Origin of the sequence: Klebsiella sp. KP20-425-1 (genome assembly GCF_025813515.1) — a bacterium.
Lineage (GTDB): Bacteria > Pseudomonadota > Gammaproteobacteria > Enterobacterales > Enterobacteriaceae > Klebsiella > Klebsiella pneumoniae.
Window position 1 is genome coordinate 3890786 of record NZ_CP109614.1, and the last position, 56401, is coordinate 3947186.

Genomic DNA, 56401 nt, shown 5'->3' on the forward strand with positions numbered 1-56401 from the left:
TCGACCTGGAAGGGCTTGCTCATCACCGCGGTTCTTCATTCGGTCGAACCCTGCAGGATCAGCATCCGCAGGCCACCTTTGAAAACCACCTGGCGGTCAGCCTGCTTAAAAAAGCCGAACAGCAGACCCGCTGGGTGCTGGAAGATGAAGGCCATATGATCGGCGCCAATCATCTACCGGAGAGCCTGCGCCTCCGCATGGCGCAGTCGCCGCTGGCGGTGGTGGAAGATCCGTTTGACGTTCGCCTCGAACGGCTGCGCGAAGAGTATTTCGATCGCATGTATCGCGACTTTATCGCCGCCTATGGCGAAGAGAAAGGCTGGCAGGCATACGGCGAGTATCTGCATCACGGCCTGTTTGCCATCCGCCGTCGCCTGGGGCTGCAGCGTTTTGCTAAGCTCACTGAACGGCTCGATGAGGCGCTGGTGCAGCAGCAGCGCACCGCCAGCACCGAGGCGCACTTTGCCTGGCTGGTACCGCTGCTGGAAGAGTACTACGACCCGATGTATCGCTATCAGTTGGGGAAAAAAGCCGGGAAAATTCTCTTTCGCGGCAGCTGGCAGGAGGTCGCAGCCTGGCTGGCGAAGTAATCGCATGCTCTATTGTCCCGGCTTGCGGCGTAAACGCCTTAGCCGGGCTACCGGTCGGCGCGATTTGTAGCCACGGTAAGCGCGCGCGACCGGGGAGTTGTGACCGCTTAGAAGTCGTAGCGCAGACGGACCAGGTTCATATCGCCAAGGTTGTCGGTGCTGGAGGTAAACACGTGTTCGTAGTCAACGCGGAAACCGTAATCCAGCTGGAAGCTAATCCCCAGACCGTTATCGATACGCTGATAGTTGCGGCCGTTCACATATTCCAGACGGTCGCCCATAAAGTACGGCTGAATAGATTTAACAGCGTATTGATTGATCGGGAATTTATAGCCCGCAAAATATTCAATCCCCCAGGCGTCACCGGCAAAGTAATTATGCACATCGGTTTTCTTGGTGGTGAGGAAGTTCTGATACCAGCCGCCGCCGAAGGAGAAGGTCCAGTTATCCGGGGTCCAGCTCAGCGCGGTACCGACGATATTCTGGTCATAGGTTTTGCTGTCGGCGCTTGACGGGTCGCGCATTTCCGCGCGGGTGTAGTTCCACGCGGTACCCCAGGTCAGATCCTTCATGATGTGGTAGTCCGCGCCAACAGAACCACCGCCTTTACGCTTGTAGCGCAGGCCGTTACCCGGCAGGTATTCGCTGTCTTCGAACAGATAAGATCCGTAAAGATCGACATCACCTACAGTTTTCTTATATTTCAGCATATTACGTGAACGATAGGAGCCATCGTAATCGCCATTAATACCGTTCCCCGGGGCCTGACCGATCATATCGTAGTCCCAGATATCGGTTTTCACCCCCACCACATCATAGTAAATGCTGTTCTGCTGCCCGTAGGTTAACGTACCCCAGGTATCGCTTTTCAGGCCGGTATACAGCATGCGGCGGGTGGTATTGTTCGCGCCTTCCGCGTAGTGGTTATCCCAGTCAAACAGCGCCGGAATGTTCACGCCCAGCTCATAGTAGCTGATCCAGCTAATATCATCGAACAGGTAGTAATCCGCCGCGAAGCGGAAGCGGGTGCCGCCGTCAAAACCGTTACGCTTATAGGAGCCTTTGTCGCCATCGCCGGTCATCATGTTGAACTGCGGCCGGATACTGCCGCCGACGGTAAAGTTAAGCCGGCTTAACGGATCGCCCGCCTGCGGATCTTGTTTCAGCAGCGTAATCTCCGCGTGGGAAGGCAATGACGTTAACGCTAATGCTGCGCCGATCGAGATCGCCAGCGCTTTTATTGTGTGTGCCATAGTTTTTCCTTGATTAATAAGCCACCTTATATTTTCCAGTTGAATATTAACCGCGAATCAGCATAGCGTGTTGTTGGGTTTTTAATGTTTTGTGCTCTTAAAAATCAATGATTTATCAATTTGTGCGTTTAAAATAAAAGCGCCGCCAAAAAAGGCGGCGCATCATCAAAATGCAATATTCTTACTGGCTAAACTGGCGGAATAGCGCTTTTCCTTTTAACAGACGCAGCCCCAGCCCGCCGCCGCACAGGGATAACAACACCGCTCCCGTCAGCGGCAGCAACACCCACAGGCGCCAGTCCGGCGCCCAGGGAAAATCAAAGACTTTCGTCTGCAGCATCGCCAGCGCCACTTCCGCGCCTATCGCCGCCACCAGGCCGGAAACCAGCCCCAGCAGGGCAAACTCCGCCCACAGCGTAGCGCGCAGCAGCGATTTTCCTGCCCCCAGCGTGCGCCAGACCACCAGCTCCTGATGGCGTTGACGCATACCGACCTGCACCTGCGCCAGCAACAGCAGCACGCCGCAGGCCGTCACCAGGCCCACCATCACCTCCAGCGCCCGGCTGACCTGGGAGAGCACCTGGCCGACCTGACGCAGGATGGCGCCGATATCCAGCAGACTGACGGTGGGAAACTCGCGGTTCAGCTGGGTCAACATCGCGGGACCGTTATCCCAGCGGAAGCTGGTGAGCCAGCTCTGCGGCTGCCCGTCCAGCGCCCCGGCGGGGAAAATAAAGAAGAAGTTTGGCCGCAGGCTCTCCCAGTCTACTTTGCGCACGCTGCTGACCTTCGCGCTGAACTCCTGGGTATCGCCGGTAAAGGTCACTGTATCGCCGATCTTTATCCCCAGCCGCTGCGCCAGCCCCTCCTCAATCGATACCTCGCCCGGCTTCGGCGGCCAGCTGCCGGCCACCAGCGGATTATGATCCGGACGCTGTTCGCTCCAGGTGAGATTAAGCTCGCGATTCAGCGCTTCGTCTTTGTTTCCGTCCGTGGATTGACCGTTGATCTGCGTCAGACGGGCCCGGACGATCGGATAGAATTCCGCCGCCCGCGTCTGGTGTTCGGCAAGGAAGGTCTTCACCGGCACTATCTGCTCAGGGGCGATATTGATCAGAAAGTAGTTCGGGCTCTGCGGGGGCAACTGCTGCTGCCAGCGGTCAAGCAGATCGCCGCGCAGCACCAACAGGAGCGCCAGCAGCATAAACGACAGGGAAAACGCCGCCAGCTGGCTGAGGGTCGACCACGGCTGGCGCAGCAGGCGGTTCACCGCCAGACGCAGCGGCAAGGCTTTGAGCGTCAGGCGTTTGAGCAGCCACAGCAATCCCCAGCCCACCAGGCCGCACAGCAGCGCCAGCACCACCGCCCCGGCCAGCACCGACCACAGCAGCGGGCTGCCGCCCAGCAGCCAGGCCAACAGGCCCACCACCACGACGCTAACCGCCGGGATCCAGATTTTCAACGGCCAGACGTTAGCCACCACATCCTGACGCAGCACTCGCAGCGGCAGAGTCGCCAGCAGCAGTCGATAGGGTCGCAGGCCCACCAGCAGGGAAATGACGCCTGTCGCCCCGATAGCCCACAGCCACGGCCAACCGCTGGCAGCGGGTAACGCGGCGGGCAGCACCGGTTTGAGCACCAGCAGCAGCAGACGCTCCAGCGCCAGGCCCGCCACCCCGCCGGTTATCACCGACAGCGTCAACAGCAGCAGCCATTGGCCGACGATAAGCTTGCGCAGCTGCGACCGTCCGGCGCCCAGCGTCTTGAGTATGGCGACCAGATCATAGCGGCTGCGGCAGTAGTGGCTCATCGCTACCGCCACTGCGGCGACGGCCAGCAGCAGCGTCAATAGCGCGGATAACAGCAGGAATTGCTGCGAGCGCTCAAGAGATTTGCCCAGCGCGCTGTCGTCCTGGTCAAGGCCAATCCAGCGATGCTCCGGGCCGAGCTTCGGCAGCAGCCACTGCTCATAATTGGCCAGCTGTTCAGCGTCGCCGGCGAACTTATAGCGCCATGCGACGCGACTGCCGGGCTGCACGGCCCCGGTTTTTGCCACGTCGGCCATATTCATCATCAGTCGCGGCGCCATCTGGAAGGGGTTAAACCCTGCATCCGGCTCCTGAATCACCTCCCCGGCAATGCGCAGCGTGGCATCGCCAACGTCAATCGTATCGCCGGTTTTCAGGTTCAGGAGCGCCATCAGCCTTGGCGCCAGCAGCACGCTCCCCGCCTGCGGCTTCAGCCCCGGCGGTTGCGTTTCGAGGGTGCCATACAGCGGATAGCGGTCGTCCACCGCCTTAACGTCCGCCAGCTGCGGCGTATCCCCGGCGAACGTCATGGTGGCAAAGCTCAGCTGCTCGCCGACGGTCAGCCCTGACTTCCGCGCCTGTGCGATCCACTCGGCGGGTACCTCGCGCGAACTGCGCAGCGTACGGTCGCCGGCCATAAACTCACGGCTTTGCTGGCTAAGGCCTTTCTCCATCCGATCGCTTATCGACCCCAGGGCCAGCACGCAGGCCACGGCGAGGCTTAACGCCAGCCAGACGATCAGCAGCGACGGCGAGCGCCATTCGCGCCAGAACCAGCGGGCGATCATGCTTCCTCCCGCAGCTGGCCATCCACCAGGCGCAGACGGCGATCGCAGCGCGCCGCCAGCAGCGGATCGTGAGTGACGAGGATCAGGGTGGTGCCGTGTTCGCGATTAAGCGAGAACAGCAGATCGGCAATTTTGTCCCCGGTCTGGCGATCGAGGTTGCCGGTGGGCTCATCGGCGAACAGAATGGCCGGGCGCCCGTTAAAGGCCCGGGCCAGCGCCACCCGCTGCTGTTCGCCGCCGGAGAGCTGCGCCGGCAGGTGGTGCAGGCGTTTGCCAAGTCCCAGCTGCTCAAGCAGCGCGCGGGCATCGCCCCGGCTCTGGCTATCGCTGGCGCCGCGCAGCAACGCCGGCAGCTCGACGTTCTCCAGGGCGTTGAGCGTCGGGATCAGCATAAACGACTGAAAAACAAAACCAACGTGCTGCGCCCGCAGCGCCGCCCGCGCCTCTTCATCCATCCGGTGCAGCGGTTTGCCCAGCATCGATACTTCCCCGCTGCTGCCATCGTCGAGGCCGGCGAGGATCGCCAGCAGGGTCGATTTACCGGAACCCGACTCGCCGATCAGGGCGATGGTCTGCCGCGGTTTGACAACCAGCTCAACTCCGGTAAGGATGGAGAGCTGATGCTCCCCCTGACCGACGGACTTCTTAAGATGATGAACTTCAAGTATGTTTTCCGCTGGCATGTGCCTTTCCTGTTGTTGTTCCTGTTTACCTGCCGCGCGATGGCGGCGGACACGCTGCTGATCCTCGGCGACAGCCTGAGCGCTGGCTATCGGATGGCGGCCAACGCCGCCTGGCCTGCGCTGCTCAATGAGCAGTGGCAGGCGAAAACGCCGGTGGTGAACGCCAGCATCAGCGGCGATACCTCGCAGCAGGGGTTGGCTCGCCTGCCAGCGCTGCTTAAGCAGCACCAGCCGCGCTGGGTGCTGGTTGAGCTCGGCGGCAATGACGGACTGCGCGGTTTTCCGCCGCAGCAGACCGAGCAGACGCTGCGCACCATTATTAAAGATATCAAAGCGGCCAACGCCGAGCCGCTGCTGATGCAAATTCACCTGCCGGCGAACTATGGCCGCCGCTATAATGAAGCCTTCGGCGCGATTTACCCGGCCCTGGCCAAAGAGTTCGCTATTCCTCTCCTGCCCTTTTTTATGGAGGAGGTCTATCTCAAGCCGCAATGGATGCAGGACGACGGCATTCACCCAAATCGCGACGCGCAGCCGTTTATCGCCGACTGGATGGCGAAGCGGCTGGCTCCCTTAGTTAATCATGACTCCTGAACGCCAGGGGTCGCTGACAGGTAAAGTTATGCAAAAAACGGTTTTAGTGACAGGCTGTTCCAGCGGAATTGGTCTGGAAAGCGCGCTGGATTTAACCCGCCAGGGCTTTCGCGTGCTGGCGGCCTGCCGCAAAGCAGAGGATGTCGCGCGGATGCAGGATCTGGGGCTAACCGGTATTTTGCTCGATCTGGATGACCCGCAGAGCGTGGAGCGCGCGGCAGCGGAGGTGATTGCGCTGACCGATAATCGTCTCTACGGCCTGTTCAATAACGCCGGGTATGGCGTCTATGGCCCGCTGAACACCATCAGCCGCCAGCAGATGGAACAGCAATTTTCCGCTAACTTTTTCGGCGCGCATCAGCTCACCATGCTGCTGCTGCCGGCGATGACGCCGCACGGCGAAGGGCGCATCGTGATGACCTCCTCGGTGATGGGGCTTATCGCCAGTCCCGGCCGCGGAGCCTATGCCGCCAGTAAATATGCCCTCGAGGCGTGGTCCGACGCGCTGCGCATGGAGCTGCGCCACAGCGGTATTCAGGTCAGCCTGATTGAACCGGGCCCGATCCGCACCCGCTTTACCGATAACGTCAACCAGACGCAAAGCGATAAGCCCGTAGAAAATCCGGGCATCGCCGCCCGCTTTACCCTCGGGCCGGAGGCGGTGGTGGAAAAAGTGCGCCATGCTTTTACCAGCGATAAACCAAAGCTGCGCTATCCGGTCACCCTGGTCACCCACGCGGTGGCGCTGCTTAAGCGCCTGCTGCCTGCCCGCGCGATGGACAAAATTATCCACGGCTGAGTTGAAGCGCGGAATGCCGCCCCCATGTAAAACAGAAATCGACTAACGAGAAATGCCCATGTCCGAACAGAATATTGTCAACATTAGCGAAGCGAACCTGCAGCAGACGCTACAGCAGTCCATGAACGTTCCGGTGCTGTTTTATTTCTGGTCTGCCCGCAGCCAGCACTGCGAACAGCTGACCCCGGTGCTCGAGCGCCTGGCAGCCCAATACAACGGCCAGTTCACGCTGGCGAAGGTCGATTGCGACGCCGAGCAGATGCTCGCTTCACAGTTTGGTCTGCGCGCCATCCCTACGGTTTATCTGTTCCAGAACGGCCAGCCGGTGGATGGTTTTGAAGGCCCGCAGCCGGAAGAAGCGATCCGCGCCCTGCTGGATAAAGTCCTGCCCCGTGAAGAGGAGCTGAAAGCTCAGCAGGCGCTGGCCCTGATGCAGGAAGAAAAATACGCCGATGCCCTGCCGCTGCTGAAGGAAGCCTGGCAGCTGTCGAATCAGGAAAGCCAGATTGGCCTGCTGCTGGCGGAAACGCTGATTGCTCTGCACCGTTCCGATGAAGCGGAAAGCGTGCTGAAAACCATTCCTCTGCAGGATCAGGATACCCACTATCAGGGTCTGGTGGCGCAGATTGAGCTGCTCAAACAGGCCGCCGACACCCCGGAAATCCAGCAGCTGCAGCAGCAGGTGGAACAGAATCCGGAGGATGCGCAGTTGGCCTCCCAGCTGGCGCTGCAGCTGCATCAGGTCGGGCGTAATGAAGAAGCGCTGGCCCTGCTGTTCAGCCATCTGCAGAAAGATTTAGGCGCCGGCGATGGCCAGGCGCGCAAGATGCTGCAGGAGATCCTCGCCGCCCTCGGTACCGGCGATGCGCTGGCCGCCAAATATCGTCGTCAGCTCTATTCGCTGCTGTACTAATCCGTTGCCTTCCCCGGATAGCGCTGCGCTTATCCGGGCTACGCGAACTATGCGGAACGTATCCTAAGTAGCCCGGGTAAGGCGTGAACGCCGCAACCCGGGATCGTTCACGGGCGCTTTTTCAGCTGCGTCACCACCAGCTGATGGCGGGCGTTGAAGAACTTCCGGTAGGTCAGATAGCCGGCGATAATCGTCGACAGGCTGGCGGTCGACAGCAGCATAAAGGTCACCATGATCTGGTACTTAATCGCCTTCACCGGGTCAATACCGGCAAAAATCAGCCCCGACATCATCCCAGGCAAGCTCACCAGACCGACCGTTTTCGCCGAATCGACGGTGGGAATCAATGACGCGCGAATGCTCTCGCGAATCAGCCGCGCTGAGGCCATCTTCGGCGTCGCGCCGAGGCTCAGTTTCTCCTGAATCTGCTGCTGCTCGCTGCTGAAGCGCTGGCCCATATTGTTGTAGCACAGCCCTACCGCCACCATGGCGTTCCCGGCCACCATCCCGGCAATCGGGATCACCTGCATCGGCACGAAGGCGATCGAGCCAGAAAACACCAGTACCGCCAGCGTTAGTCCAGCGCCAGTAGTGATGGCGATAAACGACGAGATAAAAGCTTTGTCGATATATTTACTGCGCTTCTTCGCATTCCACGCCGCGTTAAAGCAGATAAACAGCACCATCAACAGCGTCAGAACCGCATGATTGACGTTAAAGATATATTTCAGCACATAGCCGACGATTATCAGCTGCACGATCGCCCGGCAAATACTCCAGATAATATCTTTTTCCAGCGCCAGCTTTTCCCGATAGCTGACCAGAATAGCGATCAGCACCAGCACCATCGACAGCGCCAGCGATTCGTTCGTAATGTTATGCCCGTTCATGCTGTACCTCCTGCATATTTCCGCCGGCAGGTTGCAGCGTAATCACTTCATCGGCATGCGAAATTTCATTGCGATCGTGGGTGACCCACAGAACAGCGACCTGTTTTTCCGTTGCGTAGCCATGAATAATTTCATTCACATTCTGTTTATTACTTTCATCCAGCGCGCTGGTAATTTCGTCCAGCAGCAGCACGCGCGGCAGAAATTGTAGATTGCGGATCAGCGATACGCGCTGCTTTTCCCCTCCGGACAGTTCGTTAATGGATTTTTCCAGCATATTTTCGTCAAGGCCAAAGCGCTGCAGGTCGGCCAGCAGCGCCTGCGGATCCGGTTGTTTATTGCGGATCTGCCACGGAAAAATCAGATTATCGTAAACCGAATCACCGAACAGGGCCGGCGTCTGCGCGCAGTAAGAGACCTGTTGGCGATACCTTTCCGGCGACAGCGTCGCGACATCCGCATCGTCGAAGAACAGGCGCCCGGAGGTTGGGCTGAGCAGCGAGGCGATAATCTTCAGCAAGGTACTTTTCCCGCAGCCGGAAGGGCCGGTAATCAACTTGAATTCTCCGGCGCGAAGCTGAAAACTAATATTGTGCAAAATAACGGCGTCGTCGGTCTTAAACCCCACACCGTCGAGACGCAAAAGCGCGTTATTTTCCTTCATGAGTCTTCCTGATTATTTTCTGAAACACCGCTAGTTTACCGCACTTTCCTTTCTCCAGGATGAGGAGAAAGATATACTCAGTTTAAACATGCGCTATTTCCTTGTAGCGCCCCGCCAGGCAACAAGACAGGAGGTTTTTGATGCTGATTTTTATTCCTATCCTTATTTTCGTCGCGCTGGTTATTGTGGCCGCGGCGGTGAAAATTGTCCCGCAGGGCTACCAGTGGACGGTGGAGCGCTTCGGGCGTTTTACCCAGACGCTGCAGCCGGGATTAAGCTTAGTCGTGCCGTTTATGGACCGTATCGGCCGCAAAGTGAACATGATGGAGCAGGTGCTCGATATCCCCTCGCAGGAGGTTATCTCCCGGGATAACGCCAACGTCACCATCGACGCGGTCTGTTTTATTCAGGTGATCGACGCGCCAAAGGCCGCCTACGAGGTCAGCAATCTTGAGCAGGCGATCGTCAACCTGACGATGACCAACATCCGTACCGTGCTCGGCTCAATGGAGCTGGACGAAATGCTCTCCCAGCGCGACAGCATTAATACCCGCCTGCTGCATATCGTTGACGACGCCACCAACCCGTGGGGGGTGAAAATCACCCGCGTCGAAATTCGCGACGTTCGCCCGCCGGCGGAGCTTATCGCCTCGATGAACGCCCAGATGAAAGCCGAACGTACCAAACGCGCGTACATCCTTGAGGCCGAAGGGGTGCGACAGGCGGAAATTCTGAAAGCGGAAGGGGAAAAGCAGTCGCAGATCCTCAAGGCCGAGGGCGAACGGCAGTCCGCGTTCCTGCAGGCGGAGGCTCGCGAACGGTCCGCCGAAGCGGAAGCCCGCGCCACCCAAATGGTCTCCTCGGCGATCGCCTCGGGCGATATTCAGGCGATCAACTACTTCGTGGCGCAGAAATACACCGATGCGCTGCAGCAGATTGGCGCCGCTAACAACAGCAAAGTGGTATTGATGCCGCTGGATGCCAGCAGCCTGATGGGATCGATCGCCGGGATCAGCGAGCTGATCAAAGAAGGCGCTGGCGATCGGAAAAAATCATGATCGGCATGATCCTCGCACACCCCCATCTGTTCTGGCTAAGCCTCGGCGGGCTGCTGCTGGCGGCCGAGATGCTGGGCGGCAGCGGATACCTGCTGTGGAGCGGCGTCGCCGGCGTGGTGACCGGCGCCCTGACCTGGCTCCTGCCGCTGAGCTGGGAATGGCAAGGCACGCTGTTTGCCGTTCTCACCCTGCTGGCGGCGTGGCTGTGGTCGAAATGGCTGCGCAAGCGCGTCAAAACGCAGCGCCCGGCCGATGCTCAGCTCAACCAGCGCGGGCAGCAACTGGTGGGCCGCCGCCTGACGCTGGATGCCCCGTTGGTGAACGGCCGCGGCCACGTCCGCGTGGGCGACAGCTCCTGGCCGGTGATTGCCGATGAAGACTTCGCGGCGGGCAGCAAGGTTGAAGTGATTGCCGTAGAAGGGATTACGCTACGAATCAGACCCGCCGTCCGTTAAGCCTGCGCCTTGCGATGGCAGCAGCCGGAAAGATTATCGATAATCGGGCACTCCGCGCTGTCGTCGCCGGGGCAGGATTCGGCCAGCGCCAGCAGGTGCGCGCGCATATTTTGCAGCTCGCGGATATGGTTCTCGATATCCGCCACTTTCTCCAGCGTGCGTTTTTTCACATCGGCGCTGTGCCGCGACGGGTCGTTGAACAGGGCCACCAGCTCGCGGCACTCTTCCAGGTTAAACCCCACCTGCCGCGCCTGGCGCAGCAGCGTCAGCTCATCGAGATGCTGCTGACTATAGGTGCGGTAGCCGTTTTCGCTCCGCAACGGCGGCGTTACCAGCCCCTTCTCTTCATAAAAACGAATCGCTTTGCTGGTTAAGCCGGTTTTTTTCGCCACATCGCTGATATTCATTTTTTCTCCTTGACCTTCCCCTTGCTGGAAGGTTTAACCTTCTTAATACTCGATGAAAGAGTGGGTCTGGTCAATCGTTGACCGGAAAATTATTCAGGAGTTATTTATGTCTAACACTATCGACCTGACGCTGGATGGCCTCTCCTGCGGCCACTGCGTCAAACGCGTGAAAGAGAGTCTGGAGCAGCGTCCTGACGTTGAGCAAGCGGAAGTCACCCTCACTGAAGCCCATGTGACGGGCAGCGCCAGCGCGCAAGCGCTGATTGATACCGTTAAACAAGCCGGATACGGCGCGGAGCTCAGCCACCCAAAGGCTAAACCGCTGGCAGAATCATCAATCCCGTCGGAAGCACTGACAGCGGCCACTCCTGAGCTTCCGGCAGCCCATGACGAAGATGACAGTCAACAGCTGCTGATCAACGGCATGAGCTGCGCCAGCTGCGTCTCCCGGGTACAAAACGCGCTTGCCGCGGTGCCGGGCGTCTCACAGGCGCGGGTTAACCTGGCGGAACGCACGGCGCTGGTGATGGGCAGTGCGTCCGCCGCAGAATTAGTGCAGGCGGTGGAGAAAGCCGGCTATGGCGCGGAGGCGATCGAAGACGATCTGCAACGCCGCGAACGTCAGCAGGAAACCGCCCTCGCGACGATGAAACGTTTTCGCTGGCAGGCGATTGTCGCCCTGCTGGTCGGCGTGCCGGTGATGGTCTGGGGCATGATCGGCGATAACATGATGGTCAGCGACGACAACCGTTCGCTGTGGCTGGTTATCGGCCTTGTCACCCTCGCCGTCATGGTCTTCGCCGGCGGCCACTTCTACCGCAGCGCGTGGAAAAGCCTGAAAAACGGCACCGCCACCATGGATACGCTGGTGGCGCTCGGCACCGGCGTCGCCTGGCTGTACTCGATGAGCGTCAACCTGTGGCCGCAGTGGTTCCCGATGGAAGCCCGCCATCTCTATTACGAAGCCAGCGCGATGATTATCGGCCTGATTAACCTCGGCCATATGCTGGAGGCCCGCGCGCGTCAGCGCTCCTCGAAAGCGCTGGAAAAACTGCTCGACCTGACGCCGCCTTCGGCGCGGGTCGTCACGCCCGAGGGCGAGAAAGATCTGCCGCTCGCGGAAGTTCAGGCCGGCATGACGCTGCGCCTGACTACCGGCGACCGCGTCCCGGTCGACGGCATGATAAGCCAGGGCGAAGCCTGGTTTGATGAAGCGATGCTCACCGGCGAACCAGTGCCGCAGCAAAAAGGCGATGGCGACGCCATTCACGCCGGTACCGTGGTGCAGGATGGCAGCGTGCTGTTTACCGCCAGCGCCGTCGGCAGCCAGACCACGCTGGCAAGAATTATCCGCATGGTGCGCCAGGCGCAGAGCAGCAAACCGGAGATCGGCCAGCTGGCGGATAAAATCTCCGCCGTATTTGTTCCGGCGGTGGTCGTCATTGCGCTGATTAGCGCTGCGATCTGGTACTTCTTCGGCCCGGCGCCGCAGATCGTCTATACCCTGGTCATTGCCACCACGGTACTGATTATCGCCTGTCCGTGCGCCTTAGGCCTGGCGACGCCAATGTCGATTATCTCCGGCGTTGGCCGGGCGGCGGAGTATGGCGTGCTGGTGCGCGATGCCGATGCGCTGCAGGGCGCCAGTGAACTCGACACCCTGGTGTTCGATAAAACCGGCACCCTGACCGAAGGCAAGCCGCAGGTGGTGGCGGTGAAAACTTTCGCTGGCGTTGATGAGCATACCGTGCTGCGTCTTGCCGCCGCGCTGGAGCAGGGCTCAAGCCATCCGCTGGCGCGAGCGATCCTTGATAAAGCTGCCGACGGCCCATTGCCGGAAGTCAGCGGCTTCCGCACCCTGCGCGGCCTTGGCGTCAGCGGCGAGGCGGAAGGTCATCGTCTGCTGCTCGGTAACCAGGCGCTGCTCAACGAGCAGCATATCAATACCGCCGAGGTGGAAAGCGAGATGACAGCCCAGGCCTCACGCGGCGCCACGCCGGTGCTGCTGGCGGTGGATGGTCAGGCCGCCGCGCTGTTCGCCATCCGCGACCCGCTGCGCGAAGACAGCGTCGACGCCCTGGCGCGTTTGCATCGGCAGGGCTACCGGCTGGTGATGCTTACCGGGGATAACCCCACCACCGCGAAGGCTATCGCCAAAGAAGCCGGCATTGATGAAGTGATCGCCGGCGTGCTACCGGACGGTAAAGCCGATGCCATTAAGCGTCTGCAGAGCCAGGGGCACAAAGTGGCGATGGTTGGCGATGGGATTAACGACGCCCCGGCGCTGGCCCAAGCGGATGTCGGGATCGCCATGGGCGGCGGCAGCGATGTCGCTATTGAAACCGCGGCGATCACCCTGATGCGCCATAGTCTTCACGGCGTGGCCGATGCGCTGGCGATTTCGAAAGCAACGTTACGCAATATGAAGCAGAACCTGCTGGGCGCGTTTGTCTACAACTCGCTGGGTATCCCGATTGCCGCCGGGATCCTCTGGCCGCTGACCGGCACCCTGCTCAACCCGGTGGTCGCCGGCGCGGCGATGGCGCTGTCGTCGATCACCGTGGTGAGTAACGCCAACCGCTTGCTGCGCTTTAAACCAAAAGAGTAAACGCCGTCAGATGAAACGGGCGCCGACGTTGTTCGGCGCCCGTTTTTTTGCCGGGACAAGAAAAGCCCGCCGGAAGGGTGACGTGTATCACCATATGCGCTAGCATGAAGTCCTCACACTTCGGAGCGCGTATGGGCCTGTTAAACCGGATAAAAATGCTGTGGCGAGCCGCCGTCGGCTCGTCTTATTCCTGGCCTGCGATGGATATCGTCCTGCCCGGCGAACGCTATTTGCACCTCGTCGGCAGTATCCATATGGGCACCCGCGACATGGCGCCGCCGCCGGCGAAGCTTCTGAAAAAAATACGCCAGGCCGATGCGTTAATCGTCGAGGCCGATATCAGCGGCAATGAAACCCCGTTTAGCGATCTCCCCACTTACCCACCGCTGGCGGAACGCCTGAGCGATGCGCAGCTGAGCGAGCTAGAGGCGCGAGCCGGCGAGCTGGGCCTGTCGGTCGGGCTGTTCGACAGCCAGCCGCTGTGGCAGGTGGCGATGGTCCTGCAGGCCACCCAGGCGCAGAAGCTGGGGCTGCGACCGGATTACGGCATCGATTATCAGTTGCTGATGGCCGCCCGCGAGAGCAACATAGCGGTGATGGAGCTGGAAGGCGCCGACAGCCAAATCGCGCTGCTGCGCGATCTGCCCGACGGGGGGATGGCGCTGCTGGAGGATACGCTGACCCACTGGCGCACCAACGCCCGTTTACTGCAGGTCATGATCGGCTGGTGGCTGGAGCAACCGCCGTCGCACGGCGCGGTATCGCTGCCGACGACCTTTAGCCAGTCTTTATATGATGTGCTGATGCACCAGCGCAACCTCGCCTGGCGCGAGACGCTGCTGGCCTTGCCGCCGGGGCGCTACGTGGTTGCCGTCGGCGCGCTGCACCTGTATGGCGAAGGGAATCTGCCGGATATGCTGACATAAAAAAATGGCCAATATTGCTATTGGCCCGTCAAAGAGGAATTTCATCATTATTATTATCCCGGGATTTGCATCCCGGATCGTCTGATTGTCGCTCAAAGTGACCATCACTGCCAACACTATTGCGCAAGATGGTACTATTTTTTAGACAACCTGCGGGCGTATTCTAACGTCACGCAAAACCGGTTGGTAAGAAGGATAGCTATGACTCCCGCCGTTAAATTACTCGAAAAAAACAAAATTTCCTTTCAGATCCACAGTTACGATCACGATCCCAATGAGACCAACTTCGGAGATGAAGTGGTGCGCAAGCTCGGCCTCAATGCCGACCAGGTTTACAAGACCTTGCTGGTCGCCGTGAACGGCGATATGAAGCATCTGGCGGTGGCCGTCACTCCGGTCGCCGGGCAGCTGGATTTGAAGAAAGTGGCGAAAGCGCTGGGCGCTAAGAAAGTCGACATGGCCGACCCGATGGTGGCGCAGCGTATCACCGGCTATCTGGTGGGCGGCATCAGTCCGCTGGGGCAGAAGAAGCGCCTGCCGACGGTGATTGACGCCCCGGCGCAGGAATTTGCCACCATCTATATTTCCGGCGGCAAACGCGGGCTGGATATTGAGCTGGCGGCCAGCGATCTGGCGCAGCTTCTCGATGCGAAGTTCGCCGATATCGCCCGCCGCGATTGATAAAACGATCCCGGATAGCGGCGCACGCGCCTTATCCGGGATACCCAACTTGTAGCCCCGGTAAGCGTAGCGCCACCGGGGAAATAGCCAACCTGAAGCCCAGGCTTACTGCCAGCTCACCTCGCCTTTCGGCTCATAGGCGGCGGCATCCAGCGGCGAGTTCTTCTCGATATACTCTTTCAGCACTTCGGCATCGATAAAGCCGGTATTCACATACCCGGGTTTATCGGCGATGTTCGGATAGCCATCGCCGCCGGTAGCGTTAAAGCTCAGCGTCGCCATCCGATAGGTCTGCGCCGGATCCACCGGTTCGCCTTTGATTTTCAGATCGTTCAGCTTACCGTCTTTGGCCACGAAACTGACGTTGGCAAACTGCGGATAAGCGCCGGAATCCGGCTTCATCTGCGCGACGGCGGTCAGGTAATCCACTACCTCCTTGCCGTTCATATCGACATAGGTCAGCACATTGCCGAACGGCTGGACCTTCATCACATCTTTGTAGGTGATATCCCCCGCCTCAATGGAGTCGCGGATCCCGCCGCCGCTCATCACCGCGAAATCCGCGTTGCTGCGCGCTATTTGCGCCGCCAGCAGCAGGTGGCCCATATTGGTCTGCACAAAGCGCACTTTACTGCGGTCGCCCTCCAGATGACCATTCACGCTGCCGATTTTGACCTGCAGCTGCGCCTTGCCTTTGTTCTGGAACGGCGTCAGCAGCGACATCATCTGCGGGTTCTCGGCGATCTGCGGCGTATACAGCACCCGCTCGCTTTGGCCGTTATCGTAAGTCACTTTTTTCTTCAGGTTGACCGGGATCAGCTGATAGTGCACCAGCTTCATCTCGCCGTTGCGGAACTCAAAATCGGCGCGGCCGACGTATTTGCCCCACTCATGCGCCTGGACGATCCAGATGCCGTTCTGACGATCCGGAGCGCACGGGGTGCCTGGCACATAATCGACCTGCTTTTTATTTTCCGCCGCCATGCATACCGGATCCTGCGAGTGACCGCCGACGATCATCGCCAGCGATCCCGCAGGTAAACTCCGCGCCATTTCAACATCGCCCGGCGCATTAGAGCCGTGGTTGCCATTGTCGTAATGGCCCATATGGGTGGTGGCCAGGATCACGTCCGGCTTTTCATTCTGCTGCAGCTCCTGGATAACCAGCTTCGCCTCTTCCGCCGGTTTGCGGAATTCAATATCGGTGAAATATTCCGGATTGCCAATCTTGGCCGTATCGTCGGTGGTTAAGCCAATCACCGCGATTTTCAGCCCACCGCGCTTAAACAACGCCCAGGGTTTGAACAGCCGTTCGCCGGTGCTTTTCTGATAAATATTGGCCGACAGGAACGGGAACTTAGCCCACTTTTCCTGCTGGCGCAGTACGCTCAGCGGATTATCGAATTCATGGTTTCCCACCGCCATCGCGTCGTAGCCGATGAGGTTCATGCCGCGAAAATCGGGCTCTGCATCCTGTAAATCAGACTCCGGTACGCCGGTATTAATATCGCCGCCGGATAACAGCAGGACGCTTCCCCCTTCCGCCGCCACCTCTTTCCGGATGCCATCGACCAGCGTTTTCTGCGCCGCCAGGCCATATTCGCCGTAGTCATTGCGCCAGAAATGGCCGTGGTGATCGTTGGTGTGCAGGATGGTAATTTTATAGGTTTTATCCTGCTCATAGGCCTGTGCCGACAGGCTGCCCAGCGATAAGGCGGCGAATAACGCCAGCGCTACGCTGTGTTTGAAATAATGCATGCTTCACTCCCTGACTTAATCCCAAGTGCCGAAAGTATAGCGAGTTAGTCGCGTTGACAAATATGTTTTCAGAATTGCGACTTCCTTCAAACCTTATCAGCAGGTATGTTAGTTGGATAATAATTCTACCTGCATCCTCTATACGCCTTCGCGTTGTATGGCATTGCGTCAGCCCGTTCGTCATATTTCCCATGCAGTAGCCGGGAAAATCAGGGCAGTCGCCATGGCGGACAAAAGACGAAAGCTATATAAAAAAGTGACGTGAACCTATGGCAATCAATCAGACCGCTCAACCCTTGTCCGGCCCCGCTGCGCCGCCGCAAAAAGCACGCACCTCGTTTGGCATCTTAGGCGCGATCAGCCTGTCCCATTTGCTTAACGATATGATCCAGTCGCTTATTCTCGCTATCTACCCGCTGCTGCAGGCGGAGTTCTCCCTTACCTTCGTGCAGATCGGCATGATCACCCTGACCTTCCAGCTCACCTCATCGCTATTCCAGCCGGTGATTGGCTATATCACCGATAAACGCTCGATGCCGTGGTCGCTGCCGGTGGGCATGTGCTTCACCCTCTGCGGTTTGATTCTCCTCGCGCTGGCCGGTAGCTTCGGCATGGTGCTGCTGGCCGCCGCGCTGGTGGGTACCGGATCCTCGGTTTTCCATCCGGAATCGTCCCGCGTAGCGCGAATGGCCTCCGGCGGCCGTCACGGCCTGGCCCAGTCGCTGTTCCAGGTGGGCGGCAACTTCGGCAGCTCGCTTGGCCCATTGCTGGCGGCGGTGATCATCGCCCCGTACGGCAAAGGCAACGTCGCCTGGTTTGTGCTGGCCGCTCTGCTGGCTATTGTCGTGCTGTCGCAAATCAGCCGCTGGTATGCCGCGCAGCATCGAATGAATAAGGGCAAACCGAAACCGGCCATCGTTAATCCGCTGCCGCGCAAGAAGGTCATTCTGGCGGTAGGCATTCTGCTGATGCTGATTTTCTCGAAATATTTCTATATGGCGAGCATTAGCAGCTATTACACCTTTTATCTGATGCATAAATTCGGCTTAACGGTGCAAAACGCCCAGCTTCATCTGTTTGCCTTCCTGTTCGCAGTGGCTGCCGGGACGGTAATTGGCGGGCCTGTTGGCGATAAAATTGGGCGTAAATATGTGATTTGGGGTTCTATCCTCGGCGTAGCGCCTTTCACCCTTGTTTTACCCTACGCCAGCCTTGAATGGACGGGGATTTTAACGGTGATCATTGGTTTTATCCTCGCCTCGGCCTTTTCCGCTATTCTGGTCTATGCGCAGGAACTGCTGCCGGGACGCATCGGCATGGTTTCTGGCCTGTTTTTCGGCTTCGCCTTTGGCATGGGCGGCCTTGGCGCCGCGGTGTTAGGCCTGCTGGCGGACCATACCAGCATCGATCTGGTTTATAAAATCTGCGCCTTCCTGCCGCTGCTGGGATTCCTGACGATATTCCTTCCTGATAACCGGCAAAAAGCCTGATTATTCGGCGGCCAAAGTGCAACCTTGGCCGCCGTTAACCCTTGTGTCATCAGCCTGTTCCACGATTTCCCCCCGCCATTTTCCCTTCTGTGCCTTTTCATCGGCTAATTGCATTTTTTTGCACAACTCAAGAATTATTCATAAACAAAGTGAACGTTTTTGTCATAAACTATTACCCGGACAGGGTAGCAAAATGGACCGATACACCACTGGAAAGGAGACGGAATGCACCACGCAACACCGCTTATCACCACCATTGTCGGCGGCCTCGTGCTCGCTTTTATTCTCGGCATGATTGCCAATAAGCTACGTATTTCTCCTCTGGTGGGATATCTCTTAGCGGGCGTGCTGGCCGGACCTTTCACCCCTGGCTTTGTTGCTGACACCAAACTGGCTCCGGAACTGGCGGAACTTGGCGTCATTCTGCTGATGTTCGGCGTCGGGCTGCATTTCTCACTTAAAGACCTGATGGCGGTAAAATCGATCGCCATCCCCGGGGCTATCGCCCAGATAGCCGTGGCGACGCTGCTGGGTATGGCGCTCTCCGCCGCCCTCGGCTGGTCGCTGATGACCGGCATCGTCTTTGGCCTGTGCCTCTCCACCGCCAGTACCGTAGTGCTGCTGCGCGCGCTGGAGGAACGACAACTGATTGACAGCCAGCGCGGGCAAATTGCCATCGGCTGGCTGATTGTGGAAGACCTGGTGATGGTCCTGACGCTGGTCCTGCTGCCGGCGATTGCCGGTATGGCGGAGAAAGGCAACGTCGGCTTCGCGTCCCTGGCCCTCGACCTCGGGATCACCATTGGCAAAGTGGTGGCCTTTATCGCCATTATGATGCTGGTCGGCCGCCGGCTGGTGCCGTGGATCATGTCGCGCAGCGCCGCCACCGGCTCACGCGAGCTGTTCACTCTGTCGGTGCTGGCCCTGGCGCTGGGCATCGCCTTCGGCGCCGTGGAGCTGTTTGATGTCTCTTTTGCCCTCGGCGCCTTCTTTGCCGGCATGGTGCTTAACGAATCCGAGCTCAGCCACCGCGCCGCCCATGACACCCTGCCGCTGCGCGACGCCTTCGCGGTGCTGTTCTTCGTCTCCGTCGGCATGCTGTTTGACCCGATGGTGCTGGTCCAACAGCCGCTGGCGGTGCTGGCGACGCTGGCGATTATTATCTTTGGTAAATCCGCAGCCGCCTTTTTCCTTGTGCGGATGTTTGGTCACTCGCCGCGCACCGCGCTGACCATCGCCGCCAGCCTGGCGCAGATTGGCGAGTTTGCCTTTATTCTCGCCGGCCTGGGAATGGCGCTTAACCTGCTGCCGCAGGCCGGACAAAATCTGGTGCTGGCCGGGGCGATCATCTCAATTATGCTCAACCCGGTGCTGTTTACCCTGCTGGAAAAATATCTCGATAAAACCGAAACCCTCGACGAGCAGACGCTGGAAGAGGTCCTGGAAGACGAGAAGCAGGTGCCGGTCGATATCTGCAACCACGCGCTGTTGGTCGGCTTCGGCCGCGTCGGCAGCCTGCTGGGCGAGAAGCTGATGGCCCAGGGGATCCCGCTGGTGGTGGTTGAAACCTCGCGCACCCGCGTGGATGAGCTACGCGAGCGCGGGATCAGCGCGGTGCTCGGCAATGCCGCCAATGAAGAGATCATGGAGCTGGCGCATCTCGATTGCGCCCGCTGGCTGCTGCTGACAATCCCTAACGGCTACGAGGCCGGAGAGATTGTCGCTTCCGCACGGGAAAAATGTCCGAATATCGAGATTATCGCCCGCGCCCATTATGATGACGAAGTGGACTACATTATTGATCGCGGAGCCAATCAGGTGGTGATGGGCGAACGGGAAATTGCCCGCGCCATGCTACGGCTTCTGGAAACGCCACCGGCCGGCGAAGTGGTCACCGGCTGATGTACTGCCCTCTCCCCGCCGGGAGAGGGACGCGCTTACCGATCCCAGTACGCCTCTTCCAGGCTGTCCTCACGCTCCGGCAGGCCGCGGGTTAAACGCGGCGAGTGCTGGTTCAGCACCTGATAGCTCACGCGGTTGGCATATTTACACACCTGCGCCAGCGAGGAGTAGGTCAGCCATTTGCATTTGTGCTTGCTGGAGTTGGGGACGTTATTGCGGTGGTAGTTATTGGCGGTGATGTCATGCAGCAGCGCCGCCAGCGCGCCGTCGCCTGCGCCGTTGGTGTTCATGATCTTCTCGGGGCCGCCCATATAGGGAGCGATATGGGAATATATGCGCAGCGGATTAACGCAATCCTGGTGACGCATCGCGCGGCTGAATTCAAACTGGTTAAACTCCGGGATCGCCCCCGGCAGCAGCGGATGCTGGGTTTTCCGCTTCGCCTCTTCTTCGGTGAAGCCCGCCATATACAGGCCCGCCGGGCCGGCGGTGCACAGCACCAGGTCGACCCAGTCCAGCGCCTTATTCGCCGCTGAAAGCGGATCGGCAAAGCCGGTCAGCGCTTCCCCTTCCTCTTCGTTCATTGCCAGAATAGAGACATGCTCCTGCAGGAACTCCTGCCACCACGCCGGGTTATCGGCAATCACGTATTTGGTTCCGAGGGTTAACACCACCGGCACATCGTGCTTTTTGGCATACTCAATAGCCTTCATCGTGGCGTCCGGCATCGGCTCGCCCGGCTTGCAGCGGACCAGGTAAGAGGTCAGCACCAGCGCCGAGGCGCCGGCGATCACCGCTTCCGGAATGCTTTCCGGACGCAGCTTGTTCATGTGGCCCGGGCTGATGGCGAAGGTGCGCTCGCCGCTGTCACCGATCAGGGTAAAGCAGCGGCCAATGGCGCCGTCGACGCCCTGCAGATAGTTCAGATCGGTGCGGCTGGAGGTATTGCACAGGTAACGATAGGCGTAGCCGCCGATTTCGATATTGCTGCACATCACGCCAAGCAGCACCGAGCGATCGTCCGCCAGCACCGAGTAGTTGTGCATGGTATTGCCGATGGTGCCGCCGGCAAACTGATGGGTAATGAGATTGTTGCGCACCAGCTCCTGGTACAGCGCCTCGGCGACGTCATCTTCAATCACCAGCGAATGGCCCGCGCTCAGGCCGTAGCGCACGATAAACGCCTCATCCACTTTCGCTTCGATATCCACCAGCGTCTGGTCGATACCGACCACCCAGGAGACGCTGGATTCATTCTCCGGCTGAATTTGCTGCAGCAGCGGATCGCGGGCGTTAACGGGAAAATAGTGTTTAGATTTGCGTTTACCGGGAAATTTCATAGTGGCGCTTAAATAACAGGGAACAAGCGGGAAATAGTAGCATATTCCCCGCCCTGCGCGCGATCAGCGATAAGGCGCCGTCAGATTGACCATCATCTCAATATGCGCTGCGTCCGCATTAAGCGCCGGAATATATTCATATTGCTTGCCGCCTGCTTCGAGGAATATTTCCCGGTTCTGGACGGCGATTTCTTCCAGCGTTTCGAGACAGTCGGCGGCAAACCCCGGGCACAGCACCTGAATATGCTTCGTCCCTTTCTCGCCGAGCATCTTTAGCGTTTCATCGGTGTACGGCGTCAGCCAGGGTTCCCGGCCAAAGCGCGACTGGAAGGTCATCATCACCCGCTCCGGCGGCAGCCCCAGCGCGGAAACCAGTTCCCGCGTCGTATCGCGACAGCGCTGAGGATAATCATCGCCCTGGTTGGCATAGCGCTGCGGGATCCCATGATAGGAGAGCAGCAGCAGATCCGGTTCCCCATGCACCGCGAAGGAAGCGCGCACGCTGGCCGCCAGCGCATGGATATAGTCCGGATGTTCGGCATAGTCGCGAATAAACGAGATACCCGGAATGGCGCGCTTTTTCGCCAGAATCCGCGCCAGTTCGTCCCAGACGGCGGCCACCGTCGAGCAGGAATATTGCGGATACAGCGGCAGCACCACGATGTGCTCCACCCCCTGCGCCAGTAAGTCATCCACCGCGCTGGCCAGCGACGGTGAACCATAGCTCATGCCCAGCGCCACCGGGGTATCCGGCAGCCTGGCAGCCAGCGCCTGCTGCTGGCGACGACTATACACCATCAGCGGCGATCCCTCTTCCATCCACACGGACTGATAGAGCTTCGCCACGCGCGGGGAGCGAATCGGCAGTATGACGCCGCGCAGCAGCGGCCACCATAGCAGACGAGACGTATCCACCACCCGTTTGTCGCTGAGAAATTGTCGCAGATAGCGCTTCACCGCCCCGGGGGTGAGCGCATCGGGAGTGCCTAAATTGGCCAGCAAGATACCTGTTTTCGTCTGATGCATTACCGCCTCTTAACCATTTGAATCGCAGCCAATTGTAGCTGAAATGGCGCTAAACGGAACCAATCATAGCAAAAGGTAGAAGTGAGAGGAGTTCTCATCCTGCCGCAGCAGGATGAGAAAAGGCTTTATCAGCCGAGGATTTTTTCCAGTTCGGCGCGCACGTCAGCTACCGCTTTGGTGCCGTCGACTTTGGCGTATTTGGTGTTGCCCGCCTGCGCTTCTTTGGTGTAGTAGCCGATCAGCGGCGCTGTCATCTGATGGTATTCTACCAGACGCTTACGCACGGTCTCTTCCTGATCGTCTTTACGGGTGGTCAGCTCTTCGCCGGTCACGTCGTCTTTGCCTTCCACCTTCGGCGGATTGAATTTGATGTGGTATACGCGACCGGATGCCGCGTGGACGCGACGGCCAACGATGCGGTCGACGATCAGTTCGTCCGGCACGTCGAATTCCAGCACGTAATCAACGGTAATGCCCGCCTCTTTCATGGCGTCAGCCTGCGGAATGGTCCGCGGGAAGCCGTCCAGCAGGAAGCCGTTACGGCAATCTTCCTGGGCGATACGCTCTTTCACCAGCGCGATGACCAGCTCATCGGTCACCAGCTTGCCTGCGTCCATAATGTCTTTCGCTTGCTTACCGAGCTCAGAGCCGGATTTTACCGCCGCGCGCAGCATATCGCCGGTGGAGATTTGCGGAATACCGTATTTCTCCATGATGAACTGAGCCTGAGTTCCTTTACCCGCGCCCGGAGCGCCAAGCAGAATAATACGCATTACGAAAATCCCCTCAAAAGTCGATTCAATTTTTCAAAAACGCTAAACCATACCACCAGAACGGCGATGGCTCAAGGAAGGCGGTGCGGCTGAAACGGTTAATGGTGAGATATTTTATGCAATCCAATGTGAAATGCCCCGCCTGAGCAAATTGCTCAGACGGGGCATTTATTCCGTTTCCGGCGTCGCGTCGCTCGGCCGGGCTACTCGTTCAGCTTCGTGTCAGGAAGCCAGCAGCTGGTTCATACGGCGGATAAACTGGTTCGGATCTTCCAGCGTGCCGCGCTCGGCCAGCAGCGCCTGATCCAGCAGCAGTTCCACCCATTCGCCGAACTGCGCGTCGTCCTGGGTATCGGCCGCGCGTTTCACCAGCTGATGCGCCGGGTTCAGTTCGAAGATGTATTTCACTTCCGGCGCCGCCTGGCCCGCTGCCGCGAACAGCTTCGCCATCTGAGTGCTCATCTCGTCGGCGTCGGTGGTGACAATCGCCGGGGTGTCGGTCAGACGATGGGTCAGACGCACCTCTTTCACCCGGTCGCCAAGCAGGTTTTTCACCCGCTCAACGAACGGCTCCAGCGCTTTTTCGGCTTCTTTGGTGGACTCGTCTACTTCATCCGCCAGCTTGTCCAGCGACTCGTCGGCTTTAGCGACAGACTGGAACGCTTTGCCGTCGAACTCGGTCAGGTAGCTCATCATCCACTCGTCGATGCGATCGGAGAGCAGCAGCACTTCGATCCCTTTCTTACGCAGCAGCTCGAGGTGCGGGCTGCTCTTCGCCGCCGCATAGCTGTCGGCTGTGATGTAGTAGATCTTCTCCTGACCTTCTTTCATGCGTGAGACATACTCTTCCAGCGATACGGTCTGCGCGGAGGAGTCGGTATGGGTGGTCGCGAAACGCAGCAGTTTGGCGATCGCTTCCTGGTTGCTCGGATCTTCCGCCGGGCCCTCTTTCAGCACCAGGCCGAACTGTTTCCAGAAGGTTTGGTATTTTTCAGCGTCGTCTTTCGCCAGCTTATCCAGCATCTGCAGCGCGCGTTTGGTCAGCGCGGTGCGCAGGTTGCGGGTCACGCTGCTGTCCTGCAGGATTTCACGGGAGACGTTCAGCGGCAGATCGTTGGAATCGATCAGGCCGCGCACGAAGCGCAGGTAGTTCGGCATAAACTGCTCGGCGTCGTCCATGATGAACACACGCTGGACGTACAGCTTCAGGCCGTGTTTATGATCGCGGTTCCACATATCCCACGGCGCCTGCGACGGGATATACAGCAGGCTGGTGTACTCCTGCTTACCTTCCACGCGGTTATGGCTCCAGGTCAGCGGGTCGCTGTAGTCGTGAGCGATATGCTTATAAAACTCTTTGTATTCGTCGTCGTTAACTTCGGATTTGCTGCGGGTCCACAGGGCCTGCGCCTTGTTGATTTTTTCCCACGAAATCACGGTTTCGCCGTCTTTCTCTTCCCGTTTTTCAATCTCAACCGGCAGCGCGATATGGTCGGAATACTTGCTGATGATAGAGCGCACGCGCCAGTCGTTGAGGAAATCATCTTCGCCTTCGCGCAGATGCAGGGTGATTTCGGTGCCGCGATCGGCTTTGGTGATGTCGGCAACGGTATATTCGCCTTCGCCGGCGGATTCCCAGAACACGCCGTTTTCCGGCTTGTCGCCCGCCGCACGGGTACGCACGGTCACTTTGTCCGCCACGATGAAGGCCGAATAGAAGCCGACGCCGAACTGACCGATCAGCTGGCTATCCTTCGCCTGGTCAGAACCCATCGATTCGAGGAACGCTTTGGTGCCGGATTTGGCGATGGTGCCGAGATGGTCGATAACCTCTTCCCGGTTCATACCGATACCGTTATCGGCGATGGTCAGGGTGCGGTTGTCTTTATCAAACGAAACCCGCACGCGCAGCTCGCCGTCTCCCTCATACAAATCCGGCTGCGACAGCGCGCGGAAACGCAGCTTATCGGCCGCATCAGAGGCGTTGGAAATCAGCTCACGCAGAAAGATTTCTTTGTTGGAATAGAGGGAATGGATCATCAGGTGCAGAAGCTGTTTTACTTCTGACTGAAAACCACGAGTTTCTTGTCCTTTCATCTGATTCAACCTCAACAATGCCATTTTAAATGGGTAAAAAACCGTTGAGTGGGAGATGGGGACAGCGGGGAAATTTTTCAAGCGGAGGCGGCGAAGGCCGCCTCCATTTGTTCAGAAAGTAATCTTGTGGCGACCGGCCAGGGAGTGGGACAGCGTGGTGCCGTCGACCATCTCCAGCTCGCCACCCACCGGCACGCCGTGGGCGATTCGGCTGGCGTCGACGCCATACTGCGCGCACAGCTCCGCGATGTAGTTGGCCGTCGCCTCGCCCTCAACGGTCGGGTTGGTGGCGAGGATCACCTCGGTGATCGACTCCGCCTCCAGCCGTTGCTCCAGGCGATCGAGCCCGATGTCATCAGGCCCGATGCCGTCGAGCGGCGACAGGTGCCCCATCAGCACGAAGTAGCGGCCGGAATACTGCCCGGTCTGCTCAATGGCATAGATGTCCGCCGGACTCTCTACCACGCAGATCTGGCCGTTTTCCTGGCGACGCGGGTTGCTGCAGATATTGCACACCTCCTGCTCGGTGAAGGTGCGGCAATCGGCGCAGTGGCCGATCTCCGACATCGCACGCGTCAGCGCCTGCGCCAGGCGCATCCCGCCGCTGCGATCGCGCTGCAGCAGGGTAAACGCCATGCGCTGCGCTGACTTCGGGCCGACGCCCGGCAGACAGCGCAGCGCTTCCATAAGCTGAGTTAACAGCGGGCTGGTTTGCATCAGAACGGCATCTTGAAGCCTGGCGGCAGTTGCATACCGGCAGAAACGGAAGCCATCTTCTCTTTCTGGGTCTCTTCGATACGGCGCGCGGCGTCGTTGAACGCGGCAGCCACCAGATCTTCGAGCATCTCTTTGTCGTCTTCCAGCAGGCTTGGGTCGATCTCCACACGGCGGCAGTTGTGCGCGCCGTTAATGGTCACTTTCACCAGACCCGCGCCGGATTCGCCGGTTACTTCCAGCTGAGCGATCTCTTCCTGCATCTTCTGCATTTTTTCTTGCATCTGCTGGGCCTGCTTCATCAGGTTACCCAGGCCGCCTTTTCCACCAAACATAGGCTTCTCTCTCAGTCATCGTTAAAGGTACTGAATGCCAGTCAGACTGGCATTCAAATGGGGCGAATACTCTCTTCATCCAGATCGGCGTCGAAGAAACGACGCAGGGTCTGAATGTTATTATCCGCGATAATGGCTTCGCGCGCCTGCGCGAGCTTCTCTTCATAAATAGCCTGCCGCCACTCCAGCGGCGTACGCATCGCGGGATTATCGTCTTCCACGATGGTCAATTCAACCGGCGTACCGTACAACACCCCCAGCGCTTCAGCCAGCTTTTGCTGCGCGCTGGCGGAATTGAGGTGGCGCTGGCTGGGACGCAGATGCAGACAGACGCGGCTGCCCTCCTGCTCTTTCCACGCGTTGAGCGCCACCTGCTCGACCAGCTTCGGTACCGCCAGCTGGCTCACTTCCGCCGCCCAGCTGTCGCGCTCGACCGCTTCTTCGGCGAGCTTGGCCGCCAGCTCCGGCGTCTTCTCATGCTCCAGCGCCTTTTTCAGCGCTTTGGGCGTGGCGACTTCGACTTTGGTCTCTTCCACCACCGTCGTCGCCTTCCAGCGATAGGCCTCTTTCTTCGCCGGGGCCTGCTCCAGCGCGGCCGCGGCCGGACGAGCCTGGACGCGCTCGGTAATCGAACTCAGTCGCTCCAGCGCAGCGTTATTCACCGGCCGCGCGCGGGAAGCGGCTGCCGGTTCACTCTTTTTTGGGGTGGTTGCTCCCTGGCTGCGCTGCAGGTGGCTGCGGGCCGCCAGCACCTGGCTGGTGGTCGGCGGCAAACTCTGCGGCGACTGTGGCGGCGGCGCGGCGGGGGCAACCGGCTGACGCGGCGCGGGCGCGGCGGCCTGTGCCGGCTGCACCTCCGGCTCCGGCAGCGGCTTACGCGGATGAAACGCCAGGGCACGCAGCAGCGTCATTTCGACGCCCATCCGCCGGTCCGGGGCGTAAGGCAGCTCTTTGCGGCCAATCAGCAGCGTTTGGTAGTAGAGCTGAACGTCGCCGGGCGGTACGGTTCGCGCCAGTTCGCGCATCCGCACTTCGACCGCGGCCATGTCGGCGCCCAGCGCCGAAGGCGACAGCTGAACCATGGCGATGCGGTGCAGCAGGCTCTGCATCTCGACCAGCAGCGCCTCCCACTCGACGCCGCGTGCGGCGGCGTCATTGACGCCCGCCATGACCCGCTCGCCGTCGGCAGCAACCAGCGCTTCAATCAGCGACAGCGCCTGATCGTCATCAAGGGTGCCGAGCATGGTGCTCACCGATGCGGCCGTCAGCTGCCCTTCCCCACTGGCAATCGCCTGATCGGTCAGGCTTAAGGCATCGCGCAGGCTGCCATCGGCCGCCCGCGACAACAGCTGCAGCGCGCGGGGCTCAAAGGCAATCTGCTCTTCGCCAAGAATATGCTCCAGCTGATGGCGGATCTGTTCAACGTCCAGCGCCTTCAGGTGGAACTGCAGGCAGCGGGATAAGATCGTTACCGGCAGCTTCTGCGGATCCGTTGTCGCCAGCAGGAATTTGACGTGCGCCGGCGGCTCCTCCAGCGTTTTTAACAACGCGTTGAAGCTGTGACGCGACAGCATATGGACTTCGTCGATGAGATAGACCTTAAAGCGGCCGCGGGCCGGCGCGTACTGGACGTTGTCCAGCAGATCGCGGGTATCTTCGACTTTGGTTCGCGAGGCGGCGTCAATCTCAATCAGATCGACAAAGCGCCCCTGTTCAATTTCCCGGCAGTTATCGCACACGCCGCAGGGGGTGGCGGTGATGCCGGTTTCACAGTTTAACCCTTTCGCCAGCAGACGGGCGATGGAGGTCTTCCCGACCCCGCGGGTACCGGAAAAAAGATAAGCGTGATGAATGCGCCCTAACGACAAGCCGTTCGCCAGTGCGGTCAGCACATGTTCCTGGCCGACGACGTCAGCAAAGGTTTGTGGGCGCCATTTACGGGCTAAGACCTGATAACTCATGGGCTGGCTCTGAAACGCTGGAAGGTGAAATCACGAAGGGGTCATGCTATCACAGCCCCGCCCGATCGGCGAGGCTATGTGGAGGGATTTGCTTAGTGGCCCGGGAACGGCACCAGACAGTAGCAGTGGATCCCCAGCTTCTCCAGGCGCTGTTCGCCGCCCAGATCGAAGAGATTGATAATGAAAGCGGCATCGTGCACTTCGCCACCGAGGCGGCGGATCAGTTTGACCGTGGCGTCGATAGTGCCGCCGGTCGCCAGCAGATCGTCAACCACCAGCACTTTATCGCCCGGTTTAATGGCGTCAACGTGGATCTCCAGCTGATCGGTGCCATACTCCAGCTCATAGGTCTCGGCGATGGTTTCACGCGGCAACTTACGCGGCTTGCGTACCGGAACAAAGCCCACGCCCAGCGCCAGCGCGACCGGGGCGCCGAACAGGAAGCCACGCGCCTCAGTCCCTACCACTTTGGTAATACCCGCGTCTTTGTAGCGCTCGGTCAGCAGTTCAATGCTAAGCGCGTAGGCCTTCGGGTCTTCCAGTAAGCTGGTGACATCGCGGAAAAGAATGCCAGGTTTTGGATAATCCTCGATACTCTGGATGCTGTTCTTCAGATATTCAAGCTGCTGTGCAGTTGCGGTCATAAGTGTATGCCTGATTGAAACGGTATTACCCACGGGCGTGCAAAAGGGGCCAAAGAAACATTTGTTTAACCTTTGACCAGGCTTGCCCGCGCTCGAAAACGCCAGAATTTACTGGCTGTCGGCAACAATTGCAACAGGCATTATTGCGCATCAGTGCTTTTGTTGCTTTGCGTCAACCACCGGAATGCGCCACATAAAGATCAGCAGACAGGCCAGAATGACCAACAGCATGATGCGCACCCACGTAAGCTTAACCAGCCATAGCGAAATAGCAAAAGTCACCACGATCATCGCAATGGCGCGCGGTTTAGCGCCGCGAGGCATGGCGCGGTACTGTTGCCAGTGGCGAAGATAGCCGCCAAACCAGGAGCGATACAGCAGCCACTGGTGAAAGCGCGGCGATGAGCGGGCAAAGCACCAGGCGGCGAGCAGAATAAACGGCGTCGTCGGCAGCAACGGTAAGAAGACGCCCAGCGTACCCAGCGCTACCGCCAGCCAGCCGATAATGGTTAAAATAACAGGTGGCATAATGCGAATCGTTATCAAACAGATGAGGCTACTGTAGCACAGTTGGCTGACGGAAAATGGAGGGGGTTGGTGAAAACTGCTCAACTTTTACAAACGCTGAACGACCAGCTGAGTGAGCTGGCCGCGCTGGTGGCGCCGCTGGCGGAGCACGCGACCCTCAGCCCGCGCTTTGACCGCCAGCTCTTCCACACCCGCAGCACGCTGATGCAGGCCTATCTGGCGGAAGCCCAACACAACTTTAACCAGCTCCGCCAGGCCGTCGAGCGCCAGCAGCTGCCGCAAGTGGTCTGGATTGCCGAGCGTCTGGCGGCACAAATCGCCGCGCTGCGCCGTGAAACCGCCACCTGGTCCTTGCGCAGTTGGGACCACGCGTCGCCAACGTTGAGCCGCTGGCAGCGCCGTCGCCTGCAGCATCAGGAGTATGAGCGCCGCCTGCTGGCGATGCGCGACCAACGCCAGCGTCAGCTGGCGCAGGCGACCAGCCTTGACGAGCAGCAGCGGCTGGGGAAAGAAGTTGAAGCCTACAGCGGCCGGTTGGCGCGCTGCCGACAGGCGCTGGACAAGATTGAAAACGTACTGGCGCGGCTGACGCGCTAACAGGAGAGCCCGATGTCGCTGGAAAATGCATCCGATGAGGTCAAACTGGCCGTCGATTTAATCATGTTGCTGGAATCGCATCAGATCCCGGCGCAAACCGTGCTGAGCGCGCTGGAAATTGTCCGGCGGGATTATGCAAACAAGTTAAAAAACGCGGAAAGCGGGTCGCAAAACCCAGAGAAGTAGGATGTTGTCTCCGGCAGTGTGCTGGCAGTCTGGTCCTCTGCGCATGACGCCACTGGAGACAATATTGATGGAAAAAGTCAGTCAAACCCCACACGACGCGGTGTTTCGCCAGATGCTCATGCATCAGGCGGTCGCGAAGGATTTTTTGCAGTTGTACCTCCCCGCGCCGTTTCTGGCGATCTGCGAACTGGATTCGCTGCAGCTGGTCTCCGGTAGCTTTGTTGAAGAGGACCTGCGCGCCAGCTATTCCGATATCCTTTACTCACTGCGCACGCGTCATGGACCGGGCTATGTGTACGCGCTGATTGAGCACCAGAGTACCCCGGACAAGCTGATGGCGTTTCGCCTGCTGCGCTATGCGCTGGCCGCCATGCAGCGTCATCTGGACGCCGGCCACGACACGCTGCCGCTGGTGGTGCCGATTCTGTTTTATCACGGCAAAGTGAGCCCCTGGCCCTGGGCCCGCAACTGGCAACAGCTATTCGCCGATCCGGCGCTGGCGAAGGCGCTCTATAGCAATGATTTTCCGCTGGTGGACCTCACCGTAATGCCAGATAATCAGATCGCCCGTCATCGGCGGATGGCCATGCTGGAGCTGCTGCAAAAGCATATCCGCCATCGCGATCTGGCCGAGCTGCAGGTGCCGCTGATTGCGCTGATGACGCAAGGCTATCTGACAGAAGCGCAGCTGAATACGCTGCTGCGCTATATGTTGCAGGCGGGAACTACGGAACATCCGGGGGCGCTGATCCGCACGCTGGCGGCGCAGTCGCCCAGGCATAAGGAGCTGATGATGACCATTGCCGAATGGCTGGAAGAGAAAGGCCGTAAACAGGGACAGCAAGAGGGTGAGCAGGAAGCTACCCGCAGCATCGCCGCCAGAATGCTGGCGCGCGGCCTCGAACGTCAAACCGTGCAGGAGCTCACCGGGCTGAGCGATGAAGAACTCGCCGCGCTGGCGCCCTGATACAGCAGGGGCGGCTTTGCGCCGCCCCTCTTCGATCAGGACGCGGTGGTGGGCGCCAGATCGTCGCCTTTCCCGTCCCGTTTCACTTCGGTGACTTCATCGCCTTTTTCATTGCGCAGATGAACTTCCAGCTGGTTAAAGGCAATGTTGATGTCATTCTCCCGGCACAGGCGGTCGATGGCGCGGTTGAGCTCATCCACCGTGTAGCTGCGATCGCGCAGTTCTCGAACATACAGACGCAGTTCATGATCCAGGGTACTGGCCCCGAAGGTGGTGAAGAAAACCGCTGGCGCCGGCTCCTGCATCACTTTCGGATGATCGTGCGCGGCCTTCAGCAGCACCTCTTTCACCTTATCCAGATCTGAGCCATAGGCGACGCCGAGGCGGATCACCACCCGGGTCACGGTGTCGGAGAGCGACCAGTTGATCAAGCGCTCGGTAACGAACGCCTTGTTCGGGATAATCACCTCTTTGCGATCGAAATCGGTGATGGTGGTGGCGCGAATACGGATTTTGCTTACCGTCCCCGAGAAGGTTCCGATAGTGACCGTATCCCCAATGCGCACCGGACGTTCGAACAGAATGATTAGGCCGGAGACAAAGTTACCGAAGATCTCCTGCAGACCAAAACCTAAACCAACCGACAGCGCGGCCGCCAGCCATTGCAGTTTATCCCAGGAGACTCCCAGCGCCCCGAATACCGTCATCGCCCCGATAGCGATAATCGCATAGTTGAGAATGGTGGTGATGGCGTAGGAGGTCCCCTGACGCATGTTGAGCCGCGACAGCACCAGCACCTCCAGCAACCCCGGCAGGTTGCGGATCAGCGCCCAGGCGACCATTGACGCCACAATGGCGAACAACAAACTGCCCATCGTCACGCTGCGCACCACGCTGGCCCCCGCCTCGGTGCCGTTGTAGTGCCAGAGGGTAATGCTGTCGAGGTAGGCGAAAACGGTGATCAAATCAGACCAAATCGCCCAGAACATCACTGCGAACAGCGCGACCATCACCAACATGGTGATGCGCAGCGTCTGCTGGTTGACCTGCTCGAGAGCGATAGTTGGCTCTTCCTGCGGCTCGGCGCCTTCCGCCCCTTCCTTCACCAGATGTTGACGGCGCGCCAGCGCGCGGCGCCAGGCGATACGCCGCGCCGCCACGCTCAGGCCACGCAGCACGGTCTGGTACAGCAGGTTCCAGATCATCACCAGATACACGGTCTCGATCCAGCGTCCCGCCAGACGCAGCGTCGTGTAGAAGTAGCCGGTTGCCGTCAGCACCATCAGGGCCACCGGAACGATAGACAACACCGTGATCGTCAGCAGGCGCAGGCTGTGCGACTCTTTATCGCGCCAGCTTTCCCGGCACATCGGCCAAACCAGCACCGCGATCAGCAGTAAGTTGAAGAAAATCACCAACTGCCCCAGCACGTCGTCCATCAGGTTCAGCGGCGACAGTTCGGAAATCACCGACCAGAAATTCAGCGGCAGCAGCGCCAGGCTGACGCGAACAATCTGCCGCCGCCAGTGGCTGGTCAACTGCGCCGGCATATTAAAGTGGTTGACCGCGACGCCGTTCTTTTCCAGCACTTTCCAGCACAGGCCAAACACCAGCCAGAACATAGCCAGCTTTTTACTGTACGCCCACAGCAGTCCGCTAATATTTAACTGCATGGTGAGTAAGATCAGACCAATAGCCAGAATCAACAGCACCACCGGTAAGGCGCGGATCAGATCGATCAGGATCGCCTTCGGCGTATGCAGTTGGGTATCGTTGCGCAGCTGTCCCACCTGGGAAGCAAGCTTTGCCTGATAATCCTTGAGCCACTGCAGACGCCAGCGGATGAGGCCGGCAATCAACAGCAGCGGTAAACCGGCCAGGAAAGCGACAAACACCGCAGGCCACGCTTTTTCCCAGTTCACGGTGATTTTCATCGCCTTAAACTGACCTTTCAGCGCCTCCGGGAAGGCCTTAATCCACTCCCAGTCCATCGGTTTATTGCTGTTCACCCAGAAAATTTGCTGGGTCAGAATTTCCTTCAGACTGCTCGAGACGCTCATCAGCTGCTGCTGGTTGATCTGCAGGTTGATGGCCATCATCAGCTGGTTGCCCAACTGTTTGTTGAACTGATCAAGCAGTTCGCGACGCATGTCGATCACTTCCAGTAGCGCGGCGTGGACTTCATCGTTCACTTCGCTGCTGTGCCCCTCCTCCAGTTTGGCGACAAAGGCATCGCTCTGGAACAGCGCGTCGCGCTGCTGGTTCACCTCAAACTGTTCAAGCCGCAGGTCGGCGATGCGGTTGGTCATATCCTGCAGCTCATCCGCCGACGGTAATGTCTGTTGCTGTTGGTAAAGAATACGCGACAGCAGCAGGCTCCCCCGCAGAACTGAAATTTGCTCTTTAATATCCCGTTCAGACTGCAGCGCGCGGTCGAGCCAGTTTTTGACCTGGATATTGCGCTGCACCAGCTGGTTACCGTTCTCTGTTGCCTGGATCAGCTTCTCGCTGAGCTGATGGTTAATATCCAGCTCCTGCTTGACCAGCGGGTTGGCCTGAATACGCGCCGTTTCGTCGGGGGTAACCGCCTCCTGGGCGGTTTTCTCGGTCAGGGTCAGCCGTTTGCTGTTCACGGCCTCCTGCAGCAGCTGTAGCTGATGCTCCAGCCGGTTGCTCCAGGCGGTGACGTAGTCACGCTGCTTCTGCAGGGTATCCTGGAGGATAGTGTTGCCTTCGAGGCTCTTGCGCTGTTGCTCGATCTGCGCATTGAGCAATGCCTGTTGAGCCTGCAACAGCACCTGCTGGGTCGGGCGTAGGGTCTCGTCGCCCACCGAGGTGCCATTCAGACGATTGCGGATCTGCTGCAGCTGCTGGGAGGCGTTGAACATCGCATTTTGCACGCGTTCCGGCTGCGTTTGCAGGGAAACCAGTTGGCTGTTATAGGTCGCCAGATCATTTTGCGCATTCTGCAGATCGTCCAGCGTCTGGGTGACGCGCGACTCCAGCTGACGCAGGGAGAGCGTACTTAGCGTTTTGCGCGTCGCGTCGTCGTTCGGGACATCGCTCAGGTTATTGAGGCTCTCCACCGCCTGGCGCAGCTTCGCCGGCGCCTGCTCGACCTGCTGTCGCAGCTGTGCCGTCTCGCTTTTGATACGCTCGATTTTATCCAGCGTTTCCAGCGTCTGAGTCAGATCCTGCTGGACCAGTTTGTCCTGCGGAGTCAGTTCTTTTTGCTTGTTTAACGTATTGAGCTGGCTCTGCACCTCTGCCCGATCGGGGAGATCCGCGGCGCGGCCCTGGACTGGGCTGAAAAGGCCAATAAAACAGAGCAGCGTGATAATAAAGATGAACGTGGCGCGTTGCCTGGAGATCGTGTGCAGCATAGTTAATATGAATGAATGCAAATGCCGGAGAATACCGGGGGTCGTCGCAAGCGCGCAGAATAGCACTTCTCAGCGCTGGCGAATAGCGGCGGACGGCGCTAAAAATTCACGCCCATCCGCGCGCTACCTTTAAGCTGACAAGCTCTCCGGGCCGCGTAGCGTCGGGCAGAATTGATACATCTCCAGCAGAATAGCGACGTAGTCCCGCGCTTCCGCATGCAGGTCGAACGAATCGGGGGCAAACAGCCAGTTTTCCATCAGCCCGGAAAGGTAGCTGCGCATTAACACGGCCGCCCGCCGGGTGAGTAAATTGGCGGGCAGCAGCTTCGCCGCGATGCACTCTTTCAAGGTCTGCTCGATACGCTCATAACTCGCCAGGGAGAGCTGCCGCTGGGCCTGCTGCACCACGGTCATTTCACCGACGAACTCACACTTATGATAGATAATCTCCATCATTAATCGTCGACGTTCTTCTGTCACTGTCGCTTCAAGAACATAGACTAGAATCTCCCTGATAACTGAGAGTGGATCGTTGGGGAATTTTGCCCGATACTCAATTTCGAGATCGCTAATACTGGCGTCTGACAGCTCCCAAATTTCGTTGAATAAATCTGATTTATTCTTGAAATGCCAGTAGATAGCCCCCCTCGTTACACCCGCAGCTTTTGCAATTGTTGCCAACGAGGTAGATGATACGCCTTGCTGCGAAAACAGACGCAGAGCAACATCCAGAATCAGTTGCCGGGTTTCACGTGCCTGTTGTTTGGTTTTTCGTGCCATAGGTTAATGACTTTACAGAGGTTACGTTTACATACATTTGTGAATGTATGTACCATAGCATGACCATAATAGAAAGACTGTAGTGGGTTTGTGGTTGTTTGAGCCACTGAACATTTTGAAATTGGACACTCGAGGTTTACATATGAACAAAAACAGAGGGTTAACGCCTCTGGCGGTCGTTCTGATGCTCTCAGGCAGCTTAGCGCTAACAGGATGTGACGATAAACCGGCTCAACAGGGAGCCCAGCACATGCCAGAAGTCGGTATTGTGACGCTCAAATCCGCACCTCTACAAATAACCACCGAACTGCCAGGCCGCACCAGCGCCTATCGCATTGCGGAAGTCCGTCCTCAGGTCAGTGGCATTATTTTAAAACGTAACTTCGTGGAAGGTAGCGATATCCAGGCCGGCGTCTCCCTGTATCAGATCGATCCAGCCACCTATCAGGCCAGCTATGACAGCGCCAAAGGCGACCTGGCAAAAGCCCAGGCGGCGGCAAACATGGATCAACTGACGGTCAAGCGTTATCAGAAACTGTTGGGCACCAAATATATTAGTCAACAAGACTACGATACCGCCGTTGCGACGGCGCAGCAGAGCAATGCGGCCGTGGTCGCGGCGAAAGCTGCCGTTGAAACCGCGCGCATCAATCTGGCCTACACCAAAGTCACCTCGCCGATCAGCGGCCGGATCGGTAAATCCGCCGTGACCGAAGGGGCGCTGGTACAGAATGGTCAAACGACCGCCCTGGCAACCGTACAGCAGCTGGATCCGATCTATGTTGACGTCACCCAGTCGAGCAATGATTTCCTGCGCCTGAAGCAGGAGCTAGCCGACGGCCGCCTGAAACAGGAAAACGGCAAAGCGAAAGTGGAGCTGGTGACTAATGACGGTCTTAAGTATCCGCAGTCCGGCACGCTGGAATTCTCGGATGTCACCGTCGATCAGACCACCGGCTCAATCACGCTACGCGCTATTTTCCCGAACCCGGATCACACCCTGCTACCGGGGATGTTCGTCCGTGCCCGTCTGGAAGAAGGGATTAACCCTGACGCCCTGCTGGTACCGCAACAGGGTGTTACCCGTACGCCGCGCGGCGACGCCAGCGTCATGGTAGTGGGGGAAGGCGATAAAGTCGAAGTCCGCCAGGTCACTGCTTCTCAGGCGATCGGCGATAAATGGCTGGTCACTGACGGTCTGAAATCCGGCGATCGCGTTATCGTCACCGGCCTGCAAAAAATCAAACCAGGTGTGCAGGTAAAAGCGCAGGAAGTAGCTTCTGATGATAAACAGCAAGCCGCAGGCAACGCGCCATCAGAACAAACCAAGTCTTAACTTAAACAGGAGCCGTTAAGACATGCCTAATTTCTTTATCGATCGCCCCATATTTGCATGGGTGATCGCCATTATCATCATGCTGGCTGGGGGATTATCGATCCTCAAATTGCCGGTGGCGCAATATCCGACGATTGCGCCGCCAGCAATTTCCATTACCGCCATGTACCCCGGTGCTGACGCCGAAACGGTGCAGAACACCGTAACTCAGGTTATCGAACAGAATATGAACGGTATCGATCACCTGATGTACATGTCCTCAAATGGCGACTCCACCGGTACGGCAACCATTACGCTGACCTTCGAATCCGGTACCGATCCGGATATCGCCCAGGTTCAGGTTCAGAACAAGCTGGCGCTGGCGACGCCTCTGCTGCCGCAAGAAGTACAGCAGCAAGGGATTAGCGTTGAGAAAGCGTCCAGCAGCTTCCTGATGGTTGTCGGCGTCATTAACACCAACGGCACCATGAACCAGGACGATATTTCGGACTACGTGGCGGCCAACATGAAGGATCCGATTAGCCGTACCAGCGGCGTCGGCGACGTTCAGCTATTCGGTTCCCAGTATGCGATGCGTATCTGGATGGATCCAAACAAACTGAACAACTTCCAGCTTACGCCGGTGGATGTGATCAGCGCCCTGAAAGCGCAGAACGCCCAGGTGGCCGCGGGCCAGTTAGGCGGTACGCCGCCGGTGAAAGGCCAGCAGCTTAACGCCTCGATCATCGCGCAGACGCGTCTGACCAATACGGAAGAGTTTGGCAACATCCTGCTGAAGGTGAACCAGGACGGTTCCCAGGTTCGTCTGCGTGATGTCGCCAAAATTGAGCTGGGCGGCGAAAGCTATGACGTGGTGGCGAAGTTTAACGGCCAGCCGGCATCCGGTCTGGGTATTAAACTGGCTACCGGCGCGAACGCGCTGGATACCGCCAACGCTATTCGCGCTGAACTGGCGAAGATGGAGCCGTTTTTCCCGTCGGGGATGAAGATCGTTTACCCGTATGACACCACCCCGTTCGTGAAAATTTCTATTCACGAAGTGGTTAAAACGCTGGTGGAAGCGATCATCCTGGTGTTCCTGGTCATGTATCTGTTCCTGCAGAACTTCCGCGCCACCCTGATCCCCACCATCGCGGTACCGGTGGTCCTGTTAGGCACCTTCGCGGTGCTGGCGGCGTTTGGCTTCTCGATAAACACCCTGACGATGTTCGGGATGGTGCTCGCCATCGGCCTGTTGGTGGATGACGCCATCGTGGTGGTAGAGAACGTCGAGCGCGTGATGGCGGAAGAGGGTCTGCCGCCGAAAGAAGCGACGCGTAAATCGATGGGACAGATTCAGGGCGCGCTGGTAGGTATCGCGATGGTGCTGTCGGCGGTATTTATCCCGATGGCGTTCTTCGGCGGCTCAACCGGGGCCATCTATCGCCAGTTCTCCATCACTATCGTTTCCGCGATGGCGCTGTCGGTACTGGTGGCGTTAATCCTGACGCCGGCGCTGTGCGCCACGATGCTGAAACCCATTCAGAAAGGCAGCCATGGCGCGACCACCGGCTTCTTCGGCTGGTTTAACCGCATGTTTGATAAGAGCACGCACCATTACACCGACAGCGTAGGCAACATTCTGCGCAGCACCGGTCGTTATCTGGTGCTGTATCTGATCATCGTGGTGGGTATGGCATGGCTGTTCGTCCGTCTGCCGAGCTCGTTCCTGCCGGACGAGGACCAGGGTGTATTCCTGAGTATGGCGCAGCTGCCTGCCGGCGCCACCCAGGAGCGTACGCAGAAAGTGCTGGATGAGATGACGAATTACTATCTCACCAAAGAGAAGGACAACGTGGAATCCGTGTTTGCGGTTAACGGCTTCGGTTTCGCCGGCCGCGGCCAGAACACCGGTATCGCGTTCGTTTCGCTGAAAGACTGGAGCCAGCGTCCGGGTGAGGAAAACAAAGTTGAAGCGATCACCGCGAGAGCAATGGGCTACTTCTCGCAGATTAAAGATGCGATGGTCTTCGCCTTTAACCTGCCGGCTATCGTTGAACTGGGTACCGCGACCGGCTTTGACTTCGAGCTGATTGACCAGGGCGGTCTCGGCCACGAAAAACTGACCCAGGCGCGTAACCAACTGTTTGGCATGGTGGCGCAGCATCCTGACGTGCTGACCGGCGTGCGCCCTAACGGTCTGGAAGATACACCGCAGTTTAAAATCGATATCGATCAGGAGAAAGCTCAGGCGCTGGGCGTCTCCATCAGCGACATTAACACCACGCTGGGCGCAGCCTGGGGCGGAAGCTATGTCAACGACTTTATCGACCGCGGCCGCGTGAAGAAAGTGTACATCATGTCCGAAGCGAAATACCGTATGCTGCCGGAAGATATCGGCAAGTGGTATGTTCGCGGCAGCGATGGTCAGATGGTGCCGTTCTCTGCTTTCTCGACCTCGCGTTGGGAATACGGTTCGCCGCGTCTGGAACGCTACAACGGTCTGCCGTCACTGGAAATCCTCGGTCAGGCCGCGCCAGGCAAGAGTACCGGTGAGGCGATGGCGCTGATGGAAGAGCTGGCGGGTAAACTGCCTTCCGGTATCGGCTACGACTGGACCGGGATGTCTTATCAGGAGCGACTGTCCGGCAACCAGGCCCCTGCCCTGTATGCCATCTCGCTGATTGTCGTCTTCCTGTGTCTGGCGGCGCTGTATGAGAGCTGGTCGATTCCGTTCTCGGTTATGCTGGTCGTCCCCTTGGGTGTGGTCGGTGCGCTGTTAGCCGCCACCTTCCGCGGGCTAACCAACGACGTTTACTTCCAGGTGGGTCTGCTGACCACCATCGGCCTGTCGGCGAAGAACGCAATATTGATCGTTGAATTCGCCAAAGACCTGATGGAGAAAGAGGGCAAAGGGCTGATTGAGGCGACGCTTGAAGCAGTACGTATGCGTCTACGTCCAATCCTGATGACATCTCTGGCGTTCATCCTCGGGGTAATGCCGCTAGTTATCAGCTCCGGCGCCGGCTCCGGTGCGCAGAACGCCGTCGGTACAGGCGTAATGGGCGGGATGGTGACCGCGACGATCCTGGCGATCTTCTTCGTGCCGGTGTTCTTTGTGGTGGTTCGTCGCCGCTTTAGCAAAAAATCGGAAGATATAGAGCACAGCCATCAGGTTGAGCATCATTAATCTTCACTCCTGAACAAAGGGCCGCTACCGCGGCCCTTTTTTATCACTGGCTGGCAAGGCACATATTGCCATTGTTTATTTTTCGTTCTGCATTTAATATATATTGATATGGCGCAGGCTATTTTTAGCAGCTTGTTCAACAACTCGGGATCGGCAAACACTCATTTACCAGGAATAATCCTACTATCATTATCCACGGGTCGGCGGTTTCTGAACGCGACAGCTGCCTGCCTTAAACCAATGATTCATAAGATTTCTCTATTTCTCCGGCTGTGGGCCAGCGCCTGCGAAATTAATTCGTCTATTTTTAAGATAATTTCTCGCTGATAATTGTAATTTTTCGTAATAGCACGATGAAATCTGTTGGAGAGTGGATTATAGTTAAATCAGCAGGATTACTCAGTTAGTGTCAGGTCAGTTAGTCGTGTTCATCCCACAACGGTGTTTGCTAGTCGTCGTTTAAACCACTCAAAAGGGGATGCGTTATGGACGAATACTCGCCAAAAAGACATGATATTGCACAGCTACGCTTTCTCTGCGAAACGCTGTATCATGACTGCCTTGCAAACCTGGAAGAGAGCAACCATGGCTGGGTCAACGACCCGACGTCGGCTGTCAATCTCCAGTTAAATGAATTGATCGAGCACATTGCCACATTCGCTCTTAATTATAAAATTAAGTATGCAGAGGATAATAAGCTGATCGCTCAGGTTGACGAATATCTGGACGACACTTTTACGTTGTTCAGTAACTACGGCATTAACTCTACGGATTTGCAAAAGTGGAAAAAATCCGGTAACCGACTATTTCGTTGCTTTGTCAACGCCAGCCGGGAAAACCCGGCCAGTCTATCGTGTTAGAATTATTACAATCAAAAGGTGGAATTATGTCTGATAAGCCATTAACTAAAACAGACTATTTGATGCGCTTACGTCGTTGCCAGACAATTGACACGCTGGAGCGCGTCATTGAAAAAAATAAATATGAACTGTCTGATAATGAGCTGGCGGTATTTTACTCAGCTGCCGACCATCGTCTGGCGGAACTGACCATGAATAAGCTATACGATAAAATCCCGACCTCTGTCTGGAAATTTATCCGCTAATTTACGCGTACTACGTGGTCTGCTGGCCGGACGGTACGGGTCAGCCGCCATAGGGTATCTTTGTGATAGACATCACATCATTCAGCCAACAGCAACCCTGTAACCGGTTTCTTTTTTATACTGCTACGGCCATCAACAGTCAGGTATAAGGAAGACCCATGCATGAGTGAAGAAAAACGCAAAATGATCGCCGGTGAGCTCTATTTATCTGGCGACCCAACGCTTCGCGCCGATCGCCTGCGCGCCAGACAGTTGTTGCACCGTTATAATCATTCCGCCCCGGATGACCAGGAACAACGTCAGCATATTCTGGCCGAGCTGTTCGCTCGCGCCGGCGATGCGTATATCGAGCCAAGCTTTCGCTGCGACTATGGTTATAATATTTTTCTCGGCGCCGGTTTTTACGCCAATTTTGACTGCGTGATGCTCGACGTCTGCCCTATCCATATTGGCGATAACTGTATGCTGGCGCCAGGCGTCCATATTTATACCGCCACTCATCCGCTGGACGCCGATGCGCGTAATAGCGGCCAGGAATACGGCAAGCCGGTAACTATTGGCCACAATGTGTGGATTGGGGGTCGGGCAGTGATCAATCCCGGCGTGACCATTGGCGATAATGCGGTCATTGCGTCCGGCGCGGTGGTCACCAAAGACGTCCCTGCCTGTACCGTCGTCGGCGGTAACCCGGCGCAGATCATTAAGCGCCTTCCGCCGACAAATCCGTAACTGTTATGCTTTTCTGTAACTGATCTGTTACTTTCTCCGCAGAATATTGCAACATAAAATAGCCTTCAGGCTGAGCCTGCCGCGCCTGGTCCGCCGGGCGCGGCAGGCTCATTGCAGAATTCGAGGACCAAGATGACAGAAATACAACGCCTGCTGATTCACACCATTGACGAACTCAACGTCCAGGAAAAACGCGATAATCGCCCGCGTTTTAGCATCAGTTTTATCCGCAATCATCCGGGACTGTTTGTTGCCATGTATGCCGCGTTTCTGGCGACGCTGGTGGTCATGCTGCGCTCTGAAACGCTGGTAGACTCGGTCTGGTTGCTGGTGGTGCTGTTCATTCTGTTAAACGCCTTTTTCTTCTTTGACGTCTATCCACGCTATCGCTACGAGGATATCGATGTCCTCGACTTTCGCGTGTGCTACAACGGGGAATGGTACAACACCCGCTTTGTCCCCCGGCAGCTGATCGACCGTATCCTGCAGTCGCCAGACGTCGATAGCGAGCAGAAGGCGCAGCTCAAAAAGATGGTCGCCACCAAAGGCGAGCTCTCCTTCTACGATGTCTTTACCCTCACGCGCGCCGGTGCTGCGCAATAAGGCGATTTAGGGTCCGCAGCGCCGGGAAATAGCGAGAAGCAGAGGTATTGCCATACCCAAGCACCAGTCCGCTCCGCGCTCGCTGCGGGTCGAGATAGAAATGACTTAACGCGGCGGGCGCCAGCTGAAACTGGCGCGCCTGCTGCGCAAGCGTCCGGTCATTAACGCCCTCCATCGCCACCGTCAGGTGCATCCCCCCTCCCCCGCCGAGAACGTCGCACGGCACGGTTATCTCTTGCGCCAGCGCCTCGCGCAGCTGTTGCTGACGTTTACGGTACAGGCGGCGCATCGCTGCCAGATGGCGCGCATAGTGTCCCTTCTCGATAAAGCTGGCCAGCGCCCGCTGTTCAGCACGGTGTCCCCCGCGCAGCAGCGCGCCAATGGCGTCCTGAGCAGCATCCGCCAGCGCGGGCGGCATAACCATAAAACCGATACGCAACGCCGGAAACAGCGTTTTGCTGAAGGTGCCGAGATAGACCACCGGGGCATCAGGCACCATTCCCAGCATCGCCGGGATCGGTTCTCCGCTATGGCGAAACTCGCTGTCGTAGTCATCCTCCACAATCCACGCCCCGTGCCGGCGGGCATATTCCACGAGCGCCAGACGGCGCCCGGCGCTCATGATGCTCCCACAGGGATACTGGTGTGAAGGAGAGGTGAAAATGAGCCGGGGCGGCTCCGCGACGCCGTTGGCAATACACATCCCTTCATCGTCGACAGCCATTCCTCTGACCCGCAGTCCCGCCCGCTGAAAGCCACTCCTCGCCCCCAGGTACCCCGGTTCTTCCAGCCACACGCTGTCGCCCGGGTTGGTCAGTAGCGAGGCGCATAAGTTGACGCCTTCCAGCGCGCCTTCGGTGATGACGATCTGCCGGATATCGCACCGGATGCCCCGGGAGAGCGCCAGATGACGAGCGATAGCCTCTCGCAGCAAAGGATCGCCCGCGGCTTCGCCATAACCCAGCAGCGCGCTACCATCTTCGCGTAGCACGTTATCCATCAGTCGCCGCCACAGCGGCAGCGGGAAATAGTTTACCGCCGGCATGCCTGGCGTAAATGCCAGCGTCGGTGAGTCGCGGCGCATCGCGGCTGGCAGCCTTTGCAGCCGCTCAGGCAGCACGACGGGCGGCATCTGACCCGCCTCCTGCCGGCAGGAGGCGAGTGGTGCCACCTGCGTTCCCTGACGGCTCCGTGTCAGGTACCCCTCCAGCGCCAGCTGTTCCAGTGCCGCATTGACCGTATTCCGCGACAGGTGTAGCCGTTCGGCCATCACCCGCGATCCGGGTAAACGGCAGCGGGCCGTCAGGGTTCCCTGCAGGATAGCGTCACGTAAGGTGTGGTAAAGGGCGCGCTGTAAGGTTTCGACCGTGCGGTTCCGCATCCCCTGCGTCAACAGCGTAAAAAACCCCTCGTCCGGTATATTCATATTGCCTCCTCGTGGCCCCATAAAAACATACTCTAATGGCACTTTTTATGGAACCAGCGAGCGCGTACGCTGCCTGTAAATCCCCAATAAGGAAACCGCAATGTGCGAATATAATCAGTTTGGCCAGGCGCTCGGCGTCGCGCTGTCTGACTGGCAGCCGCGCCCCTGGCCGACACGACAGGTATTACAGGGCAGCCGTTGTCGACTCGAACCGCTGACTCTTGCTCATGCCAGCGATCTGTTCGCCGCTCACCAGCTGGCGCCAGACGCCCGCAGCTGGACGTGGCTGCTGCGTGAACCTGAGAGCAACCTTGCAGAATTCAGTGCCTGGGTGGAGCAGGTCGCCACGCTGGCAGACCCGATTCATTTTGCCGTCGTTGACCAGCAGCGAGGGAAAGCGGTCGGCTCGCTGGCGTTAATGCGTATCGATATCGCTCACGGTGTGGTAGAGGTGGGGCATGTGCATTTTTCACCGTTACTGAGCCGAACGGCCATGGCCACCGAAGCGCACTGGCTGTTGATGCAGTATGTCTTTGATACGCTCGGCTACCGTCGCTATGAATGGAAATGCAACAGTCTTAATATCCCATCAGCCCGGGCGGCAAGGCGGCTGGGGTTTCAGTACGAAGGACGTTTTCGCCAGGCGCTGGTGAGTAAAGGACACAACCGGGACACGGACTGGTTTTCGGTGATAGACGGCGAATGGCCGGAGCTGGATAACGCCATGCGCCAATGGCTGGCCGCCGACAATTTTACCGCCGACGGCCAACAGCGCCGCTCGCTGGAGAGTTTCCGTTAACGGCGTTTTTTGCGCCCCTGTACCGCTTTGAAGCGGGGGTTGCTCTTACAGATAACGTACAGCCGCCCTTTGCGTTTAACCAGCTGGCAATCCGGGTGGCGCTGTTTAGCGCTACGTAATGAGTTGACGACCTGCATCATGCTTTCCTTTTCGCATCAATAAAGCCGCCGAAGCGCTGGCGGAATCGGGCTGCACTGCCTTCATTGGCGAAGGTTTTTTGTTTGCCCGTGTAGTACGGATGCGATTTCGAGGAGACGTCGATCATCACATACGGAAAAGTTTCGCCATCGAGTTCAATCACGCGATCGGTGCGGATAGTTGAGCCGACTTTAAAATACTCATTCGCGCTGGTGTCGTGAAACACCACCGTACGATAGGGAGGATGGATATGGGCTTTCATGATGACCTCTTCATTACGTTATAACATAACAATAAGGTTACGCCGTGCTGTGACAAAGATCAACCCTGCTCAATTTAAGGGTAAGGTGATAAGGCGAGTTTCCCCGCCTTTGGCGTCAGGGTGCCAGACGGTGGGCGATGGCGCGGAGCTGTTCCGCAATGGCCTGCAGATCTTTTCCCTGCTCAATTCGGGCGCCGCTGGAATGGCGTATCACCAGGCGCGCCGGCAGAATGGATGAGGCATGAGGCGCCCCGCTGGTGCTGGCGAGGATCCGCCGCACCGCCTCTTTCCCCTGCAGGTCGAGGTCGAGCGACACGGTACTCAGCGCCGGATAGAAAAAGGAGCTTTCGTAGGTATCGTCATAGCCAATAACCGACTTCTCACCCGGCACCGCCACCTGATGCTGATGGAAGGCGCTGAGCACCCCCAGCGCCATCTGATCATTACCCACCAGCACAGCGCTGAAATTAGGCGTTTCGCGCAGCATCTGCAGCGCGCCGGCGTAGCCGCTCTGCGCATCCCAGTTGCCGTGCAGGACGGTCACCGGCTTCAGACCGTAACCATCCAGGGTCTCCAGCCAGCTTTTTAACCGGAGTTTGGCCGAGACTGAGCTGTCCGGCCCCGCCAGCAGGGCGATCTCCCGATGCCCCATCTCATAGAGATATTTGACGCTGGCCCGGGTGCCGTCCGCCGGGTTAAACGAAACGTTAAACACGGAGCTGTAGGGATCAACGTCGAGAAACAGGCAGACGATATCATCGTTGTCAGCAGCGATTTTCTGCGCCTGTTCGGTCTCCAGCGGCACGTTGATAATGACTTTATCCACCCGCTGAGATTTCAGCTCATTGATGGAATCCTGGATACTTTGGTTGACGCTCTCATCGATCATCGAAATCAGAACCTGGTAACCTTCCAGATTGGCATAGCGTTTTACCGCCGCCGCCACCTGGGAAGGCGCATGCCAGGCCAGAGAAATAGTCACCAGCCCGACCGTCTGGCTCTCCTTCCCCACCAGCTGCTGCGCCAGCCGGTTTGGCACATAGCGTAAGGCCTCTATCGATTTCTCCACCTTGCGACGCGTCGCTTCGGATACATTAGCTGATTTGTTGAGTACCCTGGACACGGTCTGGTAAGAGACGCCCGCATGGCGTGCGACGTCTTCCAGAGTAGCGCTTTTAGACTTCATGGTCCGGTTCCTTATGTTGTTATCCCATGATTGTAACAGGGGCCATTTGAAAAAACGCTCACCACCACCTCTCACTGCAAAACAATAGCGATAAAAGTATTACGTTCACAATACAGCGAATTGTGAATCATCTCACCCATCGCAACAAAAAACACCGTGATTATTTGCAGTTAGTCACACAATAATCATATCTCATTTGCCTGAAGTTACATTTAGGCATTTTATGACACCAGTTATGTGAACGTAATACAAAACAATAAGAGGATAGAGATGAACACTACACTGCGCGCCCTTTCAGTCGCGTTAGCCGCTGCGCTAATCGCTCCTTCCGCGTTTGCGGCCACCGCCGCGATCCCAACGATCGATTTCCATGGCTATATGCGCGCCGGGGTTGGGGTCTCCGGCGACGGTAGCGAAGCGGAATGGCAAAAAAATAAGCTGGGCCGTTTGGGGAACGAGTCGGATACCTACGGCGAGCTGGAGCTGGGCTCTGAGGTCTATAAGAAAGATGACGTCAGCTTCTATCTCGACAGTATGGTCAGCATGGTCTCCGACGGCTCTAACGATAATGAAACCACGCTGAACGATGATGCACAGTTCGGCTTACGTCAGTTGAACCTGCAGATAAAGGGGCTGATCCCTGGCGATCCGAATGCGGTGATCTGGGGCGGTAAACGTTACTACCAGCGCCATGATCTGCATATCATCGATACCAAATACTGGAACATTTCCGGCTCCGGAGCCGGGGTGGAAAACTACACCCTCGGCCCGGGCGCCGTCTCGCTGGCCTGGATCCGCGGCGATGCCAACGATGTTGACTATCGCGTCGATGGCGACAGCAACGTCAATATCAACTATATCGATTTACGCTACGCGGGCTGGAAGCCATGGGCGGGCTCGTGGACCGAATTCGGTATCGACTACGCGATGCCAAACACCACCAAAAAACAGGATAGCTACGGCGGACTGTACGATGCTGACAACGGCGTCATGCTGACCGGTGAAATCAGTCAGGATATGCTGGGCGGCTATAACAAAACCGTGCTGCAGTACGCCAACAAAGGCCTGGCGCAGAACATGGTCTCCCAGGGCGGCGGCTGGTACGATATGTGGAACTACGTGAACGACGCCACCGGTTATCGCGTGATTAACACCGGCCTGATCCCGATTACTGAGAAGTTTTCTATCAACCACGTTCTGACCTGGGGCTCGGCGGATGACATTACCGACTATACCGACAAAACGCGGATGCTGTCGCTGGTCGCCCGCGGGCAGTACCAGTTCACCGACTACGTGCGCCTGATTGGCGAAGTCGGCGGTTTCTATCAGAAAGACAGCTACAACAATGGCACCAGCTACAAACAGGCCGGTGAGAAATACACCATTGCGTTGGGCCTGGCGGACGGGCCAGACTTTATGTCACGTCCGGAATTACGCATTTTTGCTTCATATTTGAATGATTCCGAAGATGGTAAACCGTTTGAAGACCAGACGGCGAATAATACCTGGAATTTCGGCGTGCAGGTTGAGGCCTGGTGGTAATTGCGCACGGCTAAGACTCATACGTTATTTTTATCTCCTGCTGTAAGACTGTTAATTATCTTCCGGTAAACTTTATTGCCACTGCTGTCTTTGTCTTACTTTCGGGATAACCTGTTTTCAGGTTATCCCGTTTTATTTATTTCCGGGCGGCAAAATGTTCATCCAGAAGCTGACGCAGCGCATCGGACTGTTTACCGAAAATAGCATGCACCTGCTGACCAAGAATAATAACCCCCAGCGCACCCTGCTGCTGTAATGCTTCGGAGTCCACGGCCGCAAGATGGCGAACGCTAACCCGCAGACGGGTAATACAGGCGTCCACTTGCGTAATATTCGCTTCGCCACCAAAGGCCTGAATCAGCGCCTCGATTTGCTGTTTTTCCGCCTCGCTTAATGGCTGTGCCGGACGCGCTGGGGAGAAATAGTGCAGGAAGGATTTTAAACTCACCATAATAAACTCCAGGTTTAAGATAAAAAAAAGCCTGCTCGTCAGAGCAGGCGTGGAGAAGAAGAAATTACGCGTGACGACGGAGAATACGGCAATCCCATGCCGACAGGGTCAGTGGAGCCGATACCGCCGCGTCGGTCAGGCAATCCCGATACCCTTGCGGCAGGGTCAGGGTATGGTTTTGCGCGCTGTAGTTCTGCAGGAAGATAAATGCGTTGTCACCGTCGGTGCGCGCAGTCGCCACCACGCCGGGTGGTAACTCCGTCGCTATCGCCCGCGGCAGGGCCAGCTCCTTGCTCAGGGCGGTAAAGAAATCGCGCTGGAAGGCTAAATCGTTGCGGGAGGCCACATGCCAGGCTTTGCCTTTCCCGAACGCGTTCACCGTCACAGCCGGCCGTCCGGCATAAAAATCATCCCGGTAGGTGGCCAGCGCCTGGGCGCTCTCGATATGGATCAGTTCGCAGAGATGGCGCACCTGATAAGGGCCCTGCAGACCGCACTGATTCCCGGCAAGCCCCTGCACGAGATTAAACTCGCCGTCATTCAGGCAGTCGATCTCTTCCGCCCAGATCCCCAGCAGATTGCGCAGCGGGCCCGGGAAGCCGCCGAGATAGCAGAGATCGGACTCATTGACGATACCGGTCCAGTAGGTGGTCACCAGGTGGCCGCCGTTGGCGACAAACGCCTCCGCCCGACCGGCAAAGCCGTCGCGCACCATATATAACATCGGGGCAATCACTAACTGATACGGCGTTAAATCGACATCGGCGTCAATCACATCGACGGCGATGCCCTGCTCCCAGAACGGGCGGTAGTGCTCGTTGACCGTCTTCTCATATTCCATCCCAAGATTGCGCGGCCCCTGGGCGTCATCCAGCGCCCAGCGGTTCTGCTGGTCGAAGATAATCGCTACTTTCGCCTCGGTGCGACAGCCCCTCACCTCCGGCAGCTTGCTGAGGATCTCGCCGAGCTGGCAGACTTCGCGGCCAATGCGGGTATCAATATGTCCGACGTGGTCGACCACTGCGCCGTGAAATTTCTCAACCGAACCGCGGCTTTTCCGCCACTGGAAATACTGCACCGAGTCGGCGCCATGCGCCACCGCCTGCAGCGAGGAAAGAATATGCATTCCCGGCTTCTTCAGTTTGCTGGTCGGCTGCCAGTTGGTGGCGCCCGGGGTGGACTCCATCAGCACAAACGGTTTGCCGCCCTTCAGGCTGCGCATCATGTCGTGATACATCGCGGTGTAACAGGCCAGCGCGGTTTCGTCTTTATCGCGGTGCCACATCGGATAGCTGTCCCAGGAGATGAAATCCAGCGCCTCCGCCAGCTGCCAGTAGTCGTAATCGTAGAAATACTCCATAAAGTTGGTAGTCACCGGCAGGGAGGCATTCGCCGCCTTCAGCGGAGCAATTTCATGGCGGCAGAAATCAGTCACCTGAGCGGTGTTAAAGCGATGCCAGTCAAGATTAAGACCGTGGATCGACATCTCGCCCTGCGGCGCAGGCGATTCAATCTGCGACCAGTCAGTATAGGTATGACTCCAGAAGGTGCTCCACCAGGCCTGGTTGAGGTTCTCCAGGGTCTGGTAACGCGCCTTCAGCCAGTCGCGAAAACGGTTCTGGCAGAGATCGCAATGGCATTCACCGCCATATTCGTTGGAAATATGCCAGCCCAGCACCGCCGGGTGTGAGGAATAACGTTCTGCCAGCAAGGTATTGATTTGCAGGGTTTTCTCGCGATAGACCGGTGACGACATACAGTGGTTGTGACGGCCGCCGTGCAGGGCCGGCACCCGATCGCGCCCCACCCGCAGAACCTGCGGATAGCGCTGCGACATCCACGCCGGACGCGCGCCGCTCGGCGTGGCCAGAAAGACATGAATGCCGGCGGCATACAGTTTATCGAGGATAATATCCAGCCAGGCGAAATTAAATACCCCTTCGCGTGGCTCCAGTTTCGCCCAGCTAAATATTCCCACCGACATCACATTGCATTTTGCCTGCTGCATCATGGCAATGTCTTTATCAATAATATCGGGGTCATTCTCCCATTGCTCCGGATTATAATCCGCGCCATGCAGCAGCGTACTAACCTTCGGATGTAAAGGTGCAAATTTATTCATAATAAACTTCCTGAAAAAGACGACAAAAAAATTAATTAAAAACTTTTACCGACGGCAATACTTTTCCCTGGCAATCAAATAGCGCCTGATTTTCACGTGCATTACCCTCTTTCCACTCGTCGTGGATATATTTCATCCCCGCCGGGGTGGCCCAGGTATTTCCCGGCACGGCAATCCATGTAGGCTCCCAATAGAAAATACCTTTGCCACGCTGGTCTGGCACATCAACCACCGCCTGCATTAAATCGTGAATATAGTTATATTGCCCCTGTACGCTGGCGGGATATCCCCCATCCTTTTCCTCTTTTGCCTGGAAACTATTTTCCGCGTTATCGCAGTTGGCCAGGGTATAGGCATAGGCCGCCTCGACGACGATGACGTCTTTGTTATAGCGTTTGCTGATGTCATCCATATTGGCCTTCAGGGCGCTGATCGGGCCATTCCAGTAGGTGTACATCGACAGACCAATCACGTCATACGGTACATGGCGCTTGTCGATCTCATCAAACCACCAGCGGAAGGTATCGTTCTTGGTCCCTTCGGCCAGATGCAGCATGATTTTCACCTGCTCGCCCTGGCGCAGGTTCTCCTTCAGGCCAGCGATAGCCGCGTTCAGCAGGCCAGCCAGCCGGTCGAACTCTCCGCCGCCCTGCCCCCAGCTTTTCCCTTCCGGCCACAGGATGCCGCCGTTGATTTCGTTGCCGATCTGCACCATATCCGGCAGCACGCCCGCCTGCTTAAAGCGGGCGATGGTATCGCGGGTATAGTCATGAATCGCCGTTTTCAGCTGCGGGTAATCCAGCTTTTCCCAGGCTTTCGGCTTGAACTGCTTGCCGGGATCGGTCCAGAAATCGCTGTAGTGAAAATCAAGCAGCAGCTTCATCCCCTGGGCTTTCGCCCGTTTCGCCAGCGCCAGGGTGGTGGCCAGATCATTGTTCCCACCGCCATAGTCCTCGCCGCTCGCCGATTGCGGATCCACCCACAGACGGAGGCGGACATAGTTGACGCCGTTCTCTTTCAGAATAGCGATCGGATCCTTGCGCTGATTATTCTGATCGTAGAACGTCGCCCCGTGCTTTTCGGCGTCCAGCAGCGTGGAGATATCCGCGCCTTTGATAAAGTCCGCCGGCATGCCCTGAAACGCGCGGGTTGCAAGCGCGTCCGCGGCCAGAGAAGAGGTGGAGAAACTGCATGCCAGACAAACCGCAAGCCATGCGGGTGTGAATCTTTTCATGTGCTTATCCTTTAGTACTGCCCGAGGTCAGGCCGGAGACGAAGTATTTTTGTAGCGCCAGGTAGAGGATCGCCACCGGTACGGCGATCAGCACCGCCCCCGCAGCGTAGGTGGTGTAGCTGGCACCCATTTTTTGCGCCACCAGGTTATACAGACCGATAGGCAGCGTGTATTTATCCGGGGTGCGCAGGATGGTGCTGGAGAGGATGAAATCCCCCAGCGGCCCAGTGAACGAGAACAGCGCCACCACCGCGAGGATGGGCCTCGACAACGGCATGATGATCTCGATAAAGATGCGAAAGCTGCTGGCGCCGTCCATGCGAGCGGACTCATCCAGGTCTTTAGGGATCGCGTCGAGATACCCCTTCATCAGCCAGGTGTTCATCGGGATCATCCCCCCGACGTAGATCAGCACCAGCGCCAGGTGGCTGTTTATCAGGCCAAGCAGTTGCGACAGCACAAAGATGGCAATCAGCGCGGAAAACTGCGGGATCATCTGCAGCAGCAGGAACAACATCAGCCCGTTCTGCCGCCCTTTAAAGCGGAAGCGGGAGAAGGCGTAAGCGGTAAAGCTAACGCTAATCAGGGTCAGCACCATAGTCAGGAAGCTGATTTTCATCGAGTTCCAGTACCAGGTGAGGTAATTCACATTGCCATTGAACAGATCGGCATAGTGCTGGAACGACACATTTTCCGGAATGATTGAGGTACTGAGCAAGCTATTGCCGGCGTTCAGCGACGCCCCGACCGTCCAGACCAGCGGATAGATAATCACCACCGAGACCAGAATAACCACCAGCCAGGTGAGAGAGAGTCGGATCCACTTTTCGCGTTTAATACTGGGTGATTGAGCCATGTTGCTTCCCTTACGCCATGTCGTCATTTTTGAAGGATTTGGTGGCGCGGAACTGCCACAGCGCCAGGCCGACGACGAAGATCGACAGCAGGATCGTGATGGTCGCCGCGATGGCGTACTGCGACGAGGACATCGTCAGCTTATAGATCCACGACACCAGAATATCCGTCCCACCGGCGTTGGAGCCTGCCACCGCAGGACCGCCGTTGTTGAACAGGTAAATGATATTGAAGTTATTAAAGTTGAAGGTGTACTGGGTGATGATGATCGGCGCGATCGCATACAGCACCAGCGGCAGGGTGATGGTGCGCAGACGGGTAAAGGCGCTGGCGCCGTCCATCGTCGCCGCTTCATACAGATCGTCCGGGATCGCCTGCAACACGCCGGTGGTCATGGCAAAGACAAACGGGAAGCCAAGCCAGGTCTGCATCATGATCAGCGCCGTTTTAGTCCAGAACGGATCGGTGAGCCATGCCTTCGGACTGATGCCAAAAAAGGACAGGATCGCGTTGTTGATGACCCCGAAGGAGTCGTTGAACATGCCGGCAAAAACGAGAATGGTGACAAACCCCGGCACCGCCCACGGCAAAATAAAGATGGTGCGGATCAGCGGCTTAAAGCGCAGATCTTTTTGGTTGACCAGAATCGCCAGCAGCACGCCCACCGTACACTGCAGGGTGGTCGCCAGCAGCGTCCACACCACGGTCCACTGCAGCACATCCAGGAAAGTGGAGCGCCAGATGGAGAGGGTGAAAATATTAATAAAGTTTTTCAGCCCCACCCAGTCCACCAGCTTCGCCGGCGGGGTGTGGTACAGGTTGTAGTTAGTGAAGGCGATGGCGAAACCGAACAGAATCGGAAAGATCACCACAAACACCAGCAGAATAAAGCCCGGGGTGATCATCAGGTACGGAAAGCCGTCGCTCAGCAGCATCTGGTACTGCTTACGCACGCTGTTGAGGGCGATCCCCTCATCGCGTTTTTTGCCGTTGAGCCACGCATCCCGCAGCGAGAGAAAATAGATCAGCACGCCGAAAGCGACGATCAGCACGCTGATAATCCCCTCGGCTAACAGGAAGATAGAGTTATCCCGCGGTACCTCTTCACCCAGGGTATATAACCCCCACAACCCCTCACGCAGGAAATCATAAAAAATCCCCAGAAAGCTGCTCAGCAGCACCAGGAAGACCAGCCCTTTCAGCCACTGGCGATGATAAAACTGACCGAAACCCGGCACGATTGCCAGCAGCAGGCCGCACCATGCATGGCGCCCGGGCCCGCGTGCGTCGCTAAAATTTTCGCTGGAATGGATGCTCACACTCGACTCCTTCTACAAACGGGAGGTCCCCCTCCCGCTCGGTGACTTCACGTGACGGTGAATTACTGATTGCTGGCCTGCATCGCTTCGATCTGCATCGTGATCTGTTTCACCGCGTTATCGAGCGCGGCCTGCGGCGCCTGCTTACCGGTGAGGCTCAGTTCAAGCGCGGCGTTGGCCGGCCCCCACACTTCCCCCATCTCGGGAATGCCCGGCATCGCCACCGCTCGCGCCGACTGGATGGCGACGGCGCTGGCCTTTTGGTCGTTTTTAATCACCGGATCGTCAATCATCGCCTTCAGCGGCGGAATTTCGCCAGTGGCGACATAGCGGGCTTTCACATACTGCGGCTGGTTGATGAACTCGATAAACTGTTGCGCCAGCGCTTTGTCTTTACTCCAGGTCGATACTACATAGCCTTTGACGCCGAGGAAGGAGCTCATCGGCTTGCCGTCCGGCAGGGTCGGCAGGGGCGCCACGCCATAGTTAATGCCAGCGGCTTCATACGGCTGGAAGGCCCAGGGGCCGTTGATCACCGCCGCCGCTTTTTTCTCGGTAAACAGGGAATCGATGGCATTCAGCCCGTTATCGCCGAGGATCCCCGCCGGAAAGACCTTCTCGGCATAGAATTTTTTCAGGAAGGTGACGGCTTCGACGGCGCCGGGGGTATTGAGACCCACCTGCTGCGGGTTAAAGCCGCCGCTGTCGTTTTTAGCAAAGATATAGCCGCCCATCGGGCCAATCGCCCCCCAGCTGTAATAGATCTGGTCAAACTTGGCGAGCAGGCCGTATTTGTTCTGCTCGCGCTGGGTTTTCGAGTAGTGCAGCCAGGCCTGCAGGCTGTCCAGCGGCTTGTCGATCAGGTCCTTGTTGTAGATAAGCACCAGGGTTTCCACCGCCTTCGGGATCCCATACAGCGCGTTGTCCATGCGGAAGGCATTGATGGAGGCTGGCGTAAAGGCATCCTGTTTCGCCTGATCGACGCTGAGCGGCGAGAGTAGTCCCTGTACCACGGCGCCGCCGAGCTGGTCATTCGGGATCACCAGCACGTCCGGCCCAATGCCCGCCGGGCCGTCGAGGCGCAGTTTTTCCAGTTGCTGGGCGTAGGGCATCTCCTGGAGATTGACCTTCACGTTGTACTGCTTTTCAAAATCGCTAACCGCGGTTTTGATGCCAGCGGATTTTTTAATGTCCTCCCAGACGTTGAGCTGCCCGGCGGCATGCGCCTGCAGGCTGGCGAGTTGCCCCGCCGCCAGGGTGGTAAGGATCAGTGCAGCAAGCGTGTTCTTTTTCATTATCAACCTCATGTGAAGGTATAACAATTTAATGGTTTTTATTTGAATTCCGTCTGCCAGTTAGAAAAATAAATCTTTTCGAACTGCCGTATTATGTGGAAAACATGTTCTGATGCGCTTTTGTTATACGCTACGCTTTGATCGTTGATAAAACTACCATAAGCTGCCAGTTGTGTGATCATCCTTGCAGAAATGAAACGTCCCTGTATGGCGCAAAATCCGCGGAAGTTATAGTCAGGGCATGATTTTACTGCTGTTGAACATCGTCACACTGATTTGTTACACGTAATACAAATCACACTCAACATAGCGATAAGCCAACGGCAAATAACAGCTACTCACTCCGGGGAATGTGGATGTCCAATATACGACTGAGGAATGTCACCAAAAGGTTCGGCAGCACGGTGACGCTGCACCAGGTCAATCTCGATATTGAAGATGGCGAGTTTGCCGTCTTCGTCGGCCCTTCCGGTTGTGGAAAATCGACGCTACTGCGCATGATTGCCGGGCTGGAAGAGGTCAGCGAAGGAGAAGTACTGATCGGCGATGAGGTGATGAATGATGTCGTGCCCGCCCGCCGCGGCGTGGCGATGGTCTTCCAGTCCTATGCGCTCTATCCGCACATGACGGTGGCAGAGAACATGGGCTACGGGCTGAAGGTGAATAAAGTGCCGAAAACGGAGATCCGTCGCCAGGTGGAAATGGTGGCTAAAACGCTGCAGCTCTCGCACCTGCTGGATCGTAAACCGAAGCAGCTCTCTGGCGGCCAGCGGCAGCGCGTGGCCATTGGCCGGGCGATCGTGCGTAATCCCCGGGTGTTTATGTTCGATGAGCCGCTCTCTAACCTTGATGCGGAGCTGCGCGTCGATATGCGCCTGCATATTGCCCGTCTGCACCAGGAGCTGAAGACCACTATGGTGTATGTCACGCACGATCAGGTGGAGGCGATGACGCTGGCCGATAAAATCGTGGTCATGAACTACGGGAAAGTCGAACAAATGGGTTCGCCGATGGCGCTGTACTACAATCCGGTCAACAAATTCGTCGCCGGCTTTATCGGCTCGCCGAAGATGAACTTTCTGCCGGCTATCGTCAGCGACTGGCAGCCGGAACGCTTAACGGTCACCCTCGCGCAGGACCATCAGCTGGCCCTGAATATCGCCACCCAGCCGCTGAAGCCCGGCGCTGCGGTGACGCTGGGGATCCGGCCGGAGCACCTCACCCCGGAAGTC

The 56401-nt window shown here is 57.7% G+C and carries 53 protein-coding genes and 1 other annotated feature (2 of these 54 cut by a window edge); of the genes, 24 read left to right on the plus strand and 29 right to left on the minus strand.

The annotated features are described in order from the left end of the window. Window positions 1-590 carry the 3' portion of a tRNA 2-selenouridine(34) synthase MnmH gene (gene mnmH / locus OHJ17_RS19125; RefSeq protein WP_032432665.1) on the plus strand. 487 nt of this gene lie to the left of the window's left edge, so only the last 590 of its 1077 coding nucleotides appear in the window; its start codon lies beyond the left edge, outside the window; its stop codon occupies window positions 588-590. 107 nt (window positions 591-697) lie between these two features. Here the strand turns inward: mnmH and OHJ17_RS19130 are convergent, their stop codons facing one another. Further along, a complete protein-coding gene (locus OHJ17_RS19130; RefSeq protein WP_004142997.1) occupies window positions 698-1843 on the minus strand; it encodes a porin in 1146 nt (381 codons plus the stop codon). 91 nt (window positions 1844-1934) lie between these two features. Here OHJ17_RS19130 and OHJ17_RS19135 point away from each other — a divergent pair, with 91 nt between their 5' ends. Beyond that, on the plus strand, window positions 1935-2048 hold the full coding sequence (locus OHJ17_RS19135) for a hypothetical protein (protein ID WP_020316407.1): 114 nt from the start codon (window positions 1935-1937) through the stop codon (window positions 2046-2048). On the opposite strand, the gene ybbP is transcribed toward OHJ17_RS19135, so the two are convergent. Then, window positions 2025-4439 carry a putative ABC transporter permease subunit YbbP gene (gene ybbP / locus OHJ17_RS19140; RefSeq protein WP_004147400.1) on the minus strand — a complete coding sequence of 805 codons (2415 nt, stop codon included), beginning with the start codon at window positions 4437-4439 and terminating at the stop codon, window positions 2025-2027. The two genes, OHJ17_RS19135 and ybbP, sit on opposite strands and share 24 nt — an antisense overlap. Further along, the gene (gene ybbA / locus OHJ17_RS19145; RefSeq protein WP_004146399.1) at window positions 4436-5122 is read right to left on the minus strand and encodes a putative ABC transporter ATP-binding protein YbbA; all 687 of its coding nucleotides are present in this window, start codon (window positions 5120-5122) and stop codon (window positions 4436-4438) included. The genes ybbP and ybbA overlap by 4 nt, the downstream gene beginning before the upstream one ends. Here ybbA and tesA point away from each other — a divergent pair. Genes tesA through OHJ17_RS19160 form a run of 3 tightly spaced genes read left to right on the plus strand, consistent with a single transcriptional unit; the run spans window position 5093 to window position 7428 of the window. Further along, the gene (gene tesA, locus OHJ17_RS19150; protein WP_004196998.1) at window positions 5093-5716 is read left to right on the plus strand and encodes a multifunctional acyl-CoA thioesterase I/protease I/lysophospholipase L1; all 624 of its coding nucleotides are present in this window, start codon (window positions 5093-5095) and stop codon (window positions 5714-5716) included. The genes ybbA and tesA overlap by 30 nt on opposite strands. Continuing rightward, complete coding sequence (locus tag OHJ17_RS19155) at window positions 5706-6515, plus strand: SDR family oxidoreductase (RefSeq protein ID WP_004191621.1); 810 nt, start codon at window positions 5706-5708, stop codon at window positions 6513-6515. The genes tesA and OHJ17_RS19155 overlap by 11 nt, the downstream gene beginning before the upstream one ends. Before the next feature lie 58 nt (window positions 6516-6573). After that, complete coding sequence (locus OHJ17_RS19160; protein WP_002892263.1) at window positions 6574-7428, plus strand: co-chaperone YbbN; 855 nt, start codon at window positions 6574-6576, stop codon at window positions 7426-7428. A 107-nt stretch (window positions 7429-7535) separates the two neighbouring features. Here OHJ17_RS19160 and fetB read toward each other — a convergent pair whose 3' ends face one another. Beyond that, the gene (gene fetB / locus OHJ17_RS19165; RefSeq protein WP_004177223.1) at window positions 7536-8318 is read right to left on the minus strand and encodes an iron efflux ABC transporter permease subunit FetB; all 783 of its coding nucleotides are present in this window, start codon (window positions 8316-8318) and stop codon (window positions 7536-7538) included. After that, entirely contained in the window at window positions 8305-8982 is a 678-nt protein-coding gene (gene fetA, locus OHJ17_RS19170) for an iron efflux ABC transporter ATP-binding subunit FetA (protein WP_004893793.1), read from the minus strand. The genes fetB and fetA overlap by 14 nt, the downstream gene beginning before the upstream one ends. Window positions 8983-9122: 140 nt before the next feature. Between fetA and OHJ17_RS19175 the strand changes: the two genes are divergently transcribed. Next, window positions 9123-10040, plus strand: coding sequence for an SPFH domain-containing protein (locus OHJ17_RS19175; protein ID WP_002892258.1), 918 nt, complete (start codon window positions 9123-9125; stop codon window positions 10038-10040). After that, window positions 10037-10495 carry an NfeD family protein gene (locus OHJ17_RS19180; RefSeq protein ID WP_004142979.1) on the plus strand — a complete coding sequence of 153 codons (459 nt, stop codon included), beginning with the start codon at window positions 10037-10039 and terminating at the stop codon, window positions 10493-10495. The genes OHJ17_RS19175 and OHJ17_RS19180 overlap by 4 nt, the downstream gene beginning before the upstream one ends. Here the strand turns inward: OHJ17_RS19180 and cueR are convergent. Then, on the minus strand, window positions 10492-10902 hold the full coding sequence (gene cueR / locus OHJ17_RS19185) for a Cu(I)-responsive transcriptional regulator (RefSeq protein WP_002892208.1): 411 nt from the start codon (window positions 10900-10902) through the stop codon (window positions 10492-10494). The genes OHJ17_RS19180 and cueR overlap by 4 nt on opposite strands. A gap of 106 nt (window positions 10903-11008) precedes the next feature. Between cueR and copA the strand changes: the two genes are divergently transcribed. The 3 genes from copA to ybaK all read left to right on the plus strand — a co-directional run bounded on the left by copA (window position 11009) and on the right by ybaK (window position 15117). After that, a complete protein-coding gene (copA, locus tag OHJ17_RS19190; protein ID WP_023287314.1) occupies window positions 11009-13510 on the plus strand; it encodes a copper-exporting P-type ATPase CopA in 2502 nt (833 codons plus the stop codon). Window positions 13511-13641: 131 nt separating this feature from the next. Beyond that, the gene (locus OHJ17_RS19195) at window positions 13642-14436 is read left to right on the plus strand and encodes a TraB/GumN family protein (protein ID WP_023287313.1); all 795 of its coding nucleotides are present in this window, start codon (window positions 13642-13644) and stop codon (window positions 14434-14436) included. A gap of 201 nt (window positions 14437-14637) precedes the next feature. After that, entirely contained in the window at window positions 14638-15117 is a 480-nt protein-coding gene (gene ybaK / locus OHJ17_RS19200) for a Cys-tRNA(Pro)/Cys-tRNA(Cys) deacylase YbaK (RefSeq protein WP_002892205.1), read from the plus strand. 105 nt (window positions 15118-15222) lie between these two features. Here the strand turns inward: ybaK and ushA are convergent, their stop codons facing one another. After that, complete coding sequence (gene ushA / locus OHJ17_RS19205) at window positions 15223-16875, minus strand: bifunctional UDP-sugar hydrolase/5'-nucleotidase UshA (RefSeq protein WP_023287312.1); 1653 nt, start codon at window positions 16873-16875, stop codon at window positions 15223-15225. A gap of 269 nt (window positions 16876-17144) precedes the next feature. On the opposite strand from ushA, the gene OHJ17_RS19210 reads away from it, so the two are divergent. Together OHJ17_RS19210 and ybaL are read left to right on the plus strand one after the other, a co-directional pair. After that, window positions 17145-18365, plus strand: a complete 1221-nt coding sequence (locus OHJ17_RS19210) for an MFS transporter (RefSeq protein WP_004147385.1) — start codon at window positions 17145-17147, stop codon at window positions 18363-18365. 225 nt (window positions 18366-18590) lie between these two features. Continuing rightward, window positions 18591-20267: a YbaL family putative K(+) efflux transporter gene (gene ybaL, locus OHJ17_RS19215; RefSeq protein WP_002892195.1), complete on the plus strand. Its 1677-nt coding sequence runs from the start codon at window positions 18591-18593 to the stop codon at window positions 20265-20267. Between the two features lie 35 nt (window positions 20268-20302). On the opposite strand, the gene OHJ17_RS19220 is transcribed toward ybaL, so the two are convergent. From OHJ17_RS19220 to OHJ17_RS19260, 9 genes are all read right to left on the minus strand, one after another. Then, window positions 20303-21607, minus strand: a complete 1305-nt coding sequence (locus OHJ17_RS19220; protein WP_002892192.1) for an inosine/guanosine kinase — start codon at window positions 21605-21607, stop codon at window positions 20303-20305. A gap of 63 nt (window positions 21608-21670) precedes the next feature. Beyond that, complete coding sequence (hemH, locus tag OHJ17_RS19225) at window positions 21671-22633, minus strand: ferrochelatase (protein ID WP_114505176.1); 963 nt, start codon at window positions 22631-22633, stop codon at window positions 21671-21673. 128 nt (window positions 22634-22761) lie between these two features. Then, window positions 22762-23406, minus strand: coding sequence for an adenylate kinase (gene adk / locus OHJ17_RS19230; RefSeq protein ID WP_002892184.1), 645 nt, complete (start codon window positions 23404-23406; stop codon window positions 22762-22764). Window positions 23407-23628: 222 nt separating this feature from the next. After that, window positions 23629-25503, minus strand: coding sequence for a molecular chaperone HtpG (gene htpG / locus OHJ17_RS19235; protein ID WP_004177228.1), 1875 nt, complete (start codon window positions 25501-25503; stop codon window positions 23629-23631). A gap of 111 nt (window positions 25504-25614) precedes the next feature. Continuing rightward, the gene (gene recR / locus OHJ17_RS19240; protein WP_002892177.1) at window positions 25615-26220 is read right to left on the minus strand and encodes a recombination mediator RecR; all 606 of its coding nucleotides are present in this window, start codon (window positions 26218-26220) and stop codon (window positions 25615-25617) included. After that, window positions 26220-26552 (minus strand): YbaB/EbfC family nucleoid-associated protein, encoded by a 333-nt coding sequence (locus tag OHJ17_RS19245; RefSeq protein WP_002892173.1) that lies wholly within the window; start codon window positions 26550-26552, stop codon window positions 26220-26222. The genes recR and OHJ17_RS19245 overlap by 1 nt, the downstream gene beginning before the upstream one ends. Before the next feature lie 53 nt (window positions 26553-26605). After that, window positions 26606-28513, minus strand: a complete 1908-nt coding sequence (gene dnaX, locus OHJ17_RS19250) for a DNA polymerase III subunit gamma/tau (protein ID WP_004177229.1) — start codon at window positions 28511-28513, stop codon at window positions 26606-26608. Beyond that, window positions 27209-27273, minus strand: a sequence feature (DnaX frameshifting element). It overlaps the preceding gene by 65 nt. A 92-nt stretch (window positions 28514-28605) precedes the next feature. After that, window positions 28606-29157 (minus strand): adenine phosphoribosyltransferase, encoded by a 552-nt coding sequence (gene apt, locus OHJ17_RS19255; protein WP_004177230.1) that lies wholly within the window; start codon window positions 29155-29157, stop codon window positions 28606-28608. A gap of 150 nt (window positions 29158-29307) precedes the next feature. Continuing rightward, entirely contained in the window at window positions 29308-29685 is a 378-nt protein-coding gene (locus OHJ17_RS19260) for a DUF454 family protein (RefSeq protein WP_002892144.1), read from the minus strand. A gap of 69 nt (window positions 29686-29754) precedes the next feature. Here OHJ17_RS19260 and priC point away from each other — a divergent pair, with 69 nt between their 5' ends. The 3 genes from priC to OHJ17_RS19275 all read left to right on the plus strand — a co-directional run bounded on the left by priC (window position 29755) and on the right by OHJ17_RS19275 (window position 31435). Beyond that, window positions 29755-30282: a primosomal replication protein N'' gene (gene priC / locus OHJ17_RS19265; protein WP_002892142.1), complete on the plus strand. Its 528-nt coding sequence runs from the start codon at window positions 29755-29757 to the stop codon at window positions 30280-30282. A gap of 12 nt (window positions 30283-30294) precedes the next feature. Next, window positions 30295-30468 carry a pleiotropic regulatory protein RsmS gene (gene rsmS, locus OHJ17_RS19270; RefSeq protein ID WP_002892136.1) on the plus strand — a complete coding sequence of 58 codons (174 nt, stop codon included), beginning with the start codon at window positions 30295-30297 and terminating at the stop codon, window positions 30466-30468. 67 nt (window positions 30469-30535) lie between these two features. Then, on the plus strand, window positions 30536-31435 hold the full coding sequence (locus tag OHJ17_RS19275) for an Rpn family recombination-promoting nuclease/putative transposase (RefSeq protein ID WP_004183208.1): 900 nt from the start codon (window positions 30536-30538) through the stop codon (window positions 31433-31435). Between the two features lie 35 nt (window positions 31436-31470). On the opposite strand, the gene mscK is transcribed toward OHJ17_RS19275, so the two are convergent. Both mscK and acrR read right to left on the minus strand, forming a co-directional pair. Beyond that, the gene (gene mscK / locus OHJ17_RS19280) at window positions 31471-34818 is read right to left on the minus strand and encodes a mechanosensitive channel MscK (protein ID WP_004177234.1); all 3348 of its coding nucleotides are present in this window, start codon (window positions 34816-34818) and stop codon (window positions 31471-31473) included. A 129-nt stretch (window positions 34819-34947) separates the two neighbouring features. Next, entirely contained in the window at window positions 34948-35598 is a 651-nt protein-coding gene (gene acrR / locus OHJ17_RS19285; protein WP_002892080.1) for a multidrug efflux transporter transcriptional repressor AcrR, read from the minus strand. 142 nt (window positions 35599-35740) lie between these two features. Here acrR and acrA point away from each other — a divergent pair, with 142 nt between their 5' ends. From acrA to maa, 5 genes are all read left to right on the plus strand, one after another. Then, the gene (gene acrA, locus OHJ17_RS19290) at window positions 35741-36934 is read left to right on the plus strand and encodes a multidrug efflux RND transporter periplasmic adaptor subunit AcrA (protein ID WP_004177236.1); all 1194 of its coding nucleotides are present in this window, start codon (window positions 35741-35743) and stop codon (window positions 36932-36934) included. Window positions 36935-36956: 22 nt separating this feature from the next. Next, window positions 36957-40103, plus strand: a complete 3147-nt coding sequence (gene acrB / locus OHJ17_RS19295; RefSeq protein ID WP_002892069.1) for a multidrug efflux RND transporter permease subunit AcrB — start codon at window positions 36957-36959, stop codon at window positions 40101-40103. 485 nt (window positions 40104-40588) lie between these two features. Continuing rightward, window positions 40589-40963, plus strand: coding sequence for an Hha toxicity modulator TomB (gene tomB, locus OHJ17_RS19300; RefSeq protein ID WP_002892066.1), 375 nt, complete (start codon window positions 40589-40591; stop codon window positions 40961-40963). 26 nt (window positions 40964-40989) lie between these two features. Next, window positions 40990-41208, plus strand: coding sequence for an HHA domain-containing protein (locus tag OHJ17_RS19305; protein WP_002892050.1), 219 nt, complete (start codon window positions 40990-40992; stop codon window positions 41206-41208). Window positions 41209-41370: 162 nt separating this feature from the next. Continuing rightward, complete coding sequence (gene maa / locus OHJ17_RS19310; RefSeq protein ID WP_002892030.1) at window positions 41371-41937, plus strand: maltose O-acetyltransferase; 567 nt, start codon at window positions 41371-41373, stop codon at window positions 41935-41937. Here the strand turns inward: maa and OHJ17_RS19315 are convergent. Continuing rightward, on the minus strand, window positions 41909-42049 hold the full coding sequence (locus OHJ17_RS19315) for a hypothetical protein (RefSeq protein ID WP_004147370.1): 141 nt from the start codon (window positions 42047-42049) through the stop codon (window positions 41909-41911). The two genes, maa and OHJ17_RS19315, sit on opposite strands and share 29 nt — an antisense overlap. Before the next feature lie 20 nt (window positions 42050-42069). On the opposite strand from OHJ17_RS19315, the gene OHJ17_RS19320 reads away from it, so the two are divergent. Beyond that, window positions 42070-42540 (plus strand): YlaC family protein, encoded by a 471-nt coding sequence (locus OHJ17_RS19320; protein ID WP_020802585.1) that lies wholly within the window; start codon window positions 42070-42072, stop codon window positions 42538-42540. On the opposite strand, the gene OHJ17_RS19325 is transcribed toward OHJ17_RS19320, so the two are convergent. Beyond that, entirely contained in the window at window positions 42515-43966 is a 1452-nt protein-coding gene (locus tag OHJ17_RS19325; RefSeq protein WP_004183206.1) for a MocR-like pyridoxine biosynthesis transcription factor PdxR, read from the minus strand. The genes OHJ17_RS19320 and OHJ17_RS19325 overlap by 26 nt on opposite strands. A 100-nt stretch (window positions 43967-44066) precedes the next feature. Here OHJ17_RS19325 and OHJ17_RS19330 point away from each other — a divergent pair, with 100 nt between their 5' ends. Then, a complete protein-coding gene (locus OHJ17_RS19330) occupies window positions 44067-44765 on the plus strand; it encodes a GNAT family N-acetyltransferase (protein WP_023287311.1) in 699 nt (232 codons plus the stop codon). Here the strand turns inward: OHJ17_RS19330 and ykgO are convergent. From ykgO to OHJ17_RS19345, 3 genes are all read right to left on the minus strand, one after another. Then, window positions 44762-44902, minus strand: coding sequence for a type B 50S ribosomal protein L36 (ykgO, locus tag OHJ17_RS19335; protein WP_002892018.1), 141 nt, complete (start codon window positions 44900-44902; stop codon window positions 44762-44764). The two genes, OHJ17_RS19330 and ykgO, sit on opposite strands and share 4 nt — an antisense overlap. Beyond that, window positions 44902-45165, minus strand: a complete 264-nt coding sequence (locus OHJ17_RS19340; protein ID WP_032432663.1) for a type B 50S ribosomal protein L31 — start codon at window positions 45163-45165, stop codon at window positions 44902-44904. The genes ykgO and OHJ17_RS19340 overlap by 1 nt, the downstream gene beginning before the upstream one ends. A 115-nt stretch (window positions 45166-45280) precedes the next feature. Further along, the gene (locus tag OHJ17_RS19345) at window positions 45281-46351 is read right to left on the minus strand and encodes a LacI family DNA-binding transcriptional regulator (protein WP_004177239.1); all 1071 of its coding nucleotides are present in this window, start codon (window positions 46349-46351) and stop codon (window positions 45281-45283) included. Window positions 46352-46621: 270 nt separating this feature from the next. On the opposite strand from OHJ17_RS19345, the gene OHJ17_RS19350 reads away from it, so the two are divergent. Further along, a complete protein-coding gene (locus tag OHJ17_RS19350; protein ID WP_004177240.1) occupies window positions 46622-47893 on the plus strand; it encodes a maltoporin in 1272 nt (423 codons plus the stop codon). Window positions 47894-48029: 136 nt separating this feature from the next. Here OHJ17_RS19350 and OHJ17_RS19355 read toward each other — a convergent pair whose 3' ends face one another. From OHJ17_RS19355 to OHJ17_RS19380, 6 genes are all read right to left on the minus strand, one after another. Further along, a complete protein-coding gene (locus OHJ17_RS19355; protein ID WP_002892003.1) occupies window positions 48030-48344 on the minus strand; it encodes a glucose PTS transporter subunit EIIB in 315 nt (104 codons plus the stop codon). A gap of 64 nt (window positions 48345-48408) precedes the next feature. Continuing rightward, window positions 48409-50466, minus strand: coding sequence for a beta-galactosidase (locus OHJ17_RS19360; protein WP_002892001.1), 2058 nt, complete (start codon window positions 50464-50466; stop codon window positions 48409-48411). Between the two features lie 31 nt (window positions 50467-50497). Continuing rightward, a complete protein-coding gene (locus OHJ17_RS19365; protein WP_004178761.1) occupies window positions 50498-51700 on the minus strand; it encodes a glycoside hydrolase family 53 protein in 1203 nt (400 codons plus the stop codon). 4 nt (window positions 51701-51704) lie between these two features. Then, window positions 51705-52556 (minus strand): sugar ABC transporter permease, encoded by an 852-nt coding sequence (locus OHJ17_RS19370; protein ID WP_000079398.1) that lies wholly within the window; start codon window positions 52554-52556, stop codon window positions 51705-51707. Between the two features lie 10 nt (window positions 52557-52566). Next, window positions 52567-53874: a carbohydrate ABC transporter permease gene (locus OHJ17_RS19375; protein ID WP_004177243.1), complete on the minus strand. Its 1308-nt coding sequence runs from the start codon at window positions 53872-53874 to the stop codon at window positions 52567-52569. A gap of 62 nt (window positions 53875-53936) precedes the next feature. Further along, window positions 53937-55169: a maltodextrin ABC transporter substrate-binding protein gene (locus tag OHJ17_RS19380; protein ID WP_023287310.1), complete on the minus strand. Its 1233-nt coding sequence runs from the start codon at window positions 55167-55169 to the stop codon at window positions 53937-53939. 356 nt (window positions 55170-55525) lie between these two features. On the opposite strand from OHJ17_RS19380, the gene OHJ17_RS19385 reads away from it, so the two are divergent. After that, window positions 55526-56401: the 5' portion of an ABC transporter ATP-binding protein gene (locus OHJ17_RS19385; RefSeq protein WP_004178760.1), read on the plus strand. It continues 234 nt past the right edge of the window; the window shows 876 of its 1110 coding nt (coding positions 1-876); the start codon lies at window positions 55526-55528; its stop codon lies beyond the right edge, outside the window.

What these genes read in the sequence shown, in the direction of transcription:
- ybbP (WP_004147400.1), bottom strand. Translation starts at nt 4,439, where the DNA reads ATGATCGCCCGCTGGTTCTGGCGCGAATGGCGCTCGCCGTCGCTGCTG.
- OHJ17_RS19220 (WP_002892192.1), bottom strand. Translation starts at nt 21,607, where the DNA reads ATGAAATTTCCCGGTAAACGCAAATCTAAACACTATTTTCCCGTTAAC.
- tomB (WP_002892066.1), top strand. Translation starts at nt 40,589, where the DNA reads ATGGACGAATACTCGCCAAAAAGACATGATATTGCACAGCTACGCTTT.
- OHJ17_RS19260 (WP_002892144.1), bottom strand. Translation starts at nt 29,685, where the DNA reads ATGCCACCTGTTATTTTAACCATTATCGGCTGGCTGGCGGTAGCGCTG.
- OHJ17_RS19340 (WP_032432663.1), bottom strand. Translation starts at nt 45,165, where the DNA reads ATGAAAGCCCATATCCATCCTCCCTATCGTACGGTGGTGTTTCACGAC.
- OHJ17_RS19130 (WP_004142997.1), bottom strand. Translation starts at nt 1,843, where the DNA reads ATGGCACACACAATAAAAGCGCTGGCGATCTCGATCGGCGCAGCATTA.
- OHJ17_RS19305 (WP_002892050.1), top strand. Translation starts at nt 40,990, where the DNA reads ATGTCTGATAAGCCATTAACTAAAACAGACTATTTGATGCGCTTACGT.
- htpG (WP_004177228.1), bottom strand. Translation starts at nt 25,503, where the DNA reads ATGAAAGGACAAGAAACTCGTGGTTTTCAGTCAGAAGTAAAACAGCTT.
- OHJ17_RS19355 (WP_002892003.1), bottom strand. Translation starts at nt 48,344, where the DNA reads ATGGTGAGTTTAAAATCCTTCCTGCACTATTTCTCCCCAGCGCGTCCG.
- OHJ17_RS19180 (WP_004142979.1), top strand. Translation starts at nt 10,037, where the DNA reads ATGATCGGCATGATCCTCGCACACCCCCATCTGTTCTGGCTAAGCCTC.
- OHJ17_RS19315 (WP_004147370.1), bottom strand. Translation starts at nt 42,049, where the DNA reads ATGAGCCTGCCGCGCCCGGCGGACCAGGCGCGGCAGGCTCAGCCTGAA.
- ybbA (WP_004146399.1), bottom strand. Translation starts at nt 5,122, where the DNA reads ATGCCAGCGGAAAACATACTTGAAGTTCATCATCTTAAGAAGTCCGTC.
- acrA (WP_004177236.1), top strand. Translation starts at nt 35,741, where the DNA reads ATGAACAAAAACAGAGGGTTAACGCCTCTGGCGGTCGTTCTGATGCTC.
- maa (WP_002892030.1), top strand. Translation starts at nt 41,371, where the DNA reads ATGAGTGAAGAAAAACGCAAAATGATCGCCGGTGAGCTCTATTTATCT.
- adk (WP_002892184.1), bottom strand. Translation starts at nt 23,406, where the DNA reads ATGCGTATTATTCTGCTTGGCGCTCCGGGCGCGGGTAAAGGAACTCAG.
- OHJ17_RS19320 (WP_020802585.1), top strand. Translation starts at nt 42,070, where the DNA reads ATGACAGAAATACAACGCCTGCTGATTCACACCATTGACGAACTCAAC.
- dnaX (WP_004177229.1), bottom strand. Translation starts at nt 28,513, where the DNA reads ATGAGTTATCAGGTCTTAGCCCGTAAATGGCGCCCACAAACCTTTGCT.
- OHJ17_RS19330 (WP_023287311.1), top strand. Translation starts at nt 44,067, where the DNA reads ATGTGCGAATATAATCAGTTTGGCCAGGCGCTCGGCGTCGCGCTGTCT.
- OHJ17_RS19365 (WP_004178761.1), bottom strand. Translation starts at nt 51,700, where the DNA reads ATGAAAAGATTCACACCCGCATGGCTTGCGGTTTGTCTGGCATGCAGT.
- fetA (WP_004893793.1), bottom strand. Translation starts at nt 8,982, where the DNA reads ATGAAGGAAAATAACGCGCTTTTGCGTCTCGACGGTGTGGGGTTTAAG.
- ybaK (WP_002892205.1), top strand. Translation starts at nt 14,638, where the DNA reads ATGACTCCCGCCGTTAAATTACTCGAAAAAAACAAAATTTCCTTTCAG.
- apt (WP_004177230.1), bottom strand. Translation starts at nt 29,157, where the DNA reads ATGACCGCAACTGCACAGCAGCTTGAATATCTGAAGAACAGCATCCAG.
- fetB (WP_004177223.1), bottom strand. Translation starts at nt 8,318, where the DNA reads ATGAACGGGCATAACATTACGAACGAATCGCTGGCGCTGTCGATGGTG.
- ybaL (WP_002892195.1), top strand. Translation starts at nt 18,591, where the DNA reads ATGCACCACGCAACACCGCTTATCACCACCATTGTCGGCGGCCTCGTG.
- mscK (WP_004177234.1), bottom strand. Translation starts at nt 34,818, where the DNA reads ATGCTGCACACGATCTCCAGGCAACGCGCCACGTTCATCTTTATTATC.
- copA (WP_023287314.1), top strand. Translation starts at nt 11,009, where the DNA reads ATGTCTAACACTATCGACCTGACGCTGGATGGCCTCTCCTGCGGCCAC.
- OHJ17_RS19245 (WP_002892173.1), bottom strand. Translation starts at nt 26,552, where the DNA reads ATGTTTGGTGGAAAAGGCGGCCTGGGTAACCTGATGAAGCAGGCCCAG.
- OHJ17_RS19195 (WP_023287313.1), top strand. Translation starts at nt 13,642, where the DNA reads ATGGGCCTGTTAAACCGGATAAAAATGCTGTGGCGAGCCGCCGTCGGC.
- OHJ17_RS19370 (WP_000079398.1), bottom strand. Translation starts at nt 52,556, where the DNA reads ATGGCTCAATCACCCAGTATTAAACGCGAAAAGTGGATCCGACTCTCT.
- OHJ17_RS19160 (WP_002892263.1), top strand. Translation starts at nt 6,574, where the DNA reads ATGTCCGAACAGAATATTGTCAACATTAGCGAAGCGAACCTGCAGCAG.
- OHJ17_RS19345 (WP_004177239.1), bottom strand. Translation starts at nt 46,351, where the DNA reads ATGAAGTCTAAAAGCGCTACTCTGGAAGACGTCGCACGCCATGCGGGC.
- acrR (WP_002892080.1), bottom strand. Translation starts at nt 35,598, where the DNA reads ATGGCACGAAAAACCAAACAACAGGCACGTGAAACCCGGCAACTGATT.
- OHJ17_RS19325 (WP_004183206.1), bottom strand. Translation starts at nt 43,966, where the DNA reads ATGAATATACCGGACGAGGGGTTTTTTACGCTGTTGACGCAGGGGATG.
- ushA (WP_023287312.1), bottom strand. Translation starts at nt 16,875, where the DNA reads ATGCATTATTTCAAACACAGCGTAGCGCTGGCGTTATTCGCCGCCTTA.
- OHJ17_RS19175 (WP_002892258.1), top strand. Translation starts at nt 9,123, where the DNA reads ATGCTGATTTTTATTCCTATCCTTATTTTCGTCGCGCTGGTTATTGTG.
- cueR (WP_002892208.1), bottom strand. Translation starts at nt 10,902, where the DNA reads ATGAATATCAGCGATGTGGCGAAAAAAACCGGCTTAACCAGCAAAGCG.
- OHJ17_RS19380 (WP_023287310.1), bottom strand. Translation starts at nt 55,169, where the DNA reads ATGAAAAAGAACACGCTTGCTGCACTGATCCTTACCACCCTGGCGGCG.
- OHJ17_RS19155 (WP_004191621.1), top strand. Translation starts at nt 5,706, where the DNA reads ATGACTCCTGAACGCCAGGGGTCGCTGACAGGTAAAGTTATGCAAAAA.
- hemH (WP_114505176.1), bottom strand. Translation starts at nt 22,633, where the DNA reads ATGCATCAGACGAAAACAGGTATCTTGCTGGCCAATTTAGGCACTCCC.
- acrB (WP_002892069.1), top strand. Translation starts at nt 36,957, where the DNA reads ATGCCTAATTTCTTTATCGATCGCCCCATATTTGCATGGGTGATCGCC.
- OHJ17_RS19360 (WP_002892001.1), bottom strand. Translation starts at nt 50,466, where the DNA reads ATGAATAAATTTGCACCTTTACATCCGAAGGTTAGTACGCTGCTGCAT.
- OHJ17_RS19210 (WP_004147385.1), top strand. Translation starts at nt 17,145, where the DNA reads ATGGCAATCAATCAGACCGCTCAACCCTTGTCCGGCCCCGCTGCGCCG.
- ykgO (WP_002892018.1), bottom strand. Translation starts at nt 44,902, where the DNA reads ATGCAGGTCGTCAACTCATTACGTAGCGCTAAACAGCGCCACCCGGAT.
- tesA (WP_004196998.1), top strand. Translation starts at nt 5,093, where the DNA reads ATGAACTTCAAGTATGTTTTCCGCTGGCATGTGCCTTTCCTGTTGTTG.
- OHJ17_RS19350 (WP_004177240.1), top strand. Translation starts at nt 46,622, where the DNA reads ATGAACACTACACTGCGCGCCCTTTCAGTCGCGTTAGCCGCTGCGCTA.
- OHJ17_RS19275 (WP_004183208.1), top strand. Translation starts at nt 30,536, where the DNA reads ATGGAAAAAGTCAGTCAAACCCCACACGACGCGGTGTTTCGCCAGATG.
- rsmS (WP_002892136.1), top strand. Translation starts at nt 30,295, where the DNA reads ATGTCGCTGGAAAATGCATCCGATGAGGTCAAACTGGCCGTCGATTTA.
- recR (WP_002892177.1), bottom strand. Translation starts at nt 26,220, where the DNA reads ATGCAAACCAGCCCGCTGTTAACTCAGCTTATGGAAGCGCTGCGCTGT.